This window comes from Martelella sp. FOR1707 (genome assembly GCF_053484265.1).
Genome location: NZ_JBAKFP010000003.1, coordinates 345,317 through 402,668 on the forward strand (window position 1 = coordinate 345,317; position 57,352 = coordinate 402,668).

The following is a 57,352-nucleotide window of genomic DNA, read 5'->3' on the forward strand; positions in this document are numbered from 1 at the left end:
AGCGCGTTCGCGACGAGCCGATGTGGAAGCCGGTCGGCACGCATGAAACGCGCACGGATCAGCCCGAGGAAGAAGAAAGCGATGCCCGCGGCAATGTCGGCATTTTCGCGGTGTTCATCGGGCTGATGCTGCTGATGGGCATTGCCGGCTATGTGATTTCCCAGCTCGCGGGCGTGATCACCGACCGCTACGGATTGTCCGCCTCGCTTGTCGGCGCCCTGATGACGGCGGTGGTGACATCGCTGCCGGAACTGGTGACGACGCTTGCGGCCGTCAGGCGCGGCGCGCTGCAGCTTGCCGTCGGGGGCATTATCGGCGGCAACACGTTTGATACCCTGTTCCTGACGCTTTCGGACCTCGCCTATCGCGACGGCTCGCTCTATCACGCGATCGGAAAGGATGATCTGATCTGGCTTGCCGTTGGCCTGTCGGCAACGGCGATCCTGCTGCTCGGCCTTATCGTGCGCCAGAAGGCCGGCCCCGGCCGTATCGGATTCGAGAGCGCGGGCATCCTCTTTCTTTATTTCGGCGCAATCGCGATCACGGCAATCTGACCGGGCTTGTCAACACGTATAAAGGAGTGCATATCTAAATCGAACCGTTCGGTTCGATCAACATTCGAAGGTGGTTTCATGCTCGTTCATTATCTGGAAGACTCCCGCGCCCATCGCATTCTCTGGCTTCTTGAGGAGCTCGGGGTCGACTATGAGATCAAGCGCTACAAGCGGGCCGAGGATATGAGCGCGCCGCGTGAACTGAAGCAGATCCACCCGCTCGGCAAGTCGCCCATTATAGAAGACGACGGCCGGGTCATCGCCGAAAGCGGCGCGATCGTCGAATATCTGATCGACCGCTACGGCGAAGGCAAGGGCCTCAGGCCGGAGCCGGGCACGGATGAGGCGCTGCGCTATCGCTACTGGCTGCATTATTCGGAAGGCTCGGCCATGCCGCTTCTGGTGATGAAGCTGGTGTTCCAGAAGATCCCTGAGCAGGGGCCCCGCCTGCTGAAGCCGCTGATGAACATGATTTCCAAGGCGGTGACAACGAAACTCACAGACCCGCAACTGAAGACCCACGGTGCCTTCTGGGACGAGGAGCTGCAGCGCGACGGCTGGTTTGCCGGCGCCAGTTTCACCGCCGCCGATATCATGATGAGCTTCCCGGTCGAAGTCGGCATGGATCGGATCCCGTTCGAGGAGCGCCCGCAGGCCGTGCTGGATTATCTGGTGAAGATCCACGCCCGCCCGGCCTATCGTCACGCGCTGCAACGCGGCGGCGCCTATCGCTATGGCGGCAACCCGATCTCGTAATCGGATTGGCTCGCCGACAAACCTCCGCTTTTTACGGTCGTAATCCTCGGAAGGGGCCCGTGCATGATGCGGGAGGGCGGGGCAGCACTAACACCAATCTGACACGATCTCTTGATCGGACTCCGCCATCATGGTCTGCCCATAAGGGTGGCAATTGCCGAAAAAAGAAGCTAAGGAATTTTCGCCGCCGGGGCCCCGATATTGCATGGCCCCGGCGCGTCAGCTTCTGGTGAATTTCATGTCTGTCACAATGCCTACTGCGCAAGCAGCCGGCCATTCGTGGTTCTCCCACCTCAAGGAAACCCTTACCCTCGGCATCCCCCTCATCGGTGCGCAACTGGCCCAGCAGGGCATCAATGCCACCGATATCTTCATTCTCGGGCAATTGAGCGCGCTGGATCTGGCGGCCGCGGTTCTTGCCACGCAGTATTATTTCACGATCTTCATCTTCGGCATGGGGCTTGCCATTGCGGTTATGCCCATGGTTGCGCAGGCCTATGGCCGGGGCGACGAGGTTGCCGTGCGCCGGTCCATGCGCATGGGCATGTGGGCTTCGATCATTTACGGCGCGCTGGCTCTGCCCTTGTTCTTCTGGTCCGAGCCGATCCTTCTGACGCTCGGTCAGGAACCGGATGTCGCGGCCAAGGCGGCGCAATATCTTCACGTCGTCGGCATTGCGCTGTTCCCGGCGCTTCTGTTCCAGGTCCTGCGTTCGCTGGTCAGCGCCACGGGGCGGGCGCGGGTGGTTCTGTGGGTTTCGCTGCTGACGCTGGTCGTTAACGCCGTGGTTGCCTACGCGCTGGTGCTGGGCGGTTTCGGGATGCCGCAAATCGGCATTCGCGGCGCGGCGATCGCGACATTCGTCGGTCAGGCCTTCGGCTTCTTCTATCTGGTTGCCTATATCGGCCGTGAGGCGATGCTGGCCCGCTATGAGCTTTTCGTCCGCTTCTGGAAGCCGGACTGGCAAGCGCTGAAAGAGGTGGTTCTGCTTGGCCTGCCAATCGGGATTTCCGTTCTGGCAGAGGTGTCGATGTTTACCGTGTCCTCGGTGCTGATGGGACAGATCGGGGCGATCCCGCTTGCCGCCCACGGCATCGTGCTGCAACTGGCCTCGATCGCCTTCATGGTTCCGCTCGGCCTTTCCCAGGCGGGGACGGTACGCGTCGGCATGTTCCACGGCGCCGGCGACAGGGCCAATGTCATCCGCGCTTCGATCACGGTGATGGCGATCGCGATCTGCTTTGCCGTCGTCAGCGGCCTGACCTTCGCGCTCGCGCCCGCGCCACTCGTCTCGCTGTTCATGGATACCGATTTGCCGAATGCGCCGGAGGTTCTTGCCTATGCTGTGCCGCTGGTGTTCGTCGCGGCGCTGTTTCAATTGCTCGACGGCGGGCAGGCGACGATCAACGGTCTGCTACGCGGCCTCAAGGATACGCGGGTGCCGATGTTTCTGGTGCTGATCGCTTACTGGGTCGTCGGCCTGCCGCTTGCATGGCTGCTGGCGTTTCCCTTCGGTCTCGAAGGCGTCGGCATCTGGGTCGGCTTCATGCTGGGGCTGGGGGCTGCGGCGGTGCTGCTGGCGCTGCGTTTCCGCCATCTGCTGCGCGCCGGAGCGGCGTCAGTGTAAAAAAGAGCGGCCGGGCAGGCCGGCCGCTCTTTTAATGTACGAAAACGATAATCTCACTTCGGCGAGATCATCAGCTCGGGGCGGACGATCTCGTCATATTCCTCGCCGGTCACAAGCCCGGTCGCCAGCGCTTCCTCGCGCAGCGTGGTGTTGTTCTTGTGAGCGGTCTTGGCGATCTTGGCGGCGTTGTCGTAACCGATCTTCGGGGCGAGCGCCGTCACCAGCATCAGCGAGCGCTCGACGCCGGCCTTGATGTTTTCCTCGCGCGCCTGGATGCCGACGACGCAATGGTCGGTGAAGGAGCGGGCGGCATCGCCCAGAAGCTGGACCGACTGCAGGAAATTATAGGCCATCATCGGGTTGTAGACGTTGAGTTCGAACTGTCCCTGGCTGCCGGCAAAGCCGATCGCGGCCTGATTGCCGGCGATATGGGCGCAGACCTGGGTCATTGCCTCGTTCTGGGTCGGGTTGACCTTGCCGGGCATGATCGAGGAACCGGGCTCGTTTTCCGGCAGCGACAATTCGCCGAGGCCCGAGCGCGGACCGGAGGCGAGGTAGCGGATATCGTTGGCGATCTTGAAGCAGGCCATGGCCGCCGCATTGATGGCGCCGTGCGAGAACACCATCGCGTCGTGGGCAGCGAGCACCTCGAACTTGTTCGGCGCGGTGACGAAGGGCAGGCCGGTGATGCCGGCGACTTCCTCGGCCACCTTCTCGGCAAAGCCGATCGGCGCGTTGAGGCCCGTGCCGACGGCGGTGCCGCCCTGGGCGAGCTGGTAAAGGCCCGGCAGCGTCAACTCGATACGCTCGATGGCGGAGGCGATCTGCGCGGTGTAGCCGGAGAACTCCTGGCCGAGCGTCAGCGGCGTCGCATCCTGGGTATGGGTGCGGCCGATCTTGATGATATCGGCGAATTCCTTCTCCTTGGCGGCGAGCGCATCGTGAAGATGCTTCAGGTTCGGCAGCAGGTGATGCACGATCTGCTCGGCGCAGGCGATGTGCATCGCCGTCGGATAGGTGTCGTTCGACGACTGGCTCATATTGCAGTGGTCGTTGGGGTGGACCGGCTTCTTGGAGCCCATCTCGCCGCCGAGAAGTTCGATTGCGCGGTTGGAGATCACCTCGTTGGCATTCATGTTCGACTGCGTGCCCGAACCCGTCTGCCAGACAACCAGCGGGAAGTGGTCGTTAAGCTTGCCGTCGATAACTTCCTGGGCGGCTTCGACGATGGCGTTGCCCATTTCGGCGGGCAGCCGGTCGAGCGCCATATTGGCCCTGGCGGCCGCCTGCTTGACGATGCCGAGCGCGCGGACCACCGAAAGCGGCTGCTTTTCCCAGCCGATCTTGAAATTGCCGAGCGAACGCTGGGCCTGTGCGCCCCAGTAGCGGTCGGCGGCGACTTCGATCGGGCCGAATGTGTCGGTTTCTGTGCGGGTTGCGGTCATGGTGTTTCTACTCCTGCCATTGCCCCGGTGGGCGATCGTCCTTGCGAAAATCGGGATATGCAATCGCGCGCGCCGAGCAGTTCTGTCAATAATCGGCGAAAACTTATTCGATTAGTATCGCCGATTGCCAACCAAAACTGAAAAAATGCAGGGTCGGCGCCGCGAACCCGGCCTGCGGCCGGACCAATGACGACGCCGTGTTCTCCGTCACGGAACCGGGGCGATATCTCTGCGTTGGAGTCTGTGACTTTATGGATGGCGCGCATGTTGCAACGCACACAGAAATCGTTCGCGTTTAAGCCCCTGTTAACAGGCGCTTGATAGGCTGATCCGGAACGGCAATCGATCGGCAAGCGGACCAAAGTGTTGTTTTTTCATGACACAACCAGAAGGTTTGCGCACAGATAGCGCAAATGTTATTGGCTCGCTAAAGAGCTTGCGGATAGGATGTCAATGAAATCGTTGACTTGCAAAATGGGGTAGAACATTGCGCAACAAACTCTCAGTTCGCGTTTCATCTGTGGCTCTGGCCGTGGCGGTTTCTGCCGCCTTCGTGCCGAGTGCGGCCAACGCCCTGACGCTGATGGACATCCTGCGCGGCCGACAGAAAGAATCGCAGCGCGCGCCGGTCGTAGAGCAGCAGCCTCAGGTGCAGCAGAAAAAGCAGGTTCAGCGCACCTACTCCGCCCCCAAGGTCGCCCCGCCGAAATATTACGCCTATCGCGCCGATCCTGTCCGCATGATCGATATCGGCGAAATTCGCGATCCGGTGGTCACCGGCTCGATCACCCCCGATGATGCCGATATGGAAGAGACGACGACGGAAGTCGCCGCGCTCGATCAGGGCTCGATGACCGACGCCGTCGAAACGGAAACCACGGTCGCGATCGCTGAAGATGATCCGCGCCAGTATCTCGCCGATGCCCAGGTCAAGGCCATTGATGATGTCGCTTCGGCGATCGAGGACTATTATTCCAATGGCGGCGAACTGATCTGGGTAGAGGACGGCAAGGTTTCGCAGAAGGCCCGCGCGGCCATGAGGACGCTCGGCAATGCCGACGTCTTCGGCCTCGAACCCGACAACTACCGGGTCCAACTGCCGGATCTGCTCGCAGCGGAGAACGAGGACGAGGAAAAGGCTGCCCTGATGCAGTTCGAACTCGCCCTTTCCGCCAAGGTGCTTGCCTACATGCAGGACGCCAAGCGCGGCCGCGTCGATCCGAACCGGATTTCCGAGTTCCACGACCTGAAGCGCACCCAGGTCGATCTCGGCGAGGCGATCGACAGCCTCCCCGGAACGGTTGATGTCGCCGAGTTCATCGAAAGCTACAATCCGCAGAACCAGTTTTTCCAGGACCTGAAGGCGGAGCTCGCCGAACTGCGCAACACCGAAAACGTGGTCGAGCCGATCGTTTTCACCGGCAGCGTGTTCATCCGTCCGGGCCAGACCAACCAGAATGTCCCGAGCGTGGTCAAGGCGATCGAACGCAAGGCTTCGCCCGAGTTCAAGGTGGACCACGCGGAAATCTTCGCGGCCTATGACGGCGTCAGCGAGGAATACACGCCCGAGCTGGTGACCCTGGTGAAGGAATTCCAGAAGTCGGCGGGCCTCTATGTCGACGGCGTTGTCGGCCCCAACACGGTGAGGGCCTTCGACGTCGAAACCAATGACGACCGCACCCAGAAGGTGCTCGATGCCATGGAGCGTCTGCGCTGGCTGCCGGATGATTTCGGTCCGCGCTATGTCTTCATCAATCAGCCGGCCTACCGCGTCTATTATCATGACGATAACGGCGAAAGCTTCGACATGGGCGTCGTGGTGGGCAACCCCACCAACCAGACCTATTTCTTCAAGGACGAGATCGAAACGGTCGAATTCAACCCGTATTGGGGCATTCCGCGCTCGATCGTCGTCAACGAATACCTGCCGAAGCTGCGCGCCAACCCCAGCTATTTCGATCAGATCGGTTACGAGGTCAGCTATAATGGCCGCCGGGTCTCGTCGTCTTCCGTCAACTGGGCGTCCGCCCCGATGGTCGATGTGCGTCAGCCGCCGGGCGAGCGCAACGCGCTTGGCCAGCTCAAGATCCTGTTCCCGAACGATCATGCGATCTACATGCATGATACGCCGCAGAAGAGCTATTTCGAGCGCGACATGCGGGCGTTGAGCCATGGCTGCGTGCGTCTCTCCGACCCCAACAAGATGGCCGCCGCCGTTCTCGGCGTGCCGGAGACGGATATTGACGACTATATCGCGACCGGAAAGAACACCCCGGTCGACGTTCCGGAGAAATTCCCGGTCTATGTCGCCTATTTCACCGCATGGCCGGATGATACCGGCAAGGTCCAGTATTACGACGATGTCTATGACCGCGACATGTATCTGAAGCGGGCCATGGAAGCCGAAAGCAAGGCCCGCCTCGGTAGCTGACCGCTGCCAGGGCCCTAAATCAAACAAGGCGCGTCCGTTTTGCGGGCGCGCCTTTTACGTTCCAGTGGGCTGCGGTTATCGCCGTGCGATCACCGCGAGCGCCAGTTCCGACGTCAGCGCCGCATAGTCGCTTATCATCCGGTCGGCGGCCATTTCGGCGACCGGGCGGTCGGCATAGCCGAAGGTGACGGCGATGGTTGCAACGCCGGCGCCCTTTGCCGAATCGATATCATTGGAACTGTCGCCGACCATGACCGCATTGGCGACGTCGCCCCCGGCGCGGGCGATGGTCTCCGTGATGTGACGGGGATCGGGCTTGCGGAAGGCGAAGGTGTCGCCGCCGGTGATCGCGGTGAAATAACCGGTGAGACCGAGTGCTTCGAGCAGCGGCATGGTGAACGATTCGCGCTTGTTGGTGCATACCGCAAGGTCAAAGCCCGTGGATTTCAGCCGGTCGAGCGCCGCGACGATGCCGGGGTAGGGGCGGCTTTCGCCGGGAATGCCGGCGCGATAGTGTTCGCTGAAGCGTTCGAAACAGGCATCGAACGTATCCTCGTCGAGCGATCGGTCGCGATGTTCGAAGGCCCTTTCGATCATCACTCTTACGCCGCGGCCGACCAGTATCTTCGTGTCCTCGATGCCGTAGGGGGCGAGCCCCGCAGGCGCGATGGCGTGGTTCAGGCTTGCGATCAGATCGGGCGCTGTATCGATCAGCGTGCCGTCGAGGTCGAATATGGCGAGCGGTGCGGGCATTGGGGGCGATCCTTCATTTTCCGGCAGACGACGCTCGCCGTCCGCTTCCCGGCCCGGTTCATAACCGCCGGCAGCAAGCATGCCAAGCATTTGCGCGGCCTCGGCGCAAAAGGTCTTTTGTTTGACGCGCGTGGCGTGTAAACACCTTACCGTTAGCCAAAAGGAGCATGTGACGCATGGATGCGCGTCAATTGAAGATAAAGGCTGCGGAAACCGCGCTTGAATATGTCGAGGACGGTATGCGGCTCGGCATCGGAACCGGCAGCACGGCGCGGGAATTCATCGCGCTCCTCGGCGAAAAGGTTGCCAACGGGTTCAACGTCATCGGAGTTCCGACCTCCGAGGCGACGGCGCGCCAGTGCTTGGAACTGGGCATCACGCTGAATTCGCTCGACGAAACGCCGGAGCTCGATCTCACGATCGACGGCGCCGACGAGATCGATCCGGCGCTCAATCTCATCAAGGGCGGCGGCGGCGCGCTGTTGCGCGAAAAGATCGTGGCCTCGTCCTCGAAAGCGATGATCGTGATTGCCGACGAGACCAAGGTCGTGGATTGCCTCGGCGCCTTTCCGCTGCCCATCGAGGTCATGCCGTTCGGGCTCGGCGCGACCCGCCTTGCCATCGAACGCGCCGCGTCGCGGCTCAATCTTTCTGGGTCGCTCGACCTTCGCCAATCGGGCGACGGGCCCTATATGACCGATGGCGGACACTATATTATCGATGCATCATTTGGCCGCATTCACGATGCACAGGCATTGTCAGACGCGCTCAACGCCATCGCCGGCGTTGTGGAGCACGGGCTGTTCATTGACATCGCGACACTCGCCATCGTTGCATCCGACGGCGGTGTACGTACACTCAAAGCAACTGAGTAGACAGGAGTCCTTTATGAAAATGAAATCCAGGTTCGGCCTTTCCGTGGCCATCGCCGCGACGATTATGGGACTTGGCGCCTTTTCGGTTGCTTCTGCGCAGGACATTTCGCCTGAGCATGAGGCCGCCGCCAAAGCCGCGCTCCAGGCCCTGGGCATCAACAACCAGTTCGACGAAATCCTGCCGAATCAGGCGGATCTCGTTCAGTCGCAGTTGACGCAGGTGTACCCGAACTATCACTCGCTGATCGACGAGGTCGTCACCGATACGGCGATCGCGCTGGCCCCGCGCCGCGCCGATCTCGAGAAGGAAGGCGCGCAGATCTACGCCAACATCTTCACCGCGGAAGAGCTCAACCAGCTTGCCGAATTCTACAACTCCGATGTCGGCAAGAAGTTCATCCAGTATGGCCCGATCGCCGCGCGCGAACTCGGCCAAGCCGGCGATATCTGGGCCCGCGGTATTGCCCGCGATCTCTCCCAGCAGGCCCAGGCAGAGCTGAACCGGCGCATCGAAGCCGATGGCGGCACGCCCGTCGAGGCGACCGAGGTTCCGGCACTGCCCGCGCAGTAAAAGGGCCATTCGCCCGTTGCATAACAGCCCGCCGACCCCGGCGGGCTTTATTTTTGGCGGAAAGTCGCCATATTCAGCCAAAATCGATTTTCCCGGAATACCCCACCGCAAGGAGCCCTCCCATGACGCGCTATGACTTCGACCTGTTTGTGATCGGCGGCGGCTCCGGCGGTGTGCGCGCTGCCCGCCTTGCAGCGGCGATGGGCAAGAGGGTGGCAATCGCCGAGGAATACCGGTTCGGCGGGACCTGCGTCATTCGCGGCTGCGTGCCGAAAAAGCTGTTCGTCTATGCCTCGCAATATCCCGAGCATTTCGAGGACGCGGCCGGCTATGGCTGGACCGTCGGTGAGCGCAGTTTCTCCTGGCCGGCGCTGATTGCCGCCAAGGACAGGGAAATTACCCGTCTCGAAGGGCTATACCGCAAGGGGCTGGAAACCAACGGTGCCGAGATTCTTGAGACGCGGGCGGAGATCGCCGGCGATCATCGCATCCGGCTCTTGTCCTCCGGGCAAGAAGTGACTGCGGAGAAGATCCTGGTCGCCGTCGGTGGCCACCCAAATCCGCATCCGGAAATGCCGGGTTCCGAACTCTGCATCTCCTCCAACGAGGCCTTCCATCTGGAGGAACTGCCGAAGTCGATCGCGATCACCGGCGGGGGCTATATCGCGGTTGAATTCGCCAATATCTTCGCCGGGCTCGGCGTCGAGACCACGCTGATCTATCGCGGCCCGGAAATCCTGCGCGGCTTCGATATGGACATGCGCGTCAATCTGCGCGAGGCGATGGAGAAGAAGGGCATCCAGGTCATCTGCCGCGACACGATTGTCGATGTCGCCCAGGCGGCCGATGGCCGGCTCAAGGCCCAGACCCATAACGGCCACGTCTTCAACGTCGACAAGGTGATGATGGCGCTCGGCCGGCAGCCGAACACCAAGGGGCTCGGCCTTGAATCCGTTGGCGTCGAACTGGACGCCAAGGGCGCGATCATGGTGGACGACTATTCGCGCACCAATGTCGACTATATCTGGGCGCTGGGCGATGTCACCGACCGCGTTCAACTCACCCCAGTCGCGATCCACGAGGCGATGTGCTTCATCGAGACGGAATACAAGGACAACCCGACCAAGCCGGATCACGACCTGATCGCAACGGCGGTGTTCTCGCAGCCGGAAATCGGCACGGTCGGCCTGCCGGAACATGTTGCGGCCGAACGCTACGAGGAACTCGAGGTCTACCTCGCCAAGTTCCGGCCGATGAAGGCGACGCTGTCGGGCCGCGACGAGCGCACCGTGATGAAGCTCATCGTCAACGCCGCCGACCGCAAGGTGGTCGGCGCCCATATCCTCGGCCATGAGGCCGGCGAAATGGCGCAGCTGATCGGTATCGCGCTGAAGGGCGGTTGCACCAAGGACGATTTCGACCGCACCATGGCCGTCCACCCGACGGCATCGGAGGAACTGGTGACTATGTACCAGCCGACCTACCGCTTGAAGAACGGCGAGCGGGTTTAGAACCGCCCTTTGAGCAGGCGGCTGATCAGGCGCGCCATCCATTGGTGGCCCCGCCATTCCTCGCCCTCCAATGGGTCGGCGAGCGGATGGCGGGGCCTCTTTCTCGGGTGTCTGACGACGGCAAACCAGTCGAGCATGGTTTTCTCCATTTCTGCTTGACTGGAAGCTAGGGGCGGCAGGAGGGCGGCTGTAGAGCCGCAGATGAAAGGCATGTTTCATCCGTGAACGGTTCGCGCTTGCGGGGCGGGGCGGTATAAGATGGCCGTTTGACAACGGAGACAGCCGATGGCCGAGGCGAGCTGGGACGATCTGCAGCTTTTCCATGTGGTGGCGGAGGCCGGCGGGCTGAGCGGCGCCGCCGCGCGCACCGGTATTTCCGCGCCGACAATCGGACGGCGCATGCTGACGCTGGAACGCACCCTCGGGCGTTCGCTGTTCCTGCGCTCGCAGCGCGGCTACGAGCTTGCCCATGATGGTCGAGAACTGCTGAAGCGGGTGCAGAGGATGCGCGAGGTCGCGCGTGATATCACCGACTGGCATTCAGAGGCTTTCGCCCTGCCTTTCGTCACCATCGCCACCGATTGCTGGCTCTCGCCGCTCATCGCCGACAATCTTGGCGAGTTACGGACGAGGGGCGACCAATTCCGCGTCTGTTGCAGTTCGGAAGGTGCGTCCGGCGATCTTACATTCCGGGCAGCCGATGTCGTCGTAGTGGCGAAACGACCGGAAAGTGGCAATGTTGCGGTTTTGCCGACGGTGGACATGGCTTATGCGGTTTATCGGCCAAAGGCTGCGGGAACGGAAGATCTTCCATGGATTTCGATAGGAACGGCGGCCGCAACCGAGCCGCGCGACCGCTACGTCTTCGAGAATTTTGAAGGCGCGATCATGACCTGGACCGAGGACCGGCATCTGTTGCCGCGTCTCGTCATGTCGGGCGCCGGCAAGGCGGTGCTGCCGGTCTGGGTCGGCGATAGTCTCCTGGAACTGGAGCGGGAAGGGGATGTGATTGAGCCTCTGACGCATCCGCTCTTTATCGTCGCCCATGATGACGACCGGCATCGCCGCGAGGTCCGTCTGGTCATTGAGCGGATGGCCAAGTTTTTGAAAGGCAACGCTGCTCGGCTTGTGGGCCGCACTGGGGATGATCGCGCGGGTATACAATAGAGCCAGAAGGGGCTATAAGCGCGCCAAAAATCGGGAGAGAGGCATGTCCGGCAAAAGGTCGGGCGAGCAAGGACAGGTGATTGAAATGAGCAGCGCGAAGAACTGGACCCCCGGAAGTTGGCGTCACAAGCCGATCCTTCAGGTGCCGGAATATCCGGACGAGGCAAAACTGGCCGAGGCCGAGGCAGCACTCGCGAGCTATCCGCCGCTGGTGTTTGCCGGCGAGGCGCGCCGTCTTAAGAAGGCGCTTGGCGAGGTGGCCGAAGGCCGCGGTTTTCTGCTCCAGGGCGGCGACTGCGCCGAAAGCTTCGCCGAACATGGCGCCGACACGATCCGCGACTTCTTCCGCGCCTTCCTGCAGATGGCCGTGGTGCTGACCTTCGGCGCGCAGCAGCCGGTGGTCAAGGTCGGCCGCATCGCCGGCCAGTTCGCCAAGCCGCGCTCCAGCCCGAACGAGACGATCAACGGGGTGACGCTGCCGAGCTATCGCGGCGACATCATCAACGGCATTGATTTCACCGAGGAAGCCCGTATTCCCGATCCGCAGCGCCAGCTGATGGCCTACCGCCAGTCGGCCGCGACACTGAACCTGCTGCGCGCCTTCTCCATGGGCGGCTACGCCAATCTGGAAAATGTCCACCAGTGGATGCTCGGCTTCGTAAAGGATAGCCCGCAGGGCGAACGCTACCAGAAGCTCGCCGACCGGCTTTCGGAAACGATGTCGTTCATGCGCGCGATCGGCATTCGCGCGGAAAACAACCACGCGCTGTCGGAGACCGATTTCTTCACCAGCCACGAGGCGCTGCTGCTCGGCTATGAAGAGGCGCTGACCCGTGTTGATTCGACCTCGGGCGACTGGTACGCGACGTCGGGCCACATGATCTGGATCGGCGACCGCACCCGCCAGGCCGACCACGCTCACATCGAATATGCCCGCGGCATCAAGAACCCGCTCGGCCTCAAATGCGGCCCTTCGCTTGCCGAGGATGACCTGCTGCGGCTGATCGATACGGTGAACCCGGAAAACGAGGCCGGTCGTCTGACGCTGATCTGCCGCTTCGGCCACGACAAGGTCGCCGACCATCTGCCGCGCCTGATCCGCGCCGTCGAGCGCGAGGGCAAGAAGGTGGTCTGGTCCTGCGACCCGATGCACGGCAACACGATCACGCTCAACTCCTACAAGACCCGGCCGTTCGAGCGGATCCTGTCGGAGGTCGAGAGCTTCTTCCAGATCCACCGCGCCGAGGGCAGCTACCCCGGCGGCATCCATATCGAGATGACCGGCAAGGACGTGACGGAATGCACCGGCGGCGCCTGGGCGCTGACCGGCGAGGACCTGCACGACCGCTACCACACCCATTGCGACCCGCGCCTCAACGCCGACCAGGCACTGGAACTCGCCTTCCTGCTCGCCGAGCGGATGAAGAACGCGTATGAGGAAAAGAAGCTCGCGATCAACGAGTGATGGCGATCGGCTTTTAAGGCGCATAGCCGCATAGCCCCCCAACAATCTCCCCCCTTGAGGGGGAGATGTCGCGAAAGCGACAGAGAGGGGTAAAGGGCGCAAGCCCTAAAAGCCGCAGTCTCTGTGCTCTCGGAGAGGTTTCACCCCTCTCTGCCCCTGTCGGGGCATCTCCCCCTCAAGGGGGGAGATTGAAGGAGAGCAACACTTCAGCTTTCTGTTTTGAGCCTCTGAACCTTTTCCGGTTTGATTTTTCCCCGAAAACATGGTGTCCATCCGTGCAGACCTGAAAGGTGGATTTGCCATGGACAGCATCACAATCGCACTCGCCCAGCTCAACCCGACGGTCGGCGATATCGCCGGCAATCTGGAGAAGTTGCGCGCGGCGCGGCGGACGGCGGCCGACAAGGGCGCGGACCTCATCATGTCGACGGAGCTGTTCATCTCCGGCTATCAGCCCGAAGACCTCGTGATGAAGCCGGCCTTCCTCGCTGCCTGCGAGAAGGCGGTTGAGGCGCTTGCGAAGGACACCGCCGATGGCGGTCCGGGCGTGATTGTCGGCTTTCCGCGACAGGGCGAGGCCGGACGGCACAACTCCGTTGCGGTGCTCGACGCTGGCCAGATCATCGCGATCCGCGACAAGGTGGACCTGCCGAACTATGGCGAATTCGACGAGAAGCGGGTCTTCGTGCCGGGCGAAATGCCGGGGCCGGTGAATTTTCGCGGGGTTCGGATCGGCATTCCGATCTGCGAGGATATCTGGGGCGAGCTTGGCGTCTGCGAGACGCTCGCCGAATCGGGCGCGGAACTGCTGCTGTCGCCCAACGGCTCGCCCTATTATCGCGGCAAGGTCGATGTCCGCCATCAGGTGGCGCTGCGCCAGGTGATCGAGACCGGCCTGCCGCTGGTCTATCTCAACACGCTCGGTGGTCAGGATGAGCTGGTCTATGACGGCGGCAGCTTCGGCTTCAATGCAGACCGCTCGCTCGCATTCCAGATGCCGCAATTTGCCGAGGAGGTCGCGCTTTCCGAATGGCGGCGCGGCGCTGATGGCTGGATAATCGAGACCGGCGAGATGGCGGCATTGCCCGTGGGCGAGGCCTCGGATTATCACGCCTGCGTGCTGGGCTTTGCCGATTACGTCAACAAGAACGGCTTCAAGAGCGTGGTGCTCGGTCTTTCCGGCGGCATTGATTCGGCGTTGTGCGCGGCGATCGCCGTCGATGCGCTGGGCGCGGAGCGGGTGCACTGCGTGATGCTGCCCTATCGCTACACCTCGGACGAGTCGCTCAAGGACGCCGCCGATTGCGCGAAAGCGCTCGGCTGCCGCTACGACATCGTCCCGATCGAGGAGCCCGTCACCGGCTTCATGTCGGCGCTTGCCGATATGTTCGAGGGCACGGAAGAGGGGATCACCGAGGAGAACCTGCAAAGCCGCACGCGCGGCACCATCCTGATGGCGATCTCCAACAAGTTCGGCGCGATGGTGGTGACCACCGGCAACAAGTCGGAAATGTCGGTCGGATACGCCACCCTTTACGGCGACATGAATGGCGGCTTCAACCCGATCAAGGATCTCTACAAGATGCAGGTCTATGGCGTTTCTGCCTGGCGCAACGGCGAGAAGCCGGAGGGCATGCTGGGGCCGGAGCGCGATGTGATCCCGCAAAACATCATCGACAAGAAGCCTTCCGCGGAGCTGCGCCCCAACCAGACCGACCAGGATTCGCTGCCGCCCTATCCGGCGCTGGACGATATTCTGGAATGCCTGGTGGAGAAGGAGATGTCGGTCGATGCGATCGTGGCGCGCGGCCATGATGTGGAAACCGTGCACCGCATCGAGCACCTGCTCTATATCGCCGAATACAAGCGCCGCCAGTCCGCGCCGGGCGTGAAGATCACCAAGAAGAATTTCGGCCGCGACCGGCGCTATCCGATCACCAACCGTTTCCGTGACAGGTAAGGCGTGCCATGCGCAGTTCGGTTGAAATCTATGATATCGCAAGCCGGCAGGCGCGCGTGGTGTTCCAGTCCGACGCACTGATCGAGGCGCCGAACTGGTCGCCGGATGGCGGCCATCTGATGGTCAACAGCGACGGCATCATGTATCGCCTGCCGCTTGGCGGACAGCCGGCGCCTGAGCGCATCGACACCGGCTTCGCTGTCCAGTGCAACAATGATCACGGCATCTCGCCCGATGGCGCGACCATCGCGATTTCCGACAAATGCGAATTCGGCAAATCGGCGATCTACACGGTTGCGGCCGCCGGCGGCACGCCGAAACTCGTGACCGAAAACCTGCCCTCCTACTGGCACGGCTGGTCGCCGGATGGCGCGCGCTTTGCCTATTGCGGCATCCGCGACGATGTCTTCGATATCTACACGATCGCGGCGGAAGGCGGCGAGGAGCTGCGGCTGACCCATGGCGAGGGCCGCAATGACGGACCGGACTACTCCTTCGACGGAGAATGGATCTATTTCAATTCCTCACGCACCGGGCTGATGCAGATCTGGCGCATGCATCCCGATGGCACGGGCCTTGAGCAGATCACCGGCGATGATTACGGCAACTGGTTTGCCCATCCATGCCCGACCAATGACCGCGTCATCCTGATCTCCTACGATCCGGACGTCTTCGACCACCCGCGCGACTGCCAGGTGCGGGTGCGGATGATGGACATGGATGGCGGCAATCTCGAAACCCTGTTCGAGCTTTTCGGCGGGCAGGGCACGATGAATTCGCCGAACTGGTCGCCCAAGGGCGATGCCTTCGCCTATGTGCGCTATCAGCCGGCTTGAATCCCCGCCAAAAACGGCATGTCATCAAGTTGAAATACGACTCTGCTTTTAACTCCTGTGACGGTAACACACGCAGGGCGGGTCGAAGGCATGGAACCCAGGCAATTCAGAACACTGTTCATTTCTGATGTTCATCTCGGCTCCAAGGCCGCGAAGGCGGATTTCCTGCTCGATTTCATGCGTCATCACGAAGCCGACACCATCGTCCTCGTGGGCGATATCATCGATGGCTGGCGGCTGAAGCGGAACTGGTACTGGCCTCAGGTCTTCAACGATGTCATCCAGAAAATGCTGCGTAAGGCCCGCAAGGGTGCGCGCATCATCTATATTCCCGGCAATCACGACGAGTTTCTGCGCAACTTCCCCGGCACCCATTTCGGCGGCGTCGAGGTCGCGGAGCGGATGATCTTCGAGGCCGGCGACGGCAAGAAGTATCTCGTCATCCATGGCGATGAATTCGATGTGGTCGTGCGCCATGCCCGCGTCGTCGCCTATCTCGGCGACTGGGCCTATGATGCGGCGATCGCCATCAACCAGGTTCTCGCCTTCTTCCGCCGCAAGCTGGGGTTGCCCTACTGGTCGTTTTCGGCCTGGGCCAAGCTGCAGGTCAAACACGCGGTCAACTTCATCGGCGAGTTCCAGCGCGTGGTGGTCGAGGAGGCGCGGCGCAACGAGGTCGATGGCGTCATCTGCGGTCATATCCATCACGCCGTGATCGAGGATATGGACGGGCTGCGGTATATCAATACCGGCGACTGGGTGGAAAGCTGCACGGCGGTGGCCGAGCATTTCGACGGCACGTTCGAACTGATCTCCTGGCAGAAGATCGAAACGGCAGAGGCTCCCGTCGCGGCCGAACCGGTCGAGGCTGATCCCGTGCCCTTGCTTCTGGCCGCCCGCGACAGGGATCACGCGGCGTAAGCTTCAGCAAACGCTTCTCCTCGCCATTGAAAAGACTTGCAATCTCCGACAGGCCGTGAAAAGCCTAGCAAATGTTATTTGCAGGGTTGCGCCATGGCCCGCGCGCCGGCTTCGAAGGTCGCGGGGCGCGCTGTCCGGTTGCCCGGATCGCGGCGTCCACCCGTTCCAAGAGCGCACGAAACTGGATAATGGCTTTTGCAGAAAGCGGATAATTCCACAGCCTCTCTCACCTTCAAGTCCGGCGAACAGCCGGCGACGCTGTCATTTGAAGGCGACTGGACCGTTCACAACGCCGCAGCGCTCTACGGCGAACTCGACGGCCTTGGCGGCAAGCTGAAAGGCGCCGGCGGCGGATCCGTTACATTCGAACTCTCCGGCGTCGGGGTTATCGACACCGCGGGTGCCTGGCTGATTCGCGAGGCCGAGGCCAAATGCGGCGAAGCCGGTCTCGACGTCGAGATGCACGGCATGACGGACCGGCTCGGCGAACTGCTCGAGGCCATTCCGGAGGAACTGCCGGAGCCGGAAAAAGCGCCGGCCAGACAACGATCGATCGTACAATACGTGCTGGAGCCGGTCGGCATTTCCGCGGTGGCTGCCGGTCGTGACATCTATACCGGCGTCGGTTTCTTCGGCGCACTTTTCGTCGGACTCGGCGAACTATTTTCGAAACGCGGCGGCGTCAACATGGCCGCGATCACCGCCCAGATCGACAATATGGGCGTGCGCGCGGTGCCGATCATCGCGCTGATGTCGTTTCTGGTCGGCGCGATCATAGCCCAGCAGGGGGCATTCCAGCTCAGCTATTTCGGCGCAGAACTGTTCGTGGTCGATCTGGTCGGCATCCTGCAGCTGCGCGAGATCGGCGTGCTGTTGACCGCGATCATGATCGCCGGCCGCTCGGGCAGCGCGATCACCGCCGAAATTGGCGCCATGCGCATGCGCGAGGAAATCGATGCGCTCAGGGTCATGGGGTTCGATCCGATCGCGGTGCTGGTCTTTCCGCGCATGCTGGCGCTGCTCATCGCCCTGCCGCTGCTCACGATTCTGGCCAATTTTGCCGCACTCGTCGGCGCCGCGGTGGTGGTCGATCTCTATGCCGGCATCACCTATGAAACCTTCCTGCAGCGGCTGCAGGAGGCGATCGACCTACCCGACCTGATTTCCGGTCTGGCCAAGGCCCCGGTGATGGCCGTGATCATTTCGATCGTTGCCGCGCTTGAGGGCATGAAGGTCGGCGGAAGTGCGGAATCGCTCGGCCACAAGGTCACGGCTTCCGTGGTCAAGTCGATCTTCGTCGTCATTCTCGCCGACGGCATCTTCGCGATCTTCTACGCCGCGATCGATTACTGAGGAGCCGAGGTGGATATCGAACAGCAACCGCAGGGCGACAAGGACAGGGTGCTCAGTGTGCGCGACCTCACTGTGGGGTTCGGCGGGCCGACCGTCCTCGAAAACCTGGACCTCGATGTCTATCGCGGCGAAATCCTCGGTTTCGTCGGTGGATCGGGCACGGGCAAATCCGTGCTGATGCGCACCGTCTTGCGGCTTAATCAGCGGCAGGCGGGAACGATCAATATTTTCGGCAAGGATTTCGACGAGCTGAGCTACGAGGAGCGGCTGGCGATCGACATGCGCATCGGCGTGCTGTTCCAGCACGGCGCGCTGTTTTCGGGCCTGACCGTGCTTGAGAATGTGCAGGTGCCGATGCGCGAATATCTCGATCTGCCCAAGAAGCTGATGGATGACCTGGCGCGGCTGAAGATCGAAATGGTCGGGTTGAGGCCGGAGGCGGCCGAACGCTACCCTTCCGAGCTTTCGGGCGGAATGATCAAGCGCGCCGCCCTTGCCCGCGCGCTGGCGCTCGATCCGGACCTCGTCTTTCTGGACGAGCCGACATCGGGCCTCGATCCGATCGGCGCGGCGGAGTTCGACGAGCTGATCGCCCGGCTGCGTGACACTTTGGGCCTGACGGTCTATATGGTGACCCATGACCTCGACAGCCTGCACGCCGTTTGCGACAGGATCGCGGTGCTGGGCAAGAAGAGAGTTCTTGTCGAGGGAACGCTGGACAAGCTCCTCGACTTTGACGACCCCTGGGTTCAGAACTATTTCAGGGGCAAACGATCCCGCGCCATTTTCGGCGCCGGCCAGAATAGCCAATAGCGCGGACGGGCAATATGGAAACCAAAGCAAATTATACCGTTGTCGGCTTCTTCGTCTTGCTGGTGCTGGCCGCCGGGGCCGGGTTTATCTTCTGGATGCAGGAATATGGTCGCCAGGGCCCCGTCGCCGACCTTATCGTGCGCATTCCCGGCTCCGCCAACGGTCTCAGCGTCGGTTCCGCTGTGCGCTTCAACGGCATCCAGGTGGGCTCGATCAAGTCGCTGGAGATCGATCCCGCCGACTCCCGCTACACCATGGCGCGGACCCAGGTGAAGGCGACCACGCCGGTCTACAAGAGCACCAATGCCAAGCTGGAACTCCAGGGCCTGACCGGCACGGGCTATATCGAACTTTCGGCCAATGGCGAGCAGGGGGACAATATCCTGCAGGAATCGCTTCGCACGGACGAGCCGGCGGAGCTGACCGCCGACAAATCGGGCCTCTCCAACCTGCTGACCACTGCAGACCGGATCATGAAGCGTCTCGACGACACCGTCGGCCAGGTGCAGACACTGGTGGATGATGTCAGCACGCCGCTGACCCAGACGGTCAAGAACGTCGACACATTCACCGGCGCGCTGGCCGACAATTCCGACCAGATCGGGGAGTTCCTCGAATCCATCGGCAGGATGTCCGATACCGTCGACGGGCTCGCCGGACGCCTCGACAAGACGGTGGCCTCGCTTGACGTGCTGATCAAGGCGGTCAATCCGGAGGAGGTCGGCAAGATCGTCAACAACGCCGAGACGATCACGTCCAACGTTGCCGTTGCCTCGAAGAACCTGGATGAGGTCATTACGCAATTCGGCGACGCAATCGAAAGCTACGCCACGTTCGGGAAAACGGCGCAGGATGTCTTCAAGCAGGTCGATGCGATCGTCACAACGATCGATCCTGAAAAGGTCGGCAGCTCGATCGATGATTTCTCGGTTGTCATGGCGGATGCCAAGTCCGCGGTCGCTTCCGTCAAGGATGTCGCGGACTCGATCAATGCCAAGACCCAGAGCATCGACACCGCGATCGAGAACGTCTCCAACATGTCGATCAAGCTTAACCAGGCGTCCACGCGGGTGAACGAAATCCTGGTGAAGGTCGACGACCTGCTCGGTTCCGACAACGTCGAATCGCTGTCGGATCAGGCACGCGATACGCTTGTCGCGGTGAAGCAGGCGGCCGAGACCCTGAATGCCCGGATCGGGCCGATCGCGGCGAATATCGAGAACTTCTCGGGCTCCGGCCTCAGGGATGTGCGCGGTCTCGTCAGCGATACCCGCCGCACGGTTGACAATCTGAACCGCACGATCGAGTCGATCAGCAACGACCCGCAGCAATTCATCTTCGGGTCCGACAGCGTGAAGACCTATGACGGGCGCAAGCGTTACTAAGCGCCCGGCGAGCAGCGCGGGCGGATGCGGGCTATGGTTGCAATCCGGCAAGCCACTGAAAAAACAAATATGTCAGGTCTTTGCAATCGCCAGCGTATGCCTTAATTCTGACAGATACCAATTCGGCAAGCCCGGGGAAGTTTGGATAGATGCTTTTTGCCGCGATCGATAAAACCGGAGTGAGACCGCTTCTCGCGCTCGGTCTGCTGGCGGCAGGGCTGAGCGGCTGCGCGTTGCGCCCGGCGCCCGACACCTTCGATCTGTCCGCACAGCCCATGGTGACCTTCGAGAGCCAGAAGGCGCTGCGCTCCCAGCTTCTGGTGCCGACGCCGTCCGCAATCCAGGTGCTCAACAATCGCGGCATCGTCGTGCGTCTCGGCGGCGCGGAACTGCGTTATCTCGCAGGCGCCCAGTGGAGCGACCAGCTTCCCGTGGTAATCCAAGCGCAGCTTGTGGCAGGCCTTGAGAACACCGGCCTGTTTGCCGGCGTCGGCATGCCGGGGCAGGGGCTTGCGATCGACTATCAGGTCGTGGTTGAGGTGCGCGAATTCGCGATCAACGCCGCGGGACCGGGCTCCGCCAATGTCGAGCTCTCGGTCAAGCTGCTGGATGACCGAACCGGCGTGGTGCGGGCGCAGAGGCTGTTCACGGCAAGCGTGCCCGTCAGTTCCAGCGCAGCCAGCGGCGTTCTCGTGGCCGCGCTCGACGATGCCTTTTCCAAGGTACAATCCGAAATCGTAAGCTGGATCGCCGCCACGCTTTGAGCCGGCGATGCTGCGGTTAGGTTATCTGGCAGGCGTGGTTAAATGCACTTGCCGCCGGGTTTTGAGTGAGGCGTTGGCAACCCCAATCTCTCCCCTTGAGGGAGAGATGCCCCGACAGGGGCAGAGAGGGGTGAACCCTTTCGATAGGTTCGGAGCTTGCGGCTTCTAGGGCCTACCCCCTTTACCCCTCTCTGTCGCTTTCGCGACATCTCCCCCTCAAGGGGGGAGATTGTGGCTGAGAGGTCCAGAGGATCCGATAATCCGCGAGCGCCTGAGCTTCCTTAAAAAACGCACTCAGCCGCGTTCACCACGAGCGCGCTCAGATCGCGTCGGTCCATTCCAGCAGTGCGGTTGCCACGGCAGGTAGGTCCTGCATGCGGTGGATCACCGTTTCGGCGCCGGCTTCGGTCAGCTTGTCCGCGTGGGTCGGCGTGGTGTGCGAGGCGCCGGTGAAGCCGACGACGCGCATGCCGGCGGCTTTGGCGGCGGTGACGCCATGCACAGAATCCTCGATCACCAGCGTGTTCTTCGGGTTCGCGCCCATTTTCTCCGCGCCATGGAGGAAGATGTCGGGCTTCGGCTTCACCCGGTCGGGGCCGAGGGTTTCGGCGGAAAAGATATTGGGCTCGAAGATATCGAGCTGTCCGGTCTTCCTCAGCATCATGCGGACGCGTTCCGGCGTTGAGTTGGAGCAGATGCAGCGCGGCTCGGAAAGCTGGGCGACGGCCTCGCGCACGCCGGGGATTGGCTGCAGTTCCCGCTTGATCCGCTCATCGAGCTTGACGATTGCCAGGTCGAGAAGGGCGGCGGACAGCGGAATATTGGCTTCGCTTTCGACCGCCAGCAGAATGTTGCGCCAGGTCATGCCGGAAAAGCGCTCGCCGATCTCGCCGGCGGTGATCGGATAACCGGCATCGCTCAGAAGCCGCGCCTCGACTTCGGCAGCAAGAATTTCGGAATCGACCAGAACGCCGTCGCAGTCGAAGATGATGAGGTCGTAACGGGCCATTTGGGAATCCTGTAAAAAAGAGCGGGCGCGCCGCACATAAACCTGTTCGCGCCTGAGATCAAATCACCCTTCGTTGCGGGCTTCGATAAAACGCGTCACAAGTGTCTGAAGCGTGGCGGAAAGGAGCGGCATTCCGCCGCTGCGCCAGCCGAGCGCGTTGAGCCGCGTCGTCGTCATGGCGCTGACCGCGCTCTGGTCGGCGCGCGGCGGCAGGGGATGGGCGGATTGCAGCGCCGCCTTCAGCGGCGCGAGGATGGTATGGGTGTCGGTGACGATGTCGGACACATGGAAGGCCTTGCCGGAAATCTTCGGGATCGGCGCGTCGAGCAGTGTCAGGATCGCGCCGGCGAGATCGCGGCCGTGAACCTCGCTGCCCGCGCGGGCGGCGATCTCCTCGCCGCTGGCATAGCGCTCAAACAGATCTTCCCATTTGTTCGGCATAAGGTCGCCGTAAACGCCGGTGGCGCGGAGGCTGACGGGGATGAAGCCAGGGCGGGCGAGGGCGGAAAGCACCTGCTCAACGTCCCATTTCGCCTTGCCGTAGAGGCTTTGCGGCTGGGGCGGTTTGGTTTCCGGCAGCGGCGTGCCGGGCGGATAGCCGTCAAACACCGCGCGGCTCGACAGGAAAAAGGCATGCTTGACGCCGGCGCGGCATGCCGCCTCGAAAAGCGCGATGCTGCCTTCGACATTGGCTTTCAGAAAGCCCGCCGGATCGTCGCCTTCGCCGCCGCGATAGCGCCCGGGCGCGTGGGAGAAGGCTGCGTGGATGAAGACGTCGATGCCTGTGAAAAAGTCCTCGGAGACCGCTCCGCCGAGTTCCAGCGGCATGAACCTCACCGGCGCGGCGAACAGGTCCGGCGCCGGCGCGTTTCTGCCGGCCACGGTCACATCATGGCCGGCCGCAAGGCACGCCTCGACGATGTAGCGCCCGACAAGGCCCGTCCCGCCGCTGACGAGAATGTGCGTCATGCCGGCTTAATCGGATTTTCGAGCGTGGCGATATCGGGAATGCCGTCGCCATCGAAATAGGCCCACCACAGGTCGATCAGCGGCTTCAACTGTTCGGCACGCGGATGGTCGTCTTCCCACGGCTTTTCGTACTGGTAGTGCAGAACGCCGATATCCGGCCAGTTCCACAGGTCCGGCATGTTGAACCAGACATATTGCAGCATGTTCATGAACACCGGCAGGCCATGCCAGTCGGGGAAGAATTGCTGCAGGAAGGTCTGGTCGGTGCGCTTCCAGAAGGCCTCCGGCTGGTCGAGCGCGGCCAGCATGGCGGCGAAGGTCTCGACGTCCGGCCGGGCGACGAACACGCCGGAATTCATCCGGTGAAAATCGGCGAGGCTTTCATAGACATTCGGCGCGGCCGAAAACTCGGGATAGAAGAACAGCTTGTCGATGTTCTTCAACACCAGCGCATCGGCATCGATGAAGATCGCCGCGTGATATTCGACAAGTTGCCAGAGCCGCAGCTTGCAGAAATTGTCGAGCGGGGTGTGGAAGCCGGGCTTGCGGCCCTTGGTGAACGGTGCCTCGCCATGGATGTTCTTGCGCGCATGGCGCTCGTTGAATTCATCCGACAGCGGTAGGTGGTCGACGCCGACGAGCCGGCAGCCGAGATCGGCGAGATGCTTGAGGCCTTCCTCCGGCGCGCCGCCGGTATGCAGCACCACGACATCGGCCGGCGTGCCGGTCAGGAAGATCGACCGCGCCAGCGCCAGGGCACCCATGGCGTAGTCGTTGTTGGTCACCAGCGTGACGAAGGCGAACGGATATTTGGCGTCCACGCTGCGGTGGACGCCGTCGTTTTCGGGATCGCTCATGGCCTTACGAGACCGACTTCAGCGACTTGCCTTCCGGATCGCGGTTGATCTTGGTCGCAATATCCTTGGTCCAGGCAGAGACGGCCGGAACGCGTTTGCGATCAACGCGATAGGCGTATTTCTTCGCAATATCGACGATCTCGCCGAGCAGGCCTTCCTTGAGCGTGGTCGGGTTGAGGCCGAGCTCGAGGAACTTGTCGTTCTTGACGATCAGGTCGTTTTCCGGCGCTTCCTTGCGCGGGTTCGGCAGCCAGGCGATCTCGACGCCGGACATGTCGGAGATCATCTTGGCCAGATCGCGCACCCGGTGGGTCTCGGTCATCTGGTTGAAGATTTCGACGCGGGCATTCTTCTCCGGCGGATTGTTGAGCGCGAGCTCGATGCAGCGCACGGAATCCTGGATGTGGATGAAAGCGCGGGTCTGGCCGCCGACGCCGTGGACGGTCAGCGGGTAGCCGATCGCGGCCTGGATCAGGAAGCGGTTCAGCACCGTGCCGTAATCGCCGTCATAATCGAAGCGGTTGATGAGCTGCTCGTGGCGCTTGGTCTGCTCCGTGTGCGTGCCCCAGACGATGCCCTGATGCAGGTCGGTGATCCGAAGCCCGTCATTCTTGGCATAGAAGGCGAACAGCAACTGATCCAGGCACTTTGTCATGTGGTAGATCGAGCCGGGGTTCGACGGGTAGAGGATTTCCTGCGAGACCTTGTCGCCGGAATTGGTGGTGATATCGACCGGCAGATAGCCTTCCGGGATCGCAGCACCCACCGTCGAATAGCCGTAGACGCCCATCGTGCCGAGATGGACGACATGGGCATCGAGGTCGATCTCGACCAGCGCGTTCAGGAGGTTGTGGGTGGCGTTGACGTTGTTGTCGACCGTGTAGTTCTTGTGGCGGTCGGTCTTCATCGAATAGGGCGCAGCGCGCTGTTCTGCGAAATGAATGATCGCGTCCGGGCGCTCCTCTGCGAGCCACTGCTTCAGGATTTCATAGTCCTTGGCCAGGTCGATGAGATGGAAGTGGATGCGGCGGCCGGTCTCGGCATGCCAGATGCGGGTGCGTTCCTGGATCGAGTCCATCGGCGTCAGCGACTGGACGCCAAGCTCGGTGTCGATCCAGCGGCGCGACAGGTTGTCAACGATGTGAACTTCGTGTCCGGCATCCGACAAATGCAGCGACGTCGGCCAACCGACAAACCCGTCTCCGCCCATAACTGCGATCTTCATTGAGCCTCTCCGATCCATTTCAGCGATTCATCTTGTGCGTTAAACGCAATCAATATGACATAAATGCAATGGTTTTTTTACGCAATCTGTCGCGGGAAGTGAAACAATCCGCCTCCGCCCCGTGTTGCGAGGCGCTATGTTTAGGCCTAGTTATGGCCAAAAATTGATGGATGAGGCGGACATGACCGAAACCGAGAACCACGGTCTCAGTGGCTGGCTGGAAAACGGAGCGCATCACCTGCGGCAGCGGGTCTATTACGAGGACACGGATTTTTCCGGCGTCGTCTACCACGCGCGCTACCTGCATTTCTTCGAACGCGGGCGCACCGATCTTCTGCGCTGCCTTGGCGTGGAGCAGCGGGCGCTGCACACGATCGATGAGGAAGGTCTCGCCTTCGCGGTTCATCACATGGATCTGAAATTCGTGCGTCCGGCGCGGATGGATGATATCCTCGAGATCACGACGAAAACCGTCAAGGCGACGGGCGCGCGCATGGTGCTGGAACAGGCAATCCACGCAAATGGGCAATTGCTGACAACGGCGACCGTGACCGTGGTGGTGATCAACAAGGCCGGGCGCGCGCGCCGCATGCCAGACGATCTGGCCGCCACGCTGCTTGAAGGTCAGTCGAAGTAAACTGGCGCAATAAGCCGAAAGCCCCCGGAAACTGGGCTTGCTAAAACATGAGTATTATGTGAAGGAATTCGCGCCGCCGCGGGAGACGTCTGGTGCGGGCAAAGCCTTGCCTTCAGGGGCTGGCGATAAAATCGTAACCGGGCGTTAACCATGTTCGGGTATTCTGCGAAAAGCGGAATTTTAAGCCGAGTTGCCTAGCTTTCACCATGATTTTCAAGGACAGGAAGCAAAGATGCGAATCCACTTAAATTCCGAGTTGAACAAACCAGCGTCTCGCAGGCGGCTCTAACCATTTTGCCCGGCTTGCCGGGCCCATCTATTCAAGGACTTCGTCATATGGAACAGCTTGGGTTGGAAGCTACGCACGCCGATGTCGGCCTTCTGGCGCTCTTCTGGCAGGCGGGATTCGTCGTCAAGATCGTGATGCTGGGGCTGATTGCCGCGTCGGTATGGACCTGGGCGATCGTGATCGAGAAGATCATCGCCTACAACAAGGAACGCCGCGCCTATAACCAGTTCGAGGATGCGTTCTGGTCGGGCACCTCGCTCGAAAAGCTTTACAGCAATCTCTCCGATCGCAAGACCAGCGGCATGGCAGCCGTGTTCGTTTCGGCAATGCGCGAATGGAAAAAATCCTTCGAGCGCGGCGCGCGTGCCCCCATGGGCCTGCAGATGCGCGTCGAAAAGGCGATGGACGTCGCCATCCAGCGCGAATCCGAAAAGCTCGAGGCCCGCCTCGGCTTTCTGGCAAGCGTCGGTTCCGCAGCGCCCTTCATCGGTCTTTTCGGTACCGTTGTCGGCATCATGACCTCGTTCCAGGCGATCGCCGGATCGAAATCGACCAATCTTGCCGTTGTCGCGCCTGGTATCGCCGAGGCGCTGCTGGCAACGGCCATCGGCCTTGTCGCGGCTATTCCGGCCGTTGTCGCCTACAACAAGTTCTCCGCCGATTCCGGCAAGCTTGAAGGCCGCATGGAAGGCTTTGCCGACGAGTTCTCATCCATCCTGTCGCGTCAGATCGACGAAAAGCTGCAGTCGCGTCCGGCTGCCGAATAGCGAGGGGAGAACCAACCAATGGCAATGTCCATAGGATCAGGCGGAAGGGCCGGAGGCCGAGGCCGCAGGCGTGGCAAGCGCGCGCCCGTCAGCGAAATCAACGTCACGCCGCTGGTCGACGTCATGCTGGTGCTGTTGATCATCTTCATGGTCGCGGCCCCGATGATGACGGTCGGCGTGCCGATCGACCTGCCGGAAACCCAGGCGCAGGCGATGAATTCGGATACCCAGCCGATCACGATCTCGGTCAATCCGGAAGGCCAGATTTTCCTGCAGGAAACCGAGATCCCGATCGATGAGGTCGTGCCGAAGCTCGAGGCGATCGCCACCACCGGCTACAATGAGCGCATCTATGTGCGCGGCGACGCCAATGCCGATTACGGCACGGTCATGAAGGTGATGGCCCGCATTTCCGCCGCAGGCTTCAAGAATATCGGTCTTGTAACCCTGCAGGAACAGGATAGCTGATCTTAGCCCATGAAGCGCAGCCTTGCCATTTCATTCCTGTTGCACTGTCTGGTCCTCGGCTGGGCAGTGTTTGTGCTTGGCGCGCCTTCATCGCTTGAGGTGGCCGATGTCGAAGCGCTGCCGGTGACGCTGATACCGGTGGAAGACATTACCCAGGTGCAGGAAGGCGACAAGACGGCGGAGCTTGCCGATATCGCCGCCCCCGTGCCGACAAGGCGGCCGCAGGAGGTTGCCGAGGCCCAGAATGTCGGCGAAAACGATATCGACCTCGAAACCGACACCAACGCGACGCCGGACGATATCGCGCAGGAACAGGCCGCGGTGCCGACGCCGGCCGCCGAGCCGACGCCGGAACCCGCGCCCGTCGAGGAGCCCGCTTCCGAGCCTCCGCCGCCGACGCCGCAACCGGCCGAACGGCCCGAGCCCGCGCCTGCGCCAGAGCCCACCCCCGCACCGGAGCCAACGCCCGCGCCGACCCCGGAGCCGACGCCTGCGCCTGAACCCGCGCCGGCCCCCGAGCCTACGCCGGAGCCTGAAGCCAGCGAGCCGGCCGCCGAGACGCCGCCGGAACCGGAGCTCGCCTTCCCCGACCAGGCGCCGCTTCCGACCCGGAGGCCGCCGGAGCCGGTGCTGCGCGAAACCCGCACAGCCGAGGCGCCGCGGACCGACAGCCAAACGACGGCGTCCACGACGGCCGAGGAAGACGATTTCAACGTCGATGAGATCGCAGCGCTTCTCAACCGCACGGAAGCCACCGGCGGCGGCGCGCAGCGTTCCGAGGCGCCAGCGGCCGCGGGCGCGACCCGCACAACCGGCGGCTCGACGCTCAGCCAGAGCGAGCTTGACGCGCTGCGCGGGCAAATCCAGCGCAACTGGTCCATCCTCGCTGGCCTTGACGGCGCCGACGATGTGCGCATACGCATCCAGATGAAACTCGATCCCTCCGGGGCGATCGTGGGCGCGCCCGAGGTGACTGCCACCGGCGGCAGCGAGAGCGCGCGGCGGATTCTCGCCGGGGGCGCACGGCGCGCGGTGCTGAAGGCCTCGCCCTTCAGCGGGCTCCCGCGGGAAAAATATGACGCCTGGAGCGAGGTCATCGTGAACTTTGACCCGAGTCAGATGCTTTAACACTTCATTCGGTGCCGCCTGAGGGCGATCCCCGGCGAACCGGAGCAATCAACGCTGAAAGGCCAGTCCTGTCATGCTTAAAAATTGTCTCGTATTTCTCTCCGTCGCGTGGGCTGGCATCGCCGTCCTGTTCGTGACGCCTGCCAACGCTCTGGTGGAAATCGATATCTCCAGCGGCAATGTGCAGCCGCTGCCGATCGCGATCACCAACTTCATGTCCGATGATGGTCTCGGCGCCGACATTTCCGGTGTCATCGCCGCCGATCTTAAGCGTTCCGGGCTGTTCAAGCCGGTCGACAGTTCCGCGTTCATCGAGCAGATCAGCAATCCCGACCAGACCCCGCGTTTCGAAGACTGGCAGGTCATCAACGCCGAGGCGCTGGTGGTCGGCCGCGTCACCCGCGAGCCCGATGGCAGGCTGCGATCCGAATTCCGGCTGTGGGACACCTATGCCGGCCAGCAGATCATTGGCCAGCAGTTCTTCACCCAGCCCGACAATTGGCGGCGCGTCGCCCATATCATCGCCGATTCGATCTACCAGGCGCTGACCGGCGAGCAGGGCTATTTCGACAGCCGCATCGTTTTCGTCTCCGAAAGCGGGCCGAAGACCGACCGCAAGCGTCGCCTCGCGATCATGGATCAGGACGGCTTCAACGTCCGCATGCTGACGGACGGACAGTATATGGTCCTCACCCCCCGGTTCTCGCCGAACCGGCAGGAGGTCACCTACATGTCCTATGAAAACGACCAGCCGCGCGTCTATCTGCTTCAGCTAGAGACCGGGCAGCGCGAGGTGGTCGGCAACTTCCCCGGCATGACGTTTGCGCCGCGGTTCTCGCCGGACGGTCAGCGCATCATCATGAGCCTGCAGCAGGACGGCAATGCCAATATCTACACGATGGACCTGCGCACCCGCTCGACCACGCGGCTGACGAATACCGGCGCGATCGACACCTCGCCGTCCTATTCCCCGGACGGTAACCGGATCGTGTTCGAAAGCGATCGCGGCGGACGTCAGCAGCTCTACGTCATGAATGCCGACGGCTCCAACCAGCAGCGGATATCCTTCGGCGATGGCAGCTATTCGACGCCGGTCTGGTCGCCGCGCGGAGACCTGATCGCGTTCACCAAACAGTCCGGCGGCAAGTTCTCGATCGGGGTGATGAAGCCCGACGGCAGCGGCGAGCGCATTCTGACTACCGGCTTCCACAATGAGGGGCCGACATGGTCTCCGAACGGCCGGGTGCTGATGTTCTTCCGCCAGAATGCCGGCGAGGGCGGCCCGCACCTTTATTCGATCGACCTGACGGGTTACAATGAACAGCGTATCCAGACGCCGGATTTCGCATCCGACCCGGCCTGGTCGCCGCTGCTGGAGTAGGGCGTGAGGGGCAAAGGTCGCCCGCGCCGCAAATGCGGGCTTGCCTTTGACGTTTCCTTAACCATTTCCGTTGAGGGGACGTTAACAGTGATTTGCTAGCTCTTTGCGGCAAGGTCGGCGGTCTGCGTACCGTCCATAGTTTTGAGTTGTTTTTCCGCGTTATCGACCGGGCATCCGGTCCATGTTTTGAACGCTTCTTAAGGAGAGCGGTAATGAGCCGAGCCACGTTTGGGGTTGAAGGCAATGCGAACAAATTCAGGGTAAAGCCCGCCATGGTCGCGCTTTGCGCGGTTCTTGCGCTGGCCGGCTGCGCCAAGGACAACAAGAACAACCTGCCTGGCAACGGCATGGCCGGCGGCGCCGGCGCATCCTCGGGCATCGCTTCCCCGGGCAGCGTTCAGGACTTCGATCTGAATGTCGGCGACACGGTCTATTTCGAAACCGATTCGGCATCGATCACCCCGATCGCGGCCCAGACGCTCGACAAGCAGGCCCAGTGGCTGCAGCGTTACCAGAACTACGCGATCCGCATCGAAGGCCATGCCGATGAGCGCGGCACACGCGAATACAACCTCGCGCTCGGCGCCCGCCGCGCCACGGCCACCAAGAATTACCTCGTGTCGCGCGGCATCCCGGCCAATCGCCTTTCGACGATTTCCTACGGCAAGGAACGCCCGGTCGCCGTCTGCGACAACATTTCCTGCTGGTCGCAGAACCGCCGCACCGTCACCGTGCTGACGGGCGCGGGAAGCTGATCGATCCGAAAGCAGACTTGAAAAACCGGCCTCGCGCCGGTTTTTTTATGTCCGCCGTGCAACAATGCGCGTTTTGATCTAAATATGGCCAGAAACACAGTGTGCGAAGGTTTGAGGCAAAAGGTTTGGGACATGCGATGATGAAAAAAGCGATGATTTGTCTTCTGGCCGGCTCGGCGATGCTGGGAGGAAGCGCCAATGCTGCGGTCTTTCCCGCATTCGGCAAGGCGGCCGGACAGCACACGCAGGTGGTGCAGGTGCAGGCCACGGATCCGTCCCTCAGGATCCAGCAGCTTGAGGAGCAGGTGCGCAACCTGACGGGCCAGGTCGAGGATCTCGGCTTTCAGATGCTGCAGATGGAAGAAAAGATCCGCAAGATGCAGGAGGATATGGAGTTCCGTCTGCAGGATCTTGAAAGCGGCATGGCGACGCCGCCGTCTGGCGGCACTGGCAATGCCGCCGACATTGGCGATGACGCGACGGCCACGATGGATGCGCCGCCTCCGAACCCGGAACCGTCGGCGACCGCCGATGTGCCGGCCGATCTGCCGGAAGCGGCCGAAGGCGGCGGGTCCGATGCCGATTTCTACAAGCTCGCCTATGATCTCATTCTCTCCGGCGATTACCAGCAGGCCGAGGAGGCTTTCGGCGAGTTCGTGCTGAGCTATCCCGACAGCCCACTCATTCCCGATGCCAGCTTCTGGCTCGGGGAATCGATGCTGGCGCAGCAGAAATACAACGAAGCCGCCAAGACATTCCTGAACGCATACAAGGCCTATGGCGATTCCGCCAAGGCGCCGGAAATGCTGCTGAAGCTCGGCCAGTCGCTCGCCGGAATGGACAACAAGGACGCCGCCTGCGCGACCTTCGCCGAAGTGCCGACGCGTTATCCGAACGCCGCCCAGGCCGTGCTGACCAAAGCCCAGGCCGAGATCAAGGCCAATGGATGCTGACCCTGGTGTCAGCCGGATCAGATGAGTTTTCCAGAGGGCGACCCGCCCTCGATGCCGCCCGCAGCTTTGTAAGTCGTCTCAAGCCTGACTGTCATGTTCTGGTCGCGGTATCGGGCGGCAGCGATTCGCTCGGGCTGCTGGTCGCGCTTGTCGAAGCCGCCGACCAACTTTCCCGCCGCGACATCCGCATTTCGGCCGCCACGGTCGATCACGGCCTGCGCGCGCAATCGGCCGATGAAGCGGCAACGGTCGCGCGCTTCTGCGCCTCTCGGATGATCGGACATGAAACGCTTCCCTGGCGCGGCGAAAAGCCGGCGACGGGGGTTTTGGCCGCTGCCCGCGATGCCCGCTACCGCCTGCTCGCCGACCACGCCGCCCGGATCGGCGCGGATGTTATCGCGGTGGCCCACACGCTCGACGATCAAGCCGAGACCTTAGAGATGCGCAAGGCTCGCAACCCCGACCCGCCGGTTTCCGGCATGGCGGCGGAAACGCTTTTGATGGGACACGCCTGGGTGGCGCGTCCATTTCTGTCCGTTTCCCGCCGGGCGATCCGTGACCTGCTGGTCGCGCGTGGGATTGCGTGGATCGATGATCCCTCCAATGACAACGCCCGCTATGAACGCGTTCGGGTGCGGCAATCTCTGGAAGGCGCGATCGCGGCGCCGGGCGCTGAGGCTGCCATGGCCGGACATATGCGCGCCCGTCTCTCTGAAGCTGCGGCCAGCCTTTTCGAAGCCTGCGCGCGCATTCATGACGCTACGGTGGCCGAGGTCGATGCGGAGCCTCTCTTGCGCAATCGGGAGGCCGCCCGCTACCTGCTGAATGTGCTGACGGCAATTATCGGCGGCGAAACCCACGGGCCGGGGAAGGCCGCCCTTGCCGATATTGTGGCGATGGCCGAAGCGCCGCATGGCGCGCGCATGACGGCCGGTGGTTGCCTGTTCGAACGCAACAGGGAAAGCCTGTTCATCCTGCGCGAACGGCGCAACCTCAACCTTCTGGAGGTGGCCGCGCGGGCAGCAGCGGTTTGGGACGGGCGGTGGCGGATTGAAAACCGCTCCGGCGCAGTGGCGGCGATCTGCCCGGCTGGCATTGATGGCGAGCCGGGCGAGGCCTTCGCTGCGCTTCCCCCCCGCCTGTCGAAGCTTGCGCGTTCGACCATGCCTTCCGCAGGGGAGGACGCATTTCCGGATGGGGTCGCGATCAGCCGCATCCTGTCGCCCTATCAGCGCTATCTGCCCGGTTTCGATCTTGCGCTGGCCAACCGGCTGGCGGTGGCCTTCGGGGTTTCGCCTTTCCCCGCGCCGGGCTATTTCGTCGCGGAAGATTAAACTTGGGATGCGCTTGTCTTGGCAAGACATGGCGTCGACCCTATGTTAGGCGTAACTCAGCGGCACCAACGTGCCGATCATATGATTTCGGGGATTTTGATGAACCCAAACTTACGCAATATTGCGCTGTGGGCCATAATCGCGTTGCTGCTGGTCGCGCTGTTCAGCATGTTCCAGTCCACGCCGTCGCATAACGGCGCGACGCAGGTGGCCTATTCGCAGTTCGTCAGCGATGTCGATTCCGGCAAGGTCAAGGATGTGACCATTACCGGCAACACCATCACCGGCACTTATTCCGGCGGCGGCGGCAAGACATTCCACACCTATGCCCCGGTTATCGACGATTCCCTGCTCACCAAGCTTGAAAACGCCAATGTGAATGTGGATGCCAAGCCGGTGAATGACGGCTCTGGTGGCATTCTGAGTTATGTCGGAACGCTTCTGCCGATGCTCCTGATCCTCGGCGTCTGGCTGTTCTTCATGCGCCAGATGCAGGGCGGCTCGCGCGGGGCCATGGGCTTCGGCAAGTCCAAGGCCAAGCTTCTGACCGAGGCCAATGGTCGCGTCACCTTTGATGATGTCGCCGGCGTCGACGAAGCCAAGCAGGACCTCGAGGAAATCGTCGAATTCCTGCGCGACCCGCAGAAGTTCCAGCGCCTCGGCGGCCGCATTCCGCGCGGCGTGCTGCTGGTCGGCCCGCCCGGTACCGGTAAGACGCTGCTGGCCCGCTCGGTCGCCGGTGAGGCCAATGTGCCGTTCTTCACCATTTCGGGTTCGGACTTCGTTGAAATGTTCGTCGGCGTCGGCGCATCGCGCGTCCGCGATATGTTCGAACAGGCCAAGAAGAATGCGCCCTGCATCATCTTCATCGACGAAATCGATGCGGTCGGCCGTCATCGCGGCGCCGGTCTCGGCGGCGGCAATGACGAGCGCGAGCAGACGCTGAACCAGTTGCTGGTCGAGATGGACGGCTTCGAGGCCAATGAGGGCGTGATCCTGATCGCCGCCACCAACCGGCCCGACGTTCTCGATCCAGCGCTTCTGCGTCCCGGCCGTTTCGACCGTCAGGTCGTGGTGCCGAACCCGGATATCGTCGGCCGCGAACGCATTCTGAAGGTGCATGCCCGCAACACGCCGCTGGCCCCGAATGTCGACCTCAAGGTCGTTGCCCGCGGCACGCCGGGCTTCTCCGGCGCGGATCTGATGAACCTCGTCAACGAGGCGGCGCTGATGGCAGCAAGGCGCAACAAGCGCCTTGTCACCATGGCCGAATTCGAGGATGCCAAGGACAAGATCATGATGGGCGCCGAGCGGCGTTCCACCGCGATGACCGAAGCGGAGAAGAAGCTGACCGCCTATCACGAGGCGGGCCACGCGATCGTGGCGCTCAAGGTGCCGGTGGCAGACCCCGTCCACAAGGCGACGATCATTCCGCGCGGCCGCGCGCTCGGCATGGTGATGCAGTTGCCCGAGGGCGACCGCTATTCGATGAGCTACAAGTGGATGATCTCCCGCCTCGCCATCATGATGGGCGGCCGCGTTGCCGAGGAAATCACCTTCGGCAAGGAGAACATCACCTCCGGTGCATCCTCCGATATCGAGCAGGCCACCAAGCTTGCCCGCGCGATGGTAACGCAATGGGGCTTCTCGGACGAACTCGGTCACGTTTCCTATGGCGAGAACCAGCAGGAGGTCTTCCTCGGCCATTCGGTCTCGCAGTCGAAAAATGTGTCCGAATCGACCGCCCAGAAGATCGACAGCGAAGTCCGCCGCCTGATCGACGAGGCCTATGCCGAGGCGACCCGTATCCTGACCGAAAATCGCGAGGGCTTCGTGCAGCTTGCCGAAGGCTTGCTGGAATACGAGACGCTCTCCGGTGACGAGATCAAGGCGATCCTGAAGGGCGAGAAGCCCGCCCGCGATCTCGGCGACGATACCCCGCCCTCGCGCGGTTCCGCGGTGCCCTCCATGGGACCCAAGAAGGACGCGCCCGCGCCGGCAGACGGCAAGGGTGACGGGTTCGAGCCGCAGACCAACTGACCATTCAACCGCCGGCCCCAAAGCCGGCGGTTTTTTGTTGGCGTTTGGAAAGGCAGGCCGGACGGCGTTTGCAGGGCAACTGGTCCATCGCGCCTCGGTAACGCCATGTTAGCGGTGTTGACGTTATTTTAAGTGCCCTGAGGGCGATAATCTGCGAAGACACTCTCGTTTGTATTTTGGTTTTGGAGCGACGCGGCACGCGCGGCGCTGAAGAGGATTGCCATGACACGTAAATATTTTGGTACCGACGGTATTCGCGGACAGTCGAATGTTTTCCCGATGACGCCGGATCTGGCGATGCGCGTGGGCATCGCCGTCGGCACGATCTTCCGGCGCGGCGATCACACCCATCGCGTGGTGATCGGCAAGGATACGCGGCTTTCCGGCTATATGCTGGAAAATGCGCTGGTGGCGGGCTTCACCGCGGCCGGCCTCGATGTCTACCTGCTCGGCCCGATCCCCACGCCGGCCGTTGCTATGCTGACGCGCTCGCTGCGCGCCGATGTCGGCGTGATGATCTCGGCCTCGCACAACCCCTTCGCCGATAACGGCATCAAGCTGTTCGGGCCCGACGGCTACAAGATGTCCGACGAGATCGAGGCGCGGATCGAGGCGCTGATCGACCGCGACAATTTCCATGCCCAGCTCGCCCGCTCGAACGAAATCGGTCGTGCCAGCCGCGTTGACGGCGACATCTATCGCTATATCGAATTCGTAAAGCGCACCCTGCCGCGCGATGTGACGCTGCACGGCCTCAGGGTCGTGGTCGATTGCGCCAATGGCGCGGCCTACAAGGCGGCCCCGACGGCGCTCTGGGAACTCGGCGCCGATGTGGTCGAGATCGGCACGGAGCCGAATGGCCTCAACATCAACAAGGAATGCGGCTCCACCTATCCCAAGACCCTGCAGGAAAAGGTGCATGAGGTGCGCGCCGATGTCGGAATCGCGCTCGATGGCGATGCTGACCGCGTTATCATCGTCGATGAGCAGGGCAGCATCATCGATGGCGATCAGGTGATGGCCGTGATCGCCGGCAACATGGTCGAGGACAAGGAATTGAAGGGCGGCGGCGTGGTGGCCACGGTGATGTCCAATCTCGGCCTCGAGCGCCATCTGAACGGCATGAATCTCGACCTGGTGCGCACCAAGGTCGGCGACCGCTACGTCGTCGAGCATATGCGCAAGAACGGCTACAATGTCGGCGGCGAACAGTCCGGTCATATCGTGCTGTCCGATTTCGGCACGACCGGCGATGGGCTGGTGGCGGCGCTGCAGGTGCTGGCCGCCGTCAAGCGCGCGGGCAGGCCGGTCAGCGAGGTCTGCCGCAAGTTCGACCCCGTGCCGCAGCTTCTGCGCAATGTCCGCATCACCGCCGGCGCGGCTCCTCTCGAAGACGGCAATGTCAAAAAGGCGATCGCCGATGCCGAGGCCGAACTGAAGGGCCGCGGCCGCCTGGTGATCCGCCCCTCGGGCACCGAGCCGCTGATTCGCGTCATGGCAGAGGGCGACGATCCTGCACAGGTCGAAAGCGTGGTCTCGGGCCTGATCGACGTGATTTCGAGCGTGCGCACCGCCGCGTGAGGCTAGGTCGGAGTTGATTCCGCCACTTCAGAGTGCAATGAGCCTTGCGAATTCTCGTCCAAAGGCTCGAAGGCTATATCGCTTGGCAGACGGGCGGCCTTAGGGTTGTTTGATGCTCTCTGCAGATAATATCTGATCGAACATGTTGTCTTTTACAGTCCCGTTGACTGTCAATTTGCAGCGCGGGCTGCAATTCTCGAGAATGAATTTCCTGTCAGCGCGAGGTAGGTTTTCAATTTCGACACTAATCGGCGTAGTGTCGAACATACCGACGCGAAGCATCGCAAACTCTCCAAATATCGCGAGGTCCCCAGTCAGCGAAACTTTATGACCGACAAGTTCCGCTTTATCGAGATTGTAGTCGATCAGCGACATGGGGGTGTAATCAGAAGGAGACGGTATAAATTCTGCGACAGTCAGTGCGGCGGCGGTTATGCGCGCAGTCGGGTTCGAATTGCAGAATTCTAGAACGCGGTTTTCAAATTCTATGTATTTCTGGTCGTTTAGGTCTGTGACTTCAGCCTTCTGCGTGGCTGCAAAAACTCCGATAACAATTCCATATCCTATCGAGAGGTTGTTGAGAGTTTCTCTATCAATAGTTGTTAATTCAGCTGGCGTGATCGACGTTCGATCATCGTGAAAATCGCCACACCTGTAGGACGCTTCGGTCGAATTAGCGGACATAGGAAGGACGGAGAAAATCAAAGCAATAGCTGCGTTCTTCATGTTTCTAATCACTTTCTTTTGCAAGGAATATGCACTGCCACTTCAGGAAACTCAACATAAGGTAGTCAAAACCTCGCCCCGGTAGAAACAATATTCAGTATAAGGAGCGGGGTAGGCCCAAACCAGAGTTTGGATTGGCAATCTTTCCGCTTGCCAAGCGATCCGGCCTCCCATATATCCGACGGCGGGACACCTCTCCCCAACGAGAGGCCACTATCTGAAAGGGTAGACTATGACTGATATGACCAAGCCGGACACCCGTCCGGCCAATCCCCGTTTTTCTTCTGGCCCCTGTGCGAAGCGTCCCGGCTGGACGCCCGAAGCGCTTAATGATGCGCCGCTTGGCCGTTCCCACCGCGCGAAAATCGGCAAGGCGAAGCTCAAGGAAGCAATCGACCTTACCCGCGAAATCCTCGGCGTTCCCGGCGACTACCGCATCGGCATCGTTCCGGCGTCGGATACCGGCGCGGTCGAGATGGCGCTGTGGTCGCTGCTTGGCGAACGCGGTGTCGACATGCTCGCCTGGGAATCGTTCGGTTCGGGCTGGGTGACCGATGTCATCAAGCAGCTCAAGCTCAAGGATGCGCGCAAGATCGAAGCGCCCTATGGCCAGCTCCCCGACCTTTCCACTGTCAATTTCGACAATGACGTGGTCTTCACCTGGAACGGCACCACTTCGGGCGTACGCGTTCCGAACGCCGATTTCATCCCCTTTGACCGCAAGGGCCTGACGATCTGCGACGCGACTTCGGCCGTGTTTGCGCAGGACCTCGACTTCAACAAGCTCGATGTCGTCACCTACTCCTGGCAGAAGGTGTTGGGCGGCGAGGGCGGCCATGGCGTGCTTATCCTCTCGCCGCGCGCTGTCGAGCGGCTGGAAAACTACACGCCGGAATGGCCGCTGCCGAAGATCTTCCGCATGACCAAGGGCGGCAAGCTGATCGAGGGCATCTTCGTCGGCGAAACCATCAACACGCCGTCCATGCTCTGCGTCGAGGACTATCTCGATGCGCTGAAATGGGCAAAGACCGTTGGCGGCCTTGAAGGCCTGATGGCGCGGGCCGATGCCAACGCCAAGGTGATCTTCGATTTCGTCGAGAAAAACGACTGGATCGAGAACTTGGCGGAAGCGCCGGAAACGCGTTCCAATACCTCCGTCTGCCTCAAGATCGTCGATCCCGCCGTTCTGGCGCTTGACGATGCCGGGCAGGCCGCGTTCGCCAAGGCGATCGTCTCCTCGCTCGACAAGGAAGACGTCGCCTACGATATCGGCGCCTACCGCGATGCGCCATCCGGCCTTCGCATCTGGGCGGGTTCCACTGTGGAAACCGCCGACATGGAAGCGCTGATGGGCTGGCTCGACTGGGCCTTCCGGGCTGAAAAGGCCAAGCTCGCCGCCTGAGCGAGACGAATTGACGAGGCTCGCGCCGACAGTGATCGCCCGCGCGAGCCGTTCATTCCAGAGAATTATTCTTTTTGAAGGAGGCCATCATGGCACCTCGCGTACTCGTATCCGACGCGCTGTCGGAAGCTGCCGTCCAGATCTTCAAGGATCGCGGCATTGATGTCGATTTCCAGCCGAAGCTCGGCAAGGACAAGGAAAAACTGCTCGAAGTCATCGGCCAGTATGATGGCCTCGCCATCCGCTCGGCCACCAAGGCGACCGAGAAGCTGATCGAGGCGGCGACCAATCTCAAGGTCATCGGCCGAGCCGGCATCGGCGTCGACAATGTCGATATCCCGGCCGCATCGCGCCGCGGCATCATCGTCATGAACACGCCCTTCGGCAACTCGATCACGACCGCCGAACACGCCATTTCGCTGATGCTGGCCGTCGCCCGCCAGATCCCCGCAGCCGATGCCTCGACCCAGGCCGGCAAGTGGGAGAAGTCGAAATTCATGGGTGTCGAGATCACCGGCAAGACGCTGGGCGTCATCGGCGCTGGCAATATCGGCTCGATCGTCTGCAACCGCGCGCTCGGCCTGAAGATGAACGTCATCGCCTTCGACCCCTTCCTGTCACAGGACAAGGCCGAGAAGATGGGCGTCACCAAGGTCGAGCTCGACGAGCTTCTGGCCAAGGCCGATTTCATCACGCTCCACGTTCCGATGACCGACAAGACCCGCAGCATTCTGAATGCCGAGGCGCTGGCCAAGACCAAGAAGGGCGTACGCATCATCAACTGCGCCCGCGGTGGTCTGGTGGATGAGGCGGCGCTCGCCGAAGCCATCAAGTCCGGCCATGTCGCCGGCGCCGGCTTCGACGTGTTCGAAACCGAGCCCGCGACCGAGAGCCCGCTCTTCGGCCTCGAAAACGTGGTCTGCACGCCGCATCTCGGCGCCTCGACCACGGAAGCGCAGGAAAACGTGGCGCTTCAGGTTGCCGACCAGATGTCGGATTATCTCCTCAAGGGCGCCGTCAGCAACGCCATCAACATGCCGTCGATCTCGGCCGATGAGGCCCCGCGCCTGAAGCCTGTGATCAAGCTGGCGGAAGTGCTGGGCGGCTTTGCCGGCCAGGTGACTGAAAGCCCGATCAAGCAGGTCGAAGTGCTCTATGACGGCGTCTTCGCCGACATGAACACCACGGCGCTCACCAGCGCCATGCTGGCCGGCCTGCTGCGTCCGGTCGTGGCCGATGTCAACATGGTTTCGGCGCCGATCATGGTGAAGGACAAGGGCATTATCCTGCAGGAAGCAAAGCGTGATAAATCAGGCGTTTACGACGGTTATATCAAGCTGACGATCACCACCGAAAAGCAGACCCGTTCGGTCGCCGGCACGGTGTTTTCCGATGGCAAGCCGCGCTTCATCCAGATCAAGGGCATCAACATGGATGCCGATGTCGGTCGCCACATGATCTACATCGCCAACACCGACGTGCCCGGCATGATCGGCTTCATGGGCTCGACGCTTGGCGATGCCGGCGTCAATATCGCCAACTTCCAGCTCGGCCGCGACAACCAGGGCGGCGATGCGATCGCGCTGCTCTATGTTGACGAGGAGCCGAAGCAGGAAGTCCTCGACAAGCTGCTCGCCCATCCGGCGATCAAGCAGGCGAAGCCGCTGGAATTTGCAGTCGAATAAAGGCTGTTCTTTCATCAAAGCCCGGCTCCTTTCGGAGGCCGGGCTTTTTTTCTGTTGGATACGCTCTAGTTTAATCAATAGTCTAAGGGGAAAGCGTCAATCAGGAGAGCTTGAATGCCTGCAACCTGCACCGGCTGCCGCGACGGCGAGGCCTTGGCATTTGACTTCTCCATGGCATTTCAGCCGATCATTGACCTCCGCGACGGATCCATTTTCGCGCATGAAGCGCTCGTGCGCGGCACCGCCGGCGAGAGCGCTTCGTCGATCTTGAGCCAGGTGACGCAGAAGAACCTTTACGCCTTCGATCAGCTCTGCCGCGTCAAGGCGATCGAACTCTCTGGAAAGCTTGGCTTGATGGAAACCAAGGCACGGCTTTCGATGAATTTCATGCCGCGTGCAATCTATGATCCCCGAGCCTGCATCCGGCTGACCCTTTCCGCCAGCCGTCGGTGCGGCATTCCCGCCGATCGGCTGATCTTCGAATTTACGGAGACAGAACAGATCGACGCCGAGCGGCTTAACGCCATCCTCAGGGTCTATGAGGAGCTCGGCTTCAAGGCGGCGATCGATGACTTCGGCGCCGGCCACTCTGGTCTGTCCATGCTGGCCGATGTCGCGCCTTCGATCATCAAGCTGGATATGGCGCTGGTGCGCGACATCGACAGCCACCCAGCGCGACGGACTATCGTTCGGCATATGCTCGCTATGGCGCGAGATATGTCGGTCGAGGTGGTCTGCGAGGGGGTTGAGAGCGCGGCGGAACTGGATACGCTGGCCGACCTCGGCGCCCGTCTGGTGCAGGGCTATCATTTCTGCCGGCCGCTGTTCGAACGGCTCGCGGGCCCGGAGGAAATAAACGGGCTCGGCTGAACCGGACCCGGGAGATCACGAGGAGGAGATCATGCAGACATCCGCGCTGAACGCGCTCGATCAGTCGCTGGAGCAGCTTGCGGCTGCCGGCTTCAGAATGGGGCCGGCATGGGAGGCGACCCATGAGCTTTGCCAGGGGCATGAGGGCGAAAGCCTGTTTGATGCCGCCCATGCGCTCTGCCACAGGATCGAAGGCGATGACCGCAATGCCGGCTATTGGTACCGGCGCGCGGGAAAGCCGGTTTCGACGGGAAGCCTTGCGGAGGAATGCGCGGCGCTGCGGGCGGAGATTGCCGGGGCCTGACCGCGGCGCCCACCCGAGTCATTTCAGGATGAAGAAAGGCCACGCCTTTTGAAAAAGGCGCGGCCCTTTCTCGTCGCGCTCAATTATTTGCAAGTTCGACCGCCGGCGGGCTCCAGGCGCCGCTCAGCACGGCGAGCTCCGGCCAGTAGAGGCGCATGGTCAGGCTGAAGTGGCCGCTCTCGGGCGCTGGCAGCCAATTGGCTTCCTTGTCCTTGCCGGGCGATTCGCGCTGGATGTAGATATCGACCGACCCATCGGGGTTTTGCTTGAGGCCGTCATTGCTGCCGAGCGTGTAGCGGTTGATCGGGTTCTTGGCGAAGAACTGATCCTGATTGTAGAGCGTGACCGACCAGAAGGCCCGCGCCGGCGGGGTCTCGCCCTTGTCGAAATGCAGGACATAGTTGTTGGAACTGTCGAAAGGATTGCCATCGGCATCCACGAAGGCGCTGGGATAGACGGCATCGACCGGCTTGTTGGCGCCAAGCCCGCCAAAGGCGACGCCGGCGCGATGCATGTAGTCGGAGCCGTAGCTGCCGATCCCGGTCAGATTGATGCGCCAGCCGTTGACGAGTTCGCCGGAGCGCACCCAGGTCTTCTCGATGAAGGGCAAAACCTTCGCGGGCGCATCGGCAATGGCTTCCTGCACAGCCTTCGGCTGCTTGGCGGGGTCATAGCTTTCGCCGGGCACCAGTCCGATCTGGCGCATCAGGTCGACGGCGGAATCGTCGTTGGCATGCGGCGGGTTCTTCTTCATCAGTTCGGCGAAGCGTTGGAAGAAGGCCGCGCCGTCGAGTTTCTTGATCTGGCTGACGGGCGACGTCATGTCCTGGTTGGGGTCCACGACGCCCTTTGGCGCGACATAGTCGGTGCCCCAGGCGCTGAGCGGCACGGCCTTAAGGTCCTTCTGGAAGGCGTGAACCGCGTCGTAATCGCCCTTGCCCCTGGTTTCGATGCGTCCGAGCATCCAGCCATTGGCCGTGGGGCTTTGATAGGCCCTTACGCCGTCGGGCAGTTTGCCCTCCCAGCCGGGACCGACGATCGCGAAAGTATAGGCGTCATCGCCGGTGGTCCGGCTTCCGGGTGCGGCATAGACCTCGGTCCATTCGTCCATCATCTGGAAGAGGTAGTACCGCCCCTTCGACGGCGGAACCGAAATAATAAGCGGCTCCTTCGAAACATCATAGGTGAGCGAGGAATAGAGTGTGTTGGCATTGGGCCGGACAACGGTGTCGAAGGAGGCATCGGGAAAGGCCGCCAGATTGGCGAACTGGTTGATCGGCGCGCTCACGCCCCCCGGCTCGGCGACATTGGTGGAGATCGCCGTGCTGACATCCATCAGCACCATCGGATAGGCCATGACATAGATCGAATAGACGATCGCCTTTGCCTGTTCCTCGGTCAGCGGGCTTTTGGCCTCGACCTGGGTTTGGGCAAACACCGGAGCGTTGACCACCGGCGAGAATGTCACCGCGAGACTGAGCGCGGCAATGGCAACTGGTTTTAGCTTCATCGGGTATCTCCTCTAAGTTGTGATACCCGAGTTAGCGGTAAAGTTGAAGAAATTTTGTGACGTGTAATAGTTTCGGGACCGCGGCAGGTTGACGCAGTTCACTGCCCGACGGTGCAGAAGCGCGGCGCCGTCGAAGCGCCGCGCCCCCTGATTTACCGGTTGTCCGGCTGGCTGCGCACCAGTTCCAGACCTCGTGTGGTGATCTGGTACGGCCTGCCGCCGCGCGAGCGGATCGCCCGCTTGGCCTTCAGCTTGCGGAACAAGATCAGGTCGAGACCAGGATAGCGCCAGCCCTCGCGGGTGTAGCAGTCGATCCGCTCGATCTTGCGTTTTTCGGTTCTGATGAGTTCGATCCTGCCGCCCTGGGCGAGCAGATGAAGTATGCGCTGTTCATCGCGCGAGATGTCCATGGTCGTCATTTCCGGATGGGCGTCCTGAAGACGCGTGAAAACGGTTCCCGAAAGCATTTGCCTTGCGGGGCTCTTCGTTTTCGGCCGCTGCGCGCATCATGCCCCAAGGGGCAGAGCGGGCAGGGCCCTTACCGGGATTCCTGACGGTTAGACATAAACACTCCGTGTTGACCGACACGAGATAGTCGCGCTGCGGCCGAAGGTCAAGGTTTTGAAGGGCTGCGGCCCACCCAATCGCTTGCGTCTTGCCCCAGTTTGCTCTACCTCACCAACGATATCCCGTGAATGAACGATGAGCTGACCATGACCATTGTCGATACCCGCACGCCCGATCCCAAACGCCTGATCCCCGGCGCCACCGGCGATTGGGAAGTCATCATCGGTCTTGAGGTGCATGCGCAGGTCACCAGCAATGCGAAGCTGTTCTCCGGTTCGTCCACCACATTCGGCAAGGCGCCCAACGCCAATGTCTCGCTGGTGGATGCGGCCATGCCCGGCATGCTGCCCGTCATCAACGAAGAATGCGTGAAACAGGCCGTGCGCACCGGTCTCGGCCTCAAGGCCAAGATCAACAAGCGCTCGATCTTCGATCGCAAGAACTATTTCTATCCGGACCTGCCGCAGGGCTACCAGATTTCCCAGTACAAGGATCCGATCGTCGGTGAGGGCACGATCACGATTTCGCTTGGCCCCGACAAACAGGGCAATTTCGAGGATATCGAGATCGGCATCGAGCGCCTGCATCTGGAGCAGGACGCCGGCAAGCTGATGCATGACCAGCATCCCTCATTCTCCTTCGTCGACCTGAACCGTTCCGGCGTGGCGCTGATGGAAATCGTTTCCAAGCCGGACCTGCGCTCCGCCGACGAGGCCAAGGCCTATGTCACCAAGCTCAGGACCATCGTGCGTTATCTTGGCACGTGCGACGGCAATATGGACGAGGGCTCGCTCCGCGCCGACGTCAACGTCTCCGTGCGCAAGCCGGGCGGCGCATTCGGTACGCGCTGTGAGATCAAGAACGTCAACTCGATCCGCTTCGTCGGCATGGCGATCGAAAGCGAGGCCCGGCGCCAGATCGATATTCTGGAGGAGGGCGGCGAGATCGACCAGGAGACCCGCCTGTTCGATCCGGTCAAGGGTGAGACCCGCTCGATGCGCTCCAAGGAAGACGCGCATGACTATCGCTATTTCCCCGATCCGGACCTGCTGCCGCTCGAATTCGACGATGCCTTCATCGAAGAACTGGCGAAGGACCTGCCGGAACTGCCCGACGACAAGAAGGCCCGGTTCGTCGAAAAACTCGGCCTGTCGGTCTATGACGCCTCCGTTCTGGTCTCCGACAAGGCGGTGTCCGACTACTACGAGAAGCTCGCCGAGGGGCGCGACGCCAAGGCGGCTGCCAACTGGGTGATCAACGATCTGCTCGGCGCGCTCAACAAGGCAAGCAAGGGCATTGATGAAACCCCGGTCTCGCCGGAACAGCTCGGCGCCATTCTCGACCTGCTGAAGGAAGGCGTGATCTCCGGCAAGATCGCCAAGGACCTGTTCGAGATCGTCTGGAACGAGGGCGGCGACCCGAAGCAGATCGTCGAAGACCGCGGCATGAAGCAGGTGACCGATACCGGCGCGATCGAGAAGATCGTCGACGAGATCATCGCCGCCAACCCGGAACAGGCCGCAAAGGTCAAGGACAAGCCCTCGCTTGCCGGCTGGTTCGTCGGCCAGGTGATGAAGGCCTCGCAGGGCAAGGCCAATCCGCAGGCGGTGCAGGCGCTGGTCAAGGAAAAGCTGGGCGTCACGGAGTAAGCCGATGTTCTTTGTCCGCACGGCGATGGAGGCGGATATTCCGGCGGTGTGCAGCCTGCTGGCCGAGACCTGGCATGTCACCTATGACGAGATTCTCGGGCCCGAGAAGGTCGAAAAGATCATCGATAGCTGGCTCTCGCCGGAAGCGATGCTGCGTCGGCTGCGCCGGCCTCAAGGCGAATTCTTGGTGGCCGATAGCGGAGTCATGATCGGCGGCATGGCCTTTGCAGCACCCGACAAGGATAATGCCGAGATCGTTAATCTCAGCCAGCTTTACGTACTGCCCGGCTTCCAGCGGCAGGGGATCGGCGAACAGCTTTTTGCCGAGATCGAGACCTGCTTTCCGAACGCGAAGCGGCTGGCGCTGGAAGTCGTTCCGGAGAACGCGCCGGCGATCCGCTTTTACGAGGCGCATGGCATGCGCGAGGTCGGACGCCATAATGAATGCGGCGCGCCCAATTCCGGTATTCCGGCCATCCGCATGGAAAAGGACCTTGCCAATGTCTGATACGGCAACCGATCTGGAAAACCTCATCATTCGCGAGGCGCGGCTCGACGACCTGCCGGTGCTGATCTCGATCTTCGCCGCCGACACGCTTGGGGGGCATGGCGACACCACCTCGGACGAAGCCTATGACGATTACCGCGATGCCTTCGAGGCGATCAAGGCATCGGCCAGCAACACGCTATATGTGGCGGAGCTTGACGACATGATCGTCGGCACGTTCCAGACAACCTATATCCGCACGCTGACGGGCAGGGGCGGGGCGTCGCTGACCATTGAGGCGGTGCAGACCCATCCCGACTGGCGCGGCCGCGGCATCGGGGCGAAGATGATCGAAGCGGCGATCGACGAGGCGAAGATCGAGGGTTGCCGTCTGGTGCAGCTGATGTCCAATACATCACGGGAAGATGCCCACCGCTTCTATGAGCGGCTCGGCTTCCGCCAGTCGCATCATGGTTTCAAAATGAAGCTTCACAGCGCGTGAGACCTCTCGTCGCTCTGGACAAGAGCGGCATGACGCGCCATACACGGACTAACGGAAAATGGCCTCCGGGCCGGGACGAAGGAAAGAAAATGGCTGGCTTTCTGACCAAGATGTTCACCTGGTGGAACGGATCGACCATCGGCACGGATGTGTTCACGCGCCGCTTCGGCAAGAAGGTCGGCGAGGACGAGTTCGGCAACATCTATTATGAAGGCGGCATGTCGACCTATGGCCTGAAGCGCCGCTGGGTGATCTACAAAGGCTATGCCGACGCCTCCACCATTCCCCCCGGCTGGCACGGCTGGATGCACCACCGCATCGACACGCCGCCGACCGAGCAGGGCTACAAGCCGCGCGAATGGGAAAAGCCGCATAACCCCAACCAGACCGGCACGGCCTATGCCTATCGCCCCAAGGGCTCGCTTGCCGTTCAGGGCGAGCGCGACCGCGTTACCGGCGACTACGACGCCTGGACGCCCGGCGGCTGACTGCGTTTCTGCCGCAATTGGGCGGTATCGAATCGCTCGCAGCTTTGAGGTCGAGAATGAGGTAAGCGCGGCTTTCGCCGCGTTTTCCGCACAAGAGGAACGAATGATGCGTCAATCGGGTTTCGGAAAAGCGGTCGCGACATTCGGCTTGGTCGCGGCAGCGCTTGCGGCGGCGACGCCCGCTCTTGCCGCCCGCGTCGAAAATCCCGTCGCCGTCTTTGGCGGCATCGACAAGATTACCGGCCGCACCTACACCTTCGACGCCTATGTCGGCGAGACCGTACAGTTCGGCCGCCTGCAGGTGACCCCGCGGGTCTGCTACTCGCGTGACGATACCGAGGAGCAGCGCATCGATGCCTTCGTACAGGTCGACAAGGTGTCGCTGCAGAACGATGTCAGCCGCATCTTCTCCGGCTGGATGTTCGCCGATTCGCCGGCGCTCAACGCCGTGGAAGACCCGATCTACGACGTCTGGCTGACGGATTGCGTGGCAAGCGCGGACGTGCCAGCGCCCTGATTTTCGCTCACGGAAACGGCTGATCCGGCCACACCAGCGCCGCGTTCAAGAGCGTCATATACCGATCCTTCGAAATATCGATCGCGCCCATCGTCTTCAGGTGGTCGGTGGTAAATTGCGTGTCGAGAAGCTGGAACCGGTTGGCCTTCAGCCGCTCCACCAGATGCACAAGGCATATCTTCGAGGCATTCGGCCGGCGCGAAAACATGCTCTCGCCGAAAAAAGCGGCCCTCAGCGAGACGCCGTAAAGCCCACCGACGAGCTCGCCATCTTCGTAAGCTTCCACAGAATGGGCGTGGCCCATGCGGTGCAGCGCGTTGTAGAGCGAGCGGATTTCGGCGTTGATCCAGGTCTGCGGGCGATCCGGCGCGGGCATGGCGCAGGCCGCCATCACGGCATCGAAATCGTGGTTGAAGCGGATTTCGTAGGGTGACCTGCGCAATTGCTTGCGCAGGCTGTGGGAGATGTGCAGGCCGTCCAGCGGGATGATCCCGCGGACTTCCGGCTCGACCCAGAACAGCTCGGTATCCTCGGCCGATTCGGACATGGGGAAGAGGCCGATGCTGTAAGCATTCAAAAGCAGTTCCGGGGTTATGCCGCTGCCTTTTGCGCTGCCTCTTTCCATGAGCTACTTCGGTTTGTTTTCCAGATAGTGTTCCAGCCAGTGGATATCATAGTCGCCATTGGCGATATCCTGATTGGCGATCAAATCCTGAAAAAGCGGCAGCGTCGTGTCAATGCCATCGACGACGAACTCGTCGAGTGCACGCTTCAGCCGCATCATGCATTCCACCCTCGTGCGGCCGTGAACGATCAGCTTGCCGATCAGGCTGTCGTAATAGGGCGGGATCTTGTAGCCCTGATAGACGCCGGAATCGATGCGCACGCCAAGCCCGCCGGGGGCGTGGAAATGCGTGATCGTGCCCGGGGAGGGCCGGAAGGTCGCCGCGTTTTCCGCATTGATGCGGCATTCGATCGCGTGGCCGGAGAAGGTGATGTCCTTCTGGCTGACCGAAAGCCCGGCGCCGGCGGCAACCCGGATCTGCTCGTGCACGAGGTCGATGCCGGTGATCGCTTCGGTGATCGGATGCTCGACCTGAAGGCGGGTGTTCATCTCGATGAAATAGAACTCGCCGTTTTCATACAGGAACTCGATCGTGCCCGCGCCGCGATATTTCATCTTGCGCATGGCTTCCGCGCAGATTTCGCCGATCTTCATGCGCTGCTCGACATTGAGCGCCGGCGAATTCGCCTCTTCCCAGACCTTCTGGTGGCGGCGCTGCAGCGAGCAGTCGCGTTCGCCGAGGTGAACGGCATCGCCCTCGCCATCGCCGAAGACCTGCACTTCGATATGGCGCGGCTTGTCGAGGTACTTTTCCATGTAGACGGAATCATTGCCGAAGGCGGCTGCGGCTTCGCCGCGCGCTGTGCGGTAGGCCTCGATCAGGTCGTCCCTGGAGCGCGCGAGCTTCATGCCGCGACCGCCGCCGCCGGCTGTCGCTTTGATCAGCACCGGATAGCCGATTTCCTCGGCTGTCTGGAAGGCCTCGTCATCGGTGTCGACAGAGCCGGCTGAACCCGGAACCACCGGAATGCCGAGATCTTCCGCGGTGGTCTTCGCGGTGATCTTGTCGCCCATCATGCGGATATGCTCGCTGGTGGGGCCGATGAAGGTGATGCCGTGGGCTTCGAGAATCTCCGCGAACTTGGCGTTCTCGGAGAGGAAGCCATAGCCCGGATGCACGGCGTCCGCGCCGGTGATCTCGCAGGCGGCAACGATCTGGTGAATGTTGAGATAGCTCTCGCGCGAGGACGGCGGGCCGATGCAGACGCTCTCGTCGGCAAGGCGCACATGCATGGCGTCGGCGTCGGCCGTGGAGTGCACGGCAACGGTCGCGATGCCGAGCTCCTTGCAGGCGCGCAGAACGCGAAGCGCGATTTCGCCTCGGTTGGCGATCAGGATCTTGGAAAACATAAGCTCTGCCACCCGTTATTCGATGACGACGAGCGCTTCGTCGAACTCGACCGGCTGGGCGTCATCGACGAGGATCTGCACGATCTTGCCGCTCTTGGGCGCGGGGATCTGGTTCATCGTCTTCATGGCTTCGATGATCAGCAGCGTCTGGCCTTCCTTGACGTTGGCGCCGACTTCGATGAAGGGGCGGGCGCCGGGGGCGGGGGCGAGATAGACCGTGCCGACCATGGGGGCCTTGACGGCATCGTCATGCCGGGGGCCGGCGACAGCGGCGGCCGGCTCTGCGGCAGCGGTCGGCGCGGGCGCGGCAGCCGGAGCGGCGGAAGGCGCAGGGGCGTAGTGCATCATCTGCTGCGGAGCGGCCATGATCTCACGGGCAACGCGGATGCGCATGCCCTCCTGCTCGACCTCGATTTCCGTCAGTTCGGTATCGTTGAGGATCACCGCCAGTTCACGCACGAGCTTCGCGTCAACAGCCTTCTTCTGATCTGCCATGGGATGTTTTCCTTTGTTCTTGTTATTCCGCGAGGGTTTTGAGAGCGCGTATCGCCAGAAGGTAGCTATCTTGTCCGAGACCACAGATAACCCCCTTCACCGCAGGCGATATCATGCTCTTGTGGCGAAACGCCTCGCGGGCATGAATGTTGGAGATATGGAGCTCCACGACCGGCACGGCAATGGCGCGGATCGCGTCGTGAAGCGCAATGGATGTATGCCCGTAGGCACCGGGATTGATGGCGACGCCGGCCGCCTTCTCATTGGCTTCGTGAAGCCAGTCGACAAGCACGCCCTCATGATTGGTCTGGCGAAAGTCCACCGCAAGACCGAGTTCCTCGCCAAGTTTGCGGCATTCATTCTCAATCGCTGCAAGGCTCATATCGCCGTAAATGCCGGGCTCGCGCTGGCCCAGCAGATTGAGATTTGGTCCGTTGAGGACGAAGATCGCGCGTGTCATACATCAATTCCGGTTTCGCCTTCTCCTATAGACGTTCAAGCCTTACAGGAAAAGCCCCAAGACACACCGTTGCCGGGATGTGGTTAAGCTTGTTCAGCCAAAAATAGTCAAGAACACACGCCCTTGCCGCAGTCGCGGATATTGTCGATGGTCTCCTGCAGGCGGTCCGCGCCGACCGCCCCCGGCAGCATCACATCGCCGACGATATACGACGGCGTGCCGGAGACGCCGAGCGCGCCGGCAAGGCCGAAATGCTCCTGAAGAGCCTCTTCCGCCGGGTATTCCTGCATGGCCTGGTCGATCGCCTGATCGTCGACGCCAAGGGAGGCCGCAACTGCGCGGGCGCTCGCTTCGGTGGCCCGTGAACCGGAGCCCATCAGCGCGCGGTGGAAGTCCTCATATTTTTCTGGCGCGGCCTTGAAGACGGCGTAGGAGATGCGCTGGGTGGCCTCCGATTCCGGACCGAGCACCGGGATTTCCTTCAGCACGAAGCGGACATCGTCATTGGTGGCGAGGATCGCGTCCATGTCGTCAAGCGCGCGGCGGCAATAGCCGCAATTATAGTCGAAGAACTCGACGACGGTGATCTCGCCATCCGGATTGCCCATCACGCTGTCATAGGCCGGCAGATAGAGCTTGTCCTGATTCTGGGCGATCACCTGAGAGGCCTGGGCCTGCTGCTCATCCGCCTGCTTGCGCTGAAGCGCCACCTGTACGTCGAGCAGCACTTCCGGGTTGCTCATGAGATAATCGTGAACGCGCTGGCCGAAATCGGCCTGATCGTCGGCCGGCGCTGCTGCCGCTGTTTCCTCGGTCTGGTTCGGGGCGAAATGGTAGATCGCGGCCGTGGTGGCTGCCGCCGATGCGATTGCTGTCGCAAAAATAGCGGTGACCGCCAGTGTCAGTCCCTTTGAAGACATGTTCTCCCCTTCCGGCATCCTCGTCTCGCCGACATGCGAAACAGTCATTGGTTGTGCGCAGCCCCGCGCTTTCAGGCCCGGATCGCTCTTAGAAACCAATTGTGCGCAAATGGCGGCGTTGTCCAGAGCGGCGGGTTCAATTCTGCCGCCCTGCCGATCAAAATCCCGTTTTTTTGCGCTGCGGCATTGCGGGGACCGGGTTATTGGTCCATCCCGGAACCGGACCATCTGAAAGAGGAAACGGCATGCCGTCGAAGCGCAGCGACATCGATTCATTCCTGGCCATGGACGTTCTGGCAGAGGCGAACCGGCTGAAAAAGGCCGGCCGTCCGGTGATTTCCATGGCTGTCGGCCAGCCTTCGCATCCGGCCCCCGACGCCGCGCTTGCGGCCGCGCGCACGGCGCTGGAACACGGACGTCTCGGCTATACCGACGCCTTTGGCCGAGAAAGCCTGCGGATGGCGATCGCCGAGGATTACCGCGCCCGCATGGGCATCGACATCGATCCGGCGCGCATCGCGGTCACCACCGGGTCTTCGGCCGGCTTCAATCTCGCATTTCTGGCGCTGTTCGATGCCGGCGATGCTGTCGCGATCGCAAGGCCCGGTTACCCCGCCTACCGCAACATCCTGAAGGCGCTGGACCTCAAGGTGGTCGAGGTGGACGCCAATGCCGAGCACGAGTTCACGCTGACGCCGGAAGCGCTGGAGGAAGCGGAGAGAGCGCATGGCGTCTCGCTTGCCGGCGTGTTGCTCGCAAGCCCTGCGAACCCGACCGGCACGGTGACCGGCCGGGCGACGCTGAAGCGGCTTGCCGACTGGTGCCACGCACGCGGAACCGCCTTCATCTCCGACGAGATCTATCACGGCCTGGTGTTTTCGGGCGAGGAGGCGAGCGCGCTTTCCTTCACCGACGAGGCGGTGGTGATCAACTCCTTCTCGAAATATTACTGCATGACCGGGTGGCGGATCGGCTGGATGGTGCTGCCGGAAAAGCTGGTGCGGGTGTTCGAGCAGATGACGCAGAACATCTATATCTGCGCGCCCGATCTTTCCCAGATCGCCGCGGAGGCGGCGCTTACAGCGCGCGATCAGCTCGACGGATATTGCGATATCTACCGCAACAACCGCAATTTCCTGACCAGAGCGCTGCCGGAGATCGGCCTTCCTGTCGCCTCGCCGATGGACGGGGCGTTCTACGCTTATGTCGACGTCTCGCGCTACACCAATGACAGCCTCGCCTTCGCCCGTCAGATTCTCCACGAGGCCAATGTCGCGGTCACGCCCGGCGTCGATTTCGACCCGGAGAATGGCGGGCGCTATCTGCGGCTCTCCTACGCGGGCACCGAGGCCGAGATCGCCGAGGCCGTGGAGCGGATCGGCAACTGGCTGCCGGGTTGAAGAACTCCGCCGCGCAATAGGATTTTGCAGGCCAGTTTCGCGTTCATGCCCGTGAGACAAACTAAACGGCCGCCGCCTCAAGCACACGGCGGCTTTGGTTTTTGCGAGTCCAGCGCCCTGACTGTGTCATCCTCGGGCTTGACCCGAGGATCCAGGCCGGATCGCGCAGAACTAAAAATACCATTGTATCACTAGCTTGTGCAGTATGGATGCTCGGGTCAAGCCCGAGCATGACCCCTGTGGGGGTGGAGTGGGCGAGGATCGCAAACTCGGAAGCCGCGCCTTGGTCAGAAGAATAAGGCCGCCGTTTTTCGCAAACGGCGGCCTTTTGTTCATTCATGTCAACTGGCTCAGAAGAAGCCGCGGCGGTTCCACCAGCCGCGTTTCGGCTTGGCTTCCTCGTCGTCGTTTTCAGCCTTTGCGCCGTCGGAGGTTACCACCGGGGCGGAATGGGTGACGTTGGAGGCGCGGTTGGACCGCTTGGGCGTCTCCTCGGCGGAAGCCGCATCCGGCGACACCTCGTCGAGATCCGCGGCCGCTTCGGCAGTCACTTCCTTTTCGGCCTCGCCGGCGCCGGCCGGCTCGGCGGGCAGTTGCTCGACGGCTTGCGTGGCCGTTTCCGCGTCAGCGTCGACGGCCGGGGATTCGCTCTCGGCGCGCTTGGGCTTGCGGCGACGGCGCGGCTTGCGGCCTTCGATCTCGGCCATCGCCTCGTCCTCGGTGACCTCGGCCGGCTGGTCGGATGCGGTCTGCTCCGCTTCGGCCTCTGCCGCCGGTGCATCGCTGACCGTATCGGAAGCTACCGCTTCGGCTGCGACCTCTTCAGCCTGCTGGCGATTGCCCGCATCATCCGCCTGGTCATTATCAGACTGACCTTCAACCGATGTTTCCGCCGCGTCGGCGTTGTTGCCGTCGGCCGTCTGCTGCCCGTTTTCGTCGCTGCGGTTGCGGCGTCCGCCGCGCTTGCCGCGACGGCGCTTGCGACGCGGCTTGTCGGAACCCTGCTCGCCGTCGTCGCCGGCCGATGACTGATTGTCATCGCCGCTCGCCTCAGCGGTCTGTTCGTTGTCGCCCTCATCGTTCTGCTGGCCATTGCGGCCGCGGCGCCGGCGACGCTTGCGGCGCGAGCGGCCATTGTCGTCGTCGGCGCTTGCCTCGGGCTTGTCGTCGTCTTCGGTTTCGTTGACCTCTTCGACGATGTCGTCTTCGGGCTCATCGGGGAAATCGAGCAGCGTTTCGATCTTGACCGGCGTCTCCACGGGCTCGCCGCGATCAATCTCGAAATGGGTGGTGGTGAGCGTGGCGTCGGCCTTGATGATGATCTCGACGCCGAAACGGGCTTCGTAGTCCACGATCGTGTTGCGCTTCTGGTTGAGCAGGTAGAGCGCGTTTTCGGGCGTGGTCCGCACGGTGATGTTGTGCGTGGTGTTCTTCAGCAGATATTCCTCGACCCCGCGCAGCACGTGCAGCCCGACGGAGGACTGCGAAAGCACATGGCCGGTGCCGCCGCAATGGCTGCAGACCTGGGTCGTGGATTCCAGCACCGATGCGCGGATGCGCTGGCGCGACATTTCCAGAAGGCCGAAATGCGAGATGCGGCCGACCTGGATGCGCGCGCGGTCGTGCTTCAGGCAATCCTTCAGTTTCTTCTCGACGGCGCGGTTGTTGCGCTTTTCTTCCATGTCGATGAAGTCGATGACCACGAGACCGGCAAGGTCGCGTAGGCGAAGCTGGCGCGCCACTTCCTCCGCCGCCTCGAGGTTGGTCTGAAGCGCGGTGTCCTCGATCGAGTGCTCGCGGGTGGAGCGGCCCGAGTTGACGTCGACGGCGACCAGCGCCTCGGTCTGATTGATGATCAGGTAGCCGCCGGATTTCAGCGTCACTTGCGGCTGCAGCATCCGGTCGAGCTGTGCTTCGATGCCGGAGCGCGAATAGATCGGATGGACGTCGCGATAGCGCTGCACCACCTTGGCGTGGCTCGGCATCAGCATCTTCATGAAGTCTTTTGCTTCACGATAGCCGTTCTCGCCGGAGACGATGATCTCGCTGATATCCTTGTTGTAAAGGTCGCGGATCGAGCGCTTGATCAGGCTGCCTTCCTCGTAGACGAGGCAGGGGGCCGTCGATGTCAGCGTCTTGGTGCGGACGTTCTCCCAAAGCCGCATCAGATATTCGAAGTCGCGCTTGACCTCGGCCTTGGTGCGGTTGGCGCCGGCGGTGCGCAGGATCACGCCCATGCCCTGCGGCACTTCGAGATCCTTGGCGACATCCTTCAGGCGCTTGCGATCGGCCGGGTTGGTGATCTTGCGGGAAATGCCGCCGCCGCGCGCGGTGTTCGGCATCAGCACCGAATAGCGGCCGGCAAGCGACAGATAGGTGGTCAGCGCCGCGCCCTTGTTGCCGCGTTCTTCCTTGGCTACCTGCACCAGCAGGATCTGGCGGCGCTTGATGACTTCCTGGATGCGGTACTGCTTGCGGGCCTTCCGGTGGTTATACTCCGGCACTTCCTCCATGGCGTCCTCGGCGCCGACGGATTCGACGCTGTCGTCGTCATCGTCCACGTCTTCGGAAACCGTGTCGGCATCGACCTCGGCGGCCATATGCGTCGGGCCCTTGCCGTCATCGGAAGAGTCGTCGCCGGAGGAGCCCTCGTCGGAGGCGCTGTCGTTTGAGGAGGCTTCGGTTTCGGCAGGTTTTTCGGCCTCGTCGCTGGCCTTGGCATCCTTTTTGGCGGCGGGCTTGCGGCGGCGGCGGGGCTTCGGCTTCTTCGCAGCCTCGTCCTCGGCGGCTGCCGCATCGGCTGCCTTGGCGTCGGCCTCTGCAGCATCGGCCTTTTCGGCGGTCTCGCTGTCGGCGGTCGCTTCGGCCTTGGGTTCAGCGCTTTCGTCCGACTTGGCGTCCTGCGGCTTGGCCTCTTCGGCTTTCACGTCCTCCGACTTGGCGTCTTCGGTTTTGCCCTTGGAAGTCTTGGCGCGGCCGCGGCGGGTGCGCGGCTTCGGCTTGCTCTCGTCCTCGGCGGCGGCCTTTTCGGAAGCTTCCGACGGCTGCGACAGGGCGCTGTCGGTATCGTCGTCGTCATCGTTGTCGGAGACTTCGCGCAGCAGGGCTTCGCGATCGGCGAGCGGAATCTGATAGTAGTCGGGGTGAATTTCGGAAAAGGCGAGGAAGCCGTGGCGGTTTCCGCCATAGTCGACAAAGGCGGCCTGGAGAGAGGGCTCCACCCGCGTGACCTTCGCAAGGTAAATATTGCCGCGCAGCTGTTTCTTGTGCTGCGATTCGAAATCGAACTCCTCTATACGATTTCCGCGGACGACAACGACGCGTGTCTCTTCTTCGTGAGACGCGTCGATAAGCATTTTATCTGCCATTTAAAGTGAGCTCCTCGGCGCGCATGGCTGGCGGCTTCGGAGCGGGTCGATGCCCTTGTCCGGAAATGGTCGCCAGCGGGAACGCCGGATGAAATAATGTCCGACCGTCGCAACGAAACGCGGGCGACTGCTTCTCGAATCAGTCCGGCGCCCACGAAGGGGGCGCGGGCCGATGGAAGAATTTGACGCTTCGTTCTCATATGTAGCCAGTCGAAACAAACATTGCCTAACCCCGATTTCGGGGCGATGAAATCGCTTCCGGGAAAGCCCGGGAAGCATTGACTCCTAAGCCGCAACGCTTTTGTGAGTAGCGTATGCCGGCCAAGATATACTGTCCGGTGAGTGGAATGACGGCGGACGCTCAATCGCTTCATGTGGCGCCAATCGTGGTAAACCGGCTGCCCTTGCGCGCAATTGTCCCGTCATAAATGTCCACCTGAGCCACATTAGTATGTATTCGTTGATGCAATAGCAAGAAAAATCCAATCCACGGTAATATTTGAGAAATTGCCGAATCTGCTTTATTACGACGCAAGGTTGTGGCGAAGGTCGATATGTTTCGCAAAGCGTCACGTTTTTGCCATGCGTCTGGCCTTAAACGGGAGGCCTTGAAGGCGAAAGCGGGTTCGCACGGAAGGTCCGGTGAGAGGTGGCATGAGGGGAAGGCAGCAAAGCCTTGTTTTTGCACGATTGACAATGCTGGTCCTTCGACCTTTGTTTGTCGTCCTCGCTTTGGCGTGCGCGCTTTCGCCAACCGTTTCGGCGCATGCTTCCGACGAGGATGCCGCCGCGCCGCTGATCGCATACAACGCGCTGCTTGTTGGCGATGACGCGCGAGCGCGGCTGGTGGTGGATTTCGATCGCGAGCCCGAATTCAGCTATCACTATCTCAAGGACCCGGCGCGGCTGGTGATCACGCTGCCCGCCACCGCTTTTGGGTTTTCCGATGACGCGGTCGGGGCGCGCGGCCTGATCAGCGATATCCGCTACGGCGTCACCGGGCCCGGTCAGTCGCGCATCGTGCTCTCGGCGCGCGAGCCGATCCAGATGACGCTTGCCGAAGTGCGCGAGGAAGGCGACGCCGGCTTCCGTCTGGTGATCGACCTCGCGATCGCTGACGAGGCGGTCTTCGAAAAGCTTCTCGCCGGCCGGCAGGAAACGCCTGCCGCAGCCTTTGCCCGGCAGGATGTTGCCGCGCCGGAGGAGGACGACAGTTTCGTGGTCGCCATCGATGCCGGCCATGGCGGCATAGACACCGGAGCGATCGGCGAGGATACCCGCACGCTGGAAAAGGACATCACCCTCGATTTCGCCCGCGCCTTCGCCCGCAAGCTGCAGGCGGTGCCCGGCTATGATTCCTATCTGACGCGCGACGACGACATATATCTGTCGCTCACCAGGCGCGTCGAACTGGCCCGCCAGCATGGCGCGGACCTGTTCATCTCGC

53 protein-coding genes (2 of these 53 cut by a window edge) are annotated in these 57,352 nt (G+C 61.8%); 37 read left to right on the forward strand and 16 right to left on the reverse strand.

From position 1 onward, the window contains the following. The 3 genes from V6765_RS09530 to V6765_RS09540 all read left to right on the forward strand — a co-directional run. On the forward strand, positions 1–554 hold the 3' portion of the coding sequence (locus V6765_RS09530; protein ID WP_448428104.1) for a sodium:calcium antiporter. The gene continues 475 nt to the left of window position 1, outside the view; 554 of the gene's 1,029 nt are visible here — the last part of the coding sequence; the start codon falls outside the window, past its left edge; the stop codon is at positions 552–554. A gap of 78 nt (positions 555–632) precedes the next feature. Beyond that, positions 633–1,310 carry a glutathione S-transferase gene (locus V6765_RS09535; protein WP_448428106.1) on the forward strand — a complete coding sequence of 226 codons (678 nt, stop codon included), beginning with the start codon at positions 633–635 and terminating at the stop codon, positions 1,308–1,310. Between the two features lie 238 nt (positions 1,311–1,548). After that, a complete protein-coding gene (locus V6765_RS09540; protein WP_448428108.1) occupies positions 1,549–2,937 on the forward strand; it encodes an MATE family efflux transporter in 1,389 nt (462 codons plus the stop codon). Between the two features lie 53 nt (positions 2,938–2,990). Here V6765_RS09540 and fumC read toward each other — a convergent pair whose 3' ends face one another. Then, positions 2,991–4,382 (reverse strand): class II fumarate hydratase, encoded by a 1,392-nt coding sequence (gene fumC / locus V6765_RS09545; RefSeq protein WP_448428110.1) that lies wholly within the window; start codon positions 4,380–4,382, stop codon positions 2,991–2,993. Positions 4,383–4,914: 532 nt separating this feature from the next. On the opposite strand from fumC, the gene V6765_RS09550 reads away from it, so the two are divergent. Then, complete coding sequence (locus V6765_RS09550) at positions 4,915–6,813, forward strand: L,D-transpeptidase family protein (RefSeq protein WP_448428112.1); 1,899 nt, start codon at positions 4,915–4,917, stop codon at positions 6,811–6,813. 75 nt (positions 6,814–6,888) lie between these two features. Here the strand turns inward: V6765_RS09550 and V6765_RS09555 are convergent, their stop codons facing one another. Then, complete coding sequence (locus V6765_RS09555; protein ID WP_448428114.1) at positions 6,889–7,566, reverse strand: HAD family hydrolase; 678 nt, start codon at positions 7,564–7,566, stop codon at positions 6,889–6,891. Between the two features lie 176 nt (positions 7,567–7,742). Between V6765_RS09555 and rpiA the strand changes: the two genes are divergently transcribed. The 3 genes from rpiA (at position 7,743) to gor (ending at position 10,523) form a co-directional block, all read left to right on the forward strand. Then, positions 7,743–8,441, forward strand: a complete 699-nt coding sequence (rpiA, locus tag V6765_RS09560; protein ID WP_448428116.1) for a ribose-5-phosphate isomerase RpiA — start codon at positions 7,743–7,745, stop codon at positions 8,439–8,441. A 13-nt stretch (positions 8,442–8,454) separates the two neighbouring features. Continuing rightward, the gene (locus tag V6765_RS09565; protein WP_448428118.1) at positions 8,455–9,012 is read left to right on the forward strand and encodes a DUF2059 domain-containing protein; all 558 of its coding nucleotides are present in this window, start codon (positions 8,455–8,457) and stop codon (positions 9,010–9,012) included. A gap of 122 nt (positions 9,013–9,134) precedes the next feature. Next, positions 9,135–10,523 (forward strand): glutathione-disulfide reductase, encoded by a 1,389-nt coding sequence (gor, locus tag V6765_RS09570; protein WP_448428120.1) that lies wholly within the window; start codon positions 9,135–9,137, stop codon positions 10,521–10,523. Here the strand turns inward: gor and V6765_RS09575 are convergent. Further along, the gene (locus V6765_RS09575; RefSeq protein WP_448428122.1) at positions 10,520–10,660 is read right to left on the reverse strand and encodes a hypothetical protein; all 141 of its coding nucleotides are present in this window, start codon (positions 10,658–10,660) and stop codon (positions 10,520–10,522) included. The two genes, gor and V6765_RS09575, sit on opposite strands and share 4 nt — an antisense overlap. Positions 10,661–10,808: 148 nt before the next feature. Here V6765_RS09575 and V6765_RS09580 point away from each other — a divergent pair, with 148 nt between their 5' ends. The 9 genes from V6765_RS09580 to V6765_RS09620 all read left to right on the forward strand — a co-directional run bounded on the left by V6765_RS09580 (position 10,809) and on the right by V6765_RS09620 (position 21,187). Then, positions 10,809–11,690 carry a LysR family transcriptional regulator gene (locus tag V6765_RS09580; protein WP_448428124.1) on the forward strand — a complete coding sequence of 294 codons (882 nt, stop codon included), beginning with the start codon at positions 10,809–10,811 and terminating at the stop codon, positions 11,688–11,690. Positions 11,691–11,733: 43 nt separating this feature from the next. Beyond that, a complete protein-coding gene (locus V6765_RS09585) occupies positions 11,734–13,155 on the forward strand; it encodes a class II 3-deoxy-7-phosphoheptulonate synthase (protein WP_448428126.1) in 1,422 nt (473 codons plus the stop codon). A 301-nt stretch (positions 13,156–13,456) separates the two neighbouring features. After that, a complete protein-coding gene (locus V6765_RS09590; RefSeq protein WP_448428128.1) occupies positions 13,457–15,115 on the forward strand; it encodes an NAD+ synthase in 1,659 nt (552 codons plus the stop codon). An 8-nt stretch (positions 15,116–15,123) separates the two neighbouring features. Further along, the gene (locus tag V6765_RS09595; RefSeq protein ID WP_448428130.1) at positions 15,124–15,951 is read left to right on the forward strand and encodes a TolB family protein; all 828 of its coding nucleotides are present in this window, start codon (positions 15,124–15,126) and stop codon (positions 15,949–15,951) included. Between the two features lie 90 nt (positions 15,952–16,041). Then, the gene (locus V6765_RS09600; protein ID WP_448428132.1) at positions 16,042–16,872 is read left to right on the forward strand and encodes a UDP-2,3-diacylglucosamine diphosphatase; all 831 of its coding nucleotides are present in this window, start codon (positions 16,042–16,044) and stop codon (positions 16,870–16,872) included. Positions 16,873–17,067: 195 nt separating this feature from the next. Beyond that, on the forward strand, positions 17,068–18,225 hold the full coding sequence (locus V6765_RS09605) for an MlaE family lipid ABC transporter permease subunit (protein WP_448428134.1): 1,158 nt from the start codon (positions 17,068–17,070) through the stop codon (positions 18,223–18,225). Between the two features lie 9 nt (positions 18,226–18,234). Continuing rightward, on the forward strand, positions 18,235–19,038 hold the full coding sequence (locus V6765_RS09610) for an ABC transporter ATP-binding protein (RefSeq protein ID WP_448428136.1): 804 nt from the start codon (positions 18,235–18,237) through the stop codon (positions 19,036–19,038). Positions 19,039–19,052: 14 nt separating this feature from the next. After that, positions 19,053–20,423: an MlaD family protein gene (locus tag V6765_RS09615; protein WP_448428138.1), complete on the forward strand. Its 1,371-nt coding sequence runs from the start codon at positions 19,053–19,055 to the stop codon at positions 20,421–20,423. A 179-nt stretch (positions 20,424–20,602) separates the two neighbouring features. Then, positions 20,603–21,187 carry an ABC-type transport auxiliary lipoprotein family protein gene (locus V6765_RS09620; protein WP_448428140.1) on the forward strand — a complete coding sequence of 195 codons (585 nt, stop codon included), beginning with the start codon at positions 20,603–20,605 and terminating at the stop codon, positions 21,185–21,187. A gap of 319 nt (positions 21,188–21,506) precedes the next feature. Here V6765_RS09620 and V6765_RS09625 read toward each other — a convergent pair whose 3' ends face one another. From V6765_RS09625 to V6765_RS09640, 4 genes are all read right to left on the reverse strand, one after another. Further along, positions 21,507–22,196 (reverse strand): HAD family hydrolase, encoded by a 690-nt coding sequence (locus V6765_RS09625; RefSeq protein ID WP_448428142.1) that lies wholly within the window; start codon positions 22,194–22,196, stop codon positions 21,507–21,509. Positions 22,197–22,259: 63 nt separating this feature from the next. Then, positions 22,260–23,165, reverse strand: a complete 906-nt coding sequence (locus V6765_RS09630) for an NAD-dependent epimerase/dehydratase family protein (RefSeq protein WP_448428144.1) — start codon at positions 23,163–23,165, stop codon at positions 22,260–22,262. Next, positions 23,162–24,022, reverse strand: a complete 861-nt coding sequence (locus V6765_RS09635; protein ID WP_448428146.1) for a glycosyltransferase — start codon at positions 24,020–24,022, stop codon at positions 23,162–23,164. The genes V6765_RS09630 and V6765_RS09635 overlap by 4 nt, the downstream gene beginning before the upstream one ends. Positions 24,023–24,026: 4 nt before the next feature. Next, on the reverse strand, positions 24,027–25,247 hold the full coding sequence (locus V6765_RS09640; RefSeq protein ID WP_448428148.1) for an NAD-dependent epimerase/dehydratase family protein: 1,221 nt from the start codon (positions 25,245–25,247) through the stop codon (positions 24,027–24,029). Positions 25,248–25,428: 181 nt separating this feature from the next. Here V6765_RS09640 and ybgC point away from each other — a divergent pair, with 181 nt between their 5' ends. From ybgC to glmM, 10 genes are all read left to right on the forward strand, one after another. Next, positions 25,429–25,884, forward strand: coding sequence for a tol-pal system-associated acyl-CoA thioesterase (ybgC, locus tag V6765_RS09645; RefSeq protein ID WP_448428150.1), 456 nt, complete (start codon positions 25,429–25,431; stop codon positions 25,882–25,884). Between the two features lie 336 nt (positions 25,885–26,220). Beyond that, a complete protein-coding gene (tolQ, locus tag V6765_RS09650) occupies positions 26,221–26,940 on the forward strand; it encodes a protein TolQ (RefSeq protein ID WP_230720889.1) in 720 nt (239 codons plus the stop codon). An 18-nt stretch (positions 26,941–26,958) separates the two neighbouring features. Continuing rightward, entirely contained in the window at positions 26,959–27,408 is a 450-nt protein-coding gene (gene tolR, locus V6765_RS09655; RefSeq protein ID WP_448428152.1) for a protein TolR, read from the forward strand. Positions 27,409–27,417: 9 nt separating this feature from the next. Continuing rightward, positions 27,418–28,536 (forward strand): hypothetical protein, encoded by a 1,119-nt coding sequence (locus V6765_RS09660; protein ID WP_448428154.1) that lies wholly within the window; start codon positions 27,418–27,420, stop codon positions 28,534–28,536. Positions 28,537–28,609: 73 nt separating this feature from the next. After that, the gene (tolB, locus tag V6765_RS09665) at positions 28,610–29,917 is read left to right on the forward strand and encodes a Tol-Pal system beta propeller repeat protein TolB (protein ID WP_018063652.1); all 1,308 of its coding nucleotides are present in this window, start codon (positions 28,610–28,612) and stop codon (positions 29,915–29,917) included. A gap of 212 nt (positions 29,918–30,129) precedes the next feature. Further along, complete coding sequence (gene pal / locus V6765_RS09670) at positions 30,130–30,672, forward strand: peptidoglycan-associated lipoprotein Pal (protein WP_292055077.1); 543 nt, start codon at positions 30,130–30,132, stop codon at positions 30,670–30,672. Between the two features lie 140 nt (positions 30,673–30,812). Next, a complete protein-coding gene (gene ybgF, locus V6765_RS09675) occupies positions 30,813–31,625 on the forward strand; it encodes a tol-pal system protein YbgF (protein ID WP_448428156.1) in 813 nt (270 codons plus the stop codon). 5 nt (positions 31,626–31,630) lie between these two features. Next, positions 31,631–32,959 (forward strand): tRNA lysidine(34) synthetase TilS, encoded by a 1,329-nt coding sequence (tilS, locus tag V6765_RS09680; protein WP_448428158.1) that lies wholly within the window; start codon positions 31,631–31,633, stop codon positions 32,957–32,959. Positions 32,960–33,058: 99 nt separating this feature from the next. Beyond that, positions 33,059–34,999, forward strand: coding sequence for an ATP-dependent zinc metalloprotease FtsH (ftsH, locus tag V6765_RS09685; protein WP_448428160.1), 1,941 nt, complete (start codon positions 33,059–33,061; stop codon positions 34,997–34,999). Positions 35,000–35,221: 222 nt separating this feature from the next. Next, positions 35,222–36,580 (forward strand): phosphoglucosamine mutase, encoded by a 1,359-nt coding sequence (gene glmM, locus V6765_RS09690; protein ID WP_448428162.1) that lies wholly within the window; start codon positions 35,222–35,224, stop codon positions 36,578–36,580. A gap of 99 nt (positions 36,581–36,679) precedes the next feature. Here glmM and V6765_RS09695 read toward each other — a convergent pair whose 3' ends face one another. After that, positions 36,680–37,306, reverse strand: a complete 627-nt coding sequence (locus V6765_RS09695; RefSeq protein ID WP_448428164.1) for a hypothetical protein — start codon at positions 37,304–37,306, stop codon at positions 36,680–36,682. 232 nt (positions 37,307–37,538) lie between these two features. On the opposite strand from V6765_RS09695, the gene V6765_RS09700 reads away from it, so the two are divergent. The 4 genes from V6765_RS09700 to V6765_RS09715 all read left to right on the forward strand — a co-directional run bounded on the left by V6765_RS09700 (position 37,539) and on the right by V6765_RS09715 (position 41,567). After that, on the forward strand, positions 37,539–38,708 hold the full coding sequence (locus tag V6765_RS09700; protein ID WP_448428166.1) for a phosphoserine transaminase: 1,170 nt from the start codon (positions 37,539–37,541) through the stop codon (positions 38,706–38,708). Between the two features lie 89 nt (positions 38,709–38,797). Then, entirely contained in the window at positions 38,798–40,393 is a 1,596-nt protein-coding gene (serA, locus tag V6765_RS09705) for a phosphoglycerate dehydrogenase (protein ID WP_448428168.1), read from the forward strand. A gap of 114 nt (positions 40,394–40,507) precedes the next feature. Beyond that, on the forward strand, positions 40,508–41,263 hold the full coding sequence (locus V6765_RS09710) for an EAL domain-containing protein (RefSeq protein ID WP_448428170.1): 756 nt from the start codon (positions 40,508–40,510) through the stop codon (positions 41,261–41,263). 31 nt (positions 41,264–41,294) lie between these two features. Further along, entirely contained in the window at positions 41,295–41,567 is a 273-nt protein-coding gene (locus tag V6765_RS09715; RefSeq protein WP_448428172.1) for a hypothetical protein, read from the forward strand. 79 nt (positions 41,568–41,646) lie between these two features. Here the strand turns inward: V6765_RS09715 and V6765_RS09720 are convergent, their stop codons facing one another. Together V6765_RS09720 and V6765_RS09725 are read right to left on the reverse strand one after the other, a co-directional pair. Beyond that, positions 41,647–43,077, reverse strand: a complete 1,431-nt coding sequence (locus V6765_RS09720) for a DUF1254 domain-containing protein (protein ID WP_448428174.1) — start codon at positions 43,075–43,077, stop codon at positions 41,647–41,649. A gap of 152 nt (positions 43,078–43,229) precedes the next feature. Next, complete coding sequence (locus tag V6765_RS09725; RefSeq protein WP_448428784.1) at positions 43,230–43,487, reverse strand: YjhX family toxin; 258 nt, start codon at positions 43,485–43,487, stop codon at positions 43,230–43,232. Positions 43,488–43,790: 303 nt separating this feature from the next. On the opposite strand from V6765_RS09725, the gene gatB reads away from it, so the two are divergent. From gatB to V6765_RS09750, 5 genes are all read left to right on the forward strand, one after another. Then, positions 43,791–45,293 (forward strand): Asp-tRNA(Asn)/Glu-tRNA(Gln) amidotransferase subunit GatB, encoded by a 1,503-nt coding sequence (gene gatB, locus V6765_RS09730; RefSeq protein ID WP_448428786.1) that lies wholly within the window; start codon positions 43,791–43,793, stop codon positions 45,291–45,293. Between the two features lie 4 nt (positions 45,294–45,297). Continuing rightward, on the forward strand, positions 45,298–45,801 hold the full coding sequence (locus V6765_RS09735; RefSeq protein WP_448428176.1) for an N-acetyltransferase family protein: 504 nt from the start codon (positions 45,298–45,300) through the stop codon (positions 45,799–45,801). Further along, positions 45,794–46,282 (forward strand): N-acetyltransferase family protein, encoded by a 489-nt coding sequence (locus tag V6765_RS09740; protein ID WP_448428178.1) that lies wholly within the window; start codon positions 45,794–45,796, stop codon positions 46,280–46,282. The genes V6765_RS09735 and V6765_RS09740 overlap by 8 nt, the downstream gene beginning before the upstream one ends. 89 nt (positions 46,283–46,371) lie before the next feature. Next, on the forward strand, positions 46,372–46,770 hold the full coding sequence (locus tag V6765_RS09745; RefSeq protein WP_448428180.1) for an NADH:ubiquinone oxidoreductase subunit NDUFA12: 399 nt from the start codon (positions 46,372–46,374) through the stop codon (positions 46,768–46,770). Positions 46,771–46,876: 106 nt separating this feature from the next. Beyond that, positions 46,877–47,287, forward strand: coding sequence for a DUF2155 domain-containing protein (locus tag V6765_RS09750; RefSeq protein WP_448428788.1), 411 nt, complete (start codon positions 46,877–46,879; stop codon positions 47,285–47,287). A gap of 7 nt (positions 47,288–47,294) precedes the next feature. On the opposite strand, the gene aat is transcribed toward V6765_RS09750, so the two are convergent. From aat to V6765_RS09775, 5 genes are all read right to left on the reverse strand, one after another. Further along, positions 47,295–47,912 carry a leucyl/phenylalanyl-tRNA--protein transferase gene (aat, locus tag V6765_RS09755; protein ID WP_448428182.1) on the reverse strand — a complete coding sequence of 206 codons (618 nt, stop codon included), beginning with the start codon at positions 47,910–47,912 and terminating at the stop codon, positions 47,295–47,297. A 3-nt stretch (positions 47,913–47,915) separates the two neighbouring features. Beyond that, the gene (gene accC, locus V6765_RS09760) at positions 47,916–49,262 is read right to left on the reverse strand and encodes an acetyl-CoA carboxylase biotin carboxylase subunit (RefSeq protein WP_448428184.1); all 1,347 of its coding nucleotides are present in this window, start codon (positions 49,260–49,262) and stop codon (positions 47,916–47,918) included. A 15-nt stretch (positions 49,263–49,277) separates the two neighbouring features. Then, positions 49,278–49,757 (reverse strand): acetyl-CoA carboxylase biotin carboxyl carrier protein, encoded by a 480-nt coding sequence (gene accB, locus V6765_RS09765; protein ID WP_448428185.1) that lies wholly within the window; start codon positions 49,755–49,757, stop codon positions 49,278–49,280. 22 nt (positions 49,758–49,779) lie between these two features. Continuing rightward, the gene (gene aroQ / locus V6765_RS09770; protein ID WP_448428187.1) at positions 49,780–50,217 is read right to left on the reverse strand and encodes a type II 3-dehydroquinate dehydratase; all 438 of its coding nucleotides are present in this window, start codon (positions 50,215–50,217) and stop codon (positions 49,780–49,782) included. Positions 50,218–50,324: 107 nt separating this feature from the next. Beyond that, on the reverse strand, positions 50,325–51,137 hold the full coding sequence (locus tag V6765_RS09775; RefSeq protein WP_448428189.1) for a DsbA family protein: 813 nt from the start codon (positions 51,135–51,137) through the stop codon (positions 50,325–50,327). 245 nt (positions 51,138–51,382) lie between these two features. On the opposite strand from V6765_RS09775, the gene V6765_RS09780 reads away from it, so the two are divergent. Next, entirely contained in the window at positions 51,383–52,537 is a 1,155-nt protein-coding gene (locus tag V6765_RS09780; protein WP_448428191.1) for a pyridoxal phosphate-dependent aminotransferase, read from the forward strand. A 350-nt stretch (positions 52,538–52,887) separates the two neighbouring features. Here V6765_RS09780 and V6765_RS09785 read toward each other — a convergent pair whose 3' ends face one another. Beyond that, a complete protein-coding gene (locus V6765_RS09785; protein WP_448428193.1) occupies positions 52,888–55,905 on the reverse strand; it encodes an Rne/Rng family ribonuclease in 3,018 nt (1,005 codons plus the stop codon). A gap of 696 nt (positions 55,906–56,601) precedes the next feature. On the opposite strand from V6765_RS09785, the gene V6765_RS09790 reads away from it, so the two are divergent. Further along, positions 56,602–57,352, forward strand: partial view of an N-acetylmuramoyl-L-alanine amidase gene (locus V6765_RS09790; RefSeq protein WP_448428195.1) — the 5' portion only. The gene runs 458 nt beyond the window's last position; the window shows 751 of its 1,209 coding nt (coding positions 1–751); the start codon lies at positions 56,602–56,604; its stop codon lies off the right edge, out of view.

Coding starts and splice junctions, on each gene's coding strand:
- V6765_RS09535 (WP_448428106.1), top strand. CDS start 633: ATGCTCGTTCATTATCTGGAAGACTCCCGCGCCCATCGCATTCTCTGG.
- V6765_RS09540 (WP_448428108.1), top strand. CDS start 1,549: ATGTCTGTCACAATGCCTACTGCGCAAGCAGCCGGCCATTCGTGGTTC.
- fumC (WP_448428110.1), bottom strand. CDS start 4,382: ATGACCGCAACCCGCACAGAAACCGACACATTCGGCCCGATCGAAGTC.
- V6765_RS09555 (WP_448428114.1), bottom strand. CDS start 7,566: ATGCCCGCACCGCTCGCCATATTCGACCTCGACGGCACGCTGATCGAT.
- rpiA (WP_448428116.1), top strand. CDS start 7,743: ATGGATGCGCGTCAATTGAAGATAAAGGCTGCGGAAACCGCGCTTGAA.
- V6765_RS09565 (WP_448428118.1), top strand. CDS start 8,455: ATGAAAATGAAATCCAGGTTCGGCCTTTCCGTGGCCATCGCCGCGACG.
- gor (WP_448428120.1), top strand. CDS start 9,135: ATGACGCGCTATGACTTCGACCTGTTTGTGATCGGCGGCGGCTCCGGC.
- V6765_RS09575 (WP_448428122.1), bottom strand. CDS start 10,660: ATGCTCGACTGGTTTGCCGTCGTCAGACACCCGAGAAAGAGGCCCCGC.
- V6765_RS09580 (WP_448428124.1), top strand. CDS start 10,809: ATGGCCGAGGCGAGCTGGGACGATCTGCAGCTTTTCCATGTGGTGGCG.
- V6765_RS09585 (WP_448428126.1), top strand. CDS start 11,734: ATGTCCGGCAAAAGGTCGGGCGAGCAAGGACAGGTGATTGAAATGAGC.
- V6765_RS09590 (WP_448428128.1), top strand. CDS start 13,457: ATGGACAGCATCACAATCGCACTCGCCCAGCTCAACCCGACGGTCGGC.
- V6765_RS09595 (WP_448428130.1), top strand. CDS start 15,124: ATGCGCAGTTCGGTTGAAATCTATGATATCGCAAGCCGGCAGGCGCGC.
- V6765_RS09600 (WP_448428132.1), top strand. CDS start 16,042: ATGGAACCCAGGCAATTCAGAACACTGTTCATTTCTGATGTTCATCTC.
- V6765_RS09615 (WP_448428138.1), top strand. CDS start 19,053: ATGGAAACCAAAGCAAATTATACCGTTGTCGGCTTCTTCGTCTTGCTG.
- V6765_RS09625 (WP_448428142.1), bottom strand. CDS start 22,196: ATGGCCCGTTACGACCTCATCATCTTCGACTGCGACGGCGTTCTGGTC.
- V6765_RS09630 (WP_448428144.1), bottom strand. CDS start 23,165: ATGACGCACATTCTCGTCAGCGGCGGGACGGGCCTTGTCGGGCGCTAC.
- V6765_RS09635 (WP_448428146.1), bottom strand. CDS start 24,022: ATGAGCGATCCCGAAAACGACGGCGTCCACCGCAGCGTGGACGCCAAA.
- V6765_RS09640 (WP_448428148.1), bottom strand. CDS start 25,247: ATGAAGATCGCAGTTATGGGCGGAGACGGGTTTGTCGGTTGGCCGACG.
- ybgC (WP_448428150.1), top strand. CDS start 25,429: ATGACCGAAACCGAGAACCACGGTCTCAGTGGCTGGCTGGAAAACGGA.
- tolQ (WP_230720889.1), top strand. CDS start 26,221: ATGGAACAGCTTGGGTTGGAAGCTACGCACGCCGATGTCGGCCTTCTG.
- tolR (WP_448428152.1), top strand. CDS start 26,959: ATGGCAATGTCCATAGGATCAGGCGGAAGGGCCGGAGGCCGAGGCCGC.
- V6765_RS09660 (WP_448428154.1), top strand. CDS start 27,418: ATGAAGCGCAGCCTTGCCATTTCATTCCTGTTGCACTGTCTGGTCCTC.
- tolB (WP_018063652.1), top strand. CDS start 28,610: ATGCTTAAAAATTGTCTCGTATTTCTCTCCGTCGCGTGGGCTGGCATC.
- pal (WP_292055077.1), top strand. CDS start 30,130: ATGAGCCGAGCCACGTTTGGGGTTGAAGGCAATGCGAACAAATTCAGG.
- ybgF (WP_448428156.1), top strand. CDS start 30,813: ATGAAAAAAGCGATGATTTGTCTTCTGGCCGGCTCGGCGATGCTGGGA.
- ftsH (WP_448428160.1), top strand. CDS start 33,059: ATGAACCCAAACTTACGCAATATTGCGCTGTGGGCCATAATCGCGTTG.
- glmM (WP_448428162.1), top strand. CDS start 35,222: ATGACACGTAAATATTTTGGTACCGACGGTATTCGCGGACAGTCGAAT.
- V6765_RS09695 (WP_448428164.1), bottom strand. CDS start 37,306: ATGAAGAACGCAGCTATTGCTTTGATTTTCTCCGTCCTTCCTATGTCC.
- V6765_RS09700 (WP_448428166.1), top strand. CDS start 37,539: ATGACTGATATGACCAAGCCGGACACCCGTCCGGCCAATCCCCGTTTT.
- serA (WP_448428168.1), top strand. CDS start 38,798: ATGGCACCTCGCGTACTCGTATCCGACGCGCTGTCGGAAGCTGCCGTC.
- V6765_RS09710 (WP_448428170.1), top strand. CDS start 40,508: ATGCCTGCAACCTGCACCGGCTGCCGCGACGGCGAGGCCTTGGCATTT.
- V6765_RS09715 (WP_448428172.1), top strand. CDS start 41,295: ATGCAGACATCCGCGCTGAACGCGCTCGATCAGTCGCTGGAGCAGCTT.
- V6765_RS09720 (WP_448428174.1), bottom strand. CDS start 43,077: ATGAAGCTAAAACCAGTTGCCATTGCCGCGCTCAGTCTCGCGGTGACA.
- V6765_RS09725 (WP_448428784.1), bottom strand. CDS start 43,487: ATGGACATCTCGCGCGATGAACAGCGCATACTTCATCTGCTCGCCCAG.
- gatB (WP_448428786.1), top strand. CDS start 43,791: ATGACCATTGTCGATACCCGCACGCCCGATCCCAAACGCCTGATCCCC.
- V6765_RS09735 (WP_448428176.1), top strand. CDS start 45,298: ATGTTCTTTGTCCGCACGGCGATGGAGGCGGATATTCCGGCGGTGTGC.
- V6765_RS09740 (WP_448428178.1), top strand. CDS start 45,794: ATGTCTGATACGGCAACCGATCTGGAAAACCTCATCATTCGCGAGGCG.
- V6765_RS09745 (WP_448428180.1), top strand. CDS start 46,372: ATGGCTGGCTTTCTGACCAAGATGTTCACCTGGTGGAACGGATCGACC.
- V6765_RS09750 (WP_448428788.1), top strand. CDS start 46,877: ATGCGTCAATCGGGTTTCGGAAAAGCGGTCGCGACATTCGGCTTGGTC.
- aat (WP_448428182.1), bottom strand. CDS start 47,912: ATGGAAAGAGGCAGCGCAAAAGGCAGCGGCATAACCCCGGAACTGCTT.
- accC (WP_448428184.1), bottom strand. CDS start 49,262: ATGTTTTCCAAGATCCTGATCGCCAACCGAGGCGAAATCGCGCTTCGC.
- accB (WP_448428185.1), bottom strand. CDS start 49,757: ATGGCAGATCAGAAGAAGGCTGTTGACGCGAAGCTCGTGCGTGAACTG.
- aroQ (WP_448428187.1), bottom strand. CDS start 50,217: ATGACACGCGCGATCTTCGTCCTCAACGGACCAAATCTCAATCTGCTG.
- V6765_RS09775 (WP_448428189.1), bottom strand. CDS start 51,137: ATGTCTTCAAAGGGACTGACACTGGCGGTCACCGCTATTTTTGCGACA.
- V6765_RS09780 (WP_448428191.1), top strand. CDS start 51,383: ATGCCGTCGAAGCGCAGCGACATCGATTCATTCCTGGCCATGGACGTT.
- V6765_RS09785 (WP_448428193.1), bottom strand. CDS start 55,905: ATGGCAGATAAAATGCTTATCGACGCGTCTCACGAAGAAGAGACACGC.